Annotated in this window: 53 protein-coding genes (1 of these 53 cut by a window edge); 25 read left to right on the plus strand and 28 right to left on the minus strand. The window is 64.3% G+C overall.

The genetic code is table 11. From position 1 onward, the window contains the following. Positions 1–28: 28 nt before the first annotated feature. Positions 29–253, minus strand: a complete 225-nt coding sequence (locus tag WDX12_RS11880) for a hypothetical protein (protein WP_434724991.1) — start codon at positions 251–253, stop codon at positions 29–31. A 170-nt stretch (positions 254–423) separates the two neighbouring features. On the opposite strand from WDX12_RS11880, the gene WDX12_RS11885 reads away from it, so the two are divergent. The 9 genes from WDX12_RS11885 to WDX12_RS11925 all read left to right on the plus strand — a co-directional run bounded on the left by WDX12_RS11885 (position 424) and on the right by WDX12_RS11925 (position 11,073). Then, complete coding sequence (locus WDX12_RS11885) at positions 424–1,671, plus strand: nucleotidyltransferase family protein (protein ID WP_434724992.1); 1,248 nt, start codon at positions 424–426, stop codon at positions 1,669–1,671. A gap of 22 nt (positions 1,672–1,693) precedes the next feature. Further along, on the plus strand, positions 1,694–2,704 hold the full coding sequence (locus WDX12_RS11890; RefSeq protein ID WP_320294295.1) for a glycosyltransferase family 2 protein: 1,011 nt from the start codon (positions 1,694–1,696) through the stop codon (positions 2,702–2,704). Between the two features lie 124 nt (positions 2,705–2,828). Then, a complete protein-coding gene (locus tag WDX12_RS11895) occupies positions 2,829–3,206 on the plus strand; it encodes a hypothetical protein (RefSeq protein ID WP_320294296.1) in 378 nt (125 codons plus the stop codon). A 194-nt stretch (positions 3,207–3,400) separates the two neighbouring features. Beyond that, positions 3,401–4,285, plus strand: coding sequence for a glycoside hydrolase family 16 protein (locus WDX12_RS11900; RefSeq protein ID WP_434724993.1), 885 nt, complete (start codon positions 3,401–3,403; stop codon positions 4,283–4,285). A 173-nt stretch (positions 4,286–4,458) separates the two neighbouring features. Next, entirely contained in the window at positions 4,459–5,790 is a 1,332-nt protein-coding gene (locus WDX12_RS11905) for a UDP-glucose dehydrogenase family protein (RefSeq protein WP_320294298.1), read from the plus strand. Between the two features lie 146 nt (positions 5,791–5,936). Continuing rightward, a complete protein-coding gene (locus WDX12_RS11910; RefSeq protein ID WP_320294299.1) occupies positions 5,937–7,157 on the plus strand; it encodes a glycosyltransferase family 2 protein in 1,221 nt (406 codons plus the stop codon). Positions 7,158–7,201: 44 nt separating this feature from the next. Next, the gene (locus WDX12_RS11915) at positions 7,202–8,281 is read left to right on the plus strand and encodes a glycosyltransferase (RefSeq protein ID WP_320294300.1); all 1,080 of its coding nucleotides are present in this window, start codon (positions 7,202–7,204) and stop codon (positions 8,279–8,281) included. 210 nt (positions 8,282–8,491) lie between these two features. After that, entirely contained in the window at positions 8,492–9,610 is a 1,119-nt protein-coding gene (locus WDX12_RS11920; RefSeq protein ID WP_434724994.1) for a glycosyltransferase, read from the plus strand. Continuing rightward, complete coding sequence (locus WDX12_RS11925) at positions 9,607–11,073, plus strand: lipopolysaccharide biosynthesis protein (protein WP_320294302.1); 1,467 nt, start codon at positions 9,607–9,609, stop codon at positions 11,071–11,073. Before WDX12_RS11920 ends, WDX12_RS11925 begins: the two co-directional genes overlap by 4 nt. On the opposite strand, the gene WDX12_RS11930 is transcribed toward WDX12_RS11925, so the two are convergent. Continuing rightward, entirely contained in the window at positions 10,975–12,348 is a 1,374-nt protein-coding gene (locus WDX12_RS11930) for a polysaccharide pyruvyl transferase family protein (protein WP_434724995.1), read from the minus strand. The genes WDX12_RS11925 and WDX12_RS11930 overlap by 99 nt on opposite strands. 283 nt (positions 12,349–12,631) lie before the next feature. Between WDX12_RS11930 and WDX12_RS11935 the strand changes: the two genes are divergently transcribed. The 6 genes from WDX12_RS11935 to WDX12_RS11960 all read left to right on the plus strand — a co-directional run bounded on the left by WDX12_RS11935 (position 12,632) and on the right by WDX12_RS11960 (position 20,266). Next, on the plus strand, positions 12,632–13,807 hold the full coding sequence (locus WDX12_RS11935; protein ID WP_434724996.1) for a glycosyl transferase family 1: 1,176 nt from the start codon (positions 12,632–12,634) through the stop codon (positions 13,805–13,807). Positions 13,808–13,830: 23 nt separating this feature from the next. Next, on the plus strand, positions 13,831–14,814 hold the full coding sequence (locus WDX12_RS11940) for a glycosyltransferase family 2 protein (RefSeq protein WP_434725615.1): 984 nt from the start codon (positions 13,831–13,833) through the stop codon (positions 14,812–14,814). Next, entirely contained in the window at positions 14,814–15,752 is a 939-nt protein-coding gene (locus WDX12_RS11945) for a glycosyltransferase (RefSeq protein ID WP_434724997.1), read from the plus strand. Before WDX12_RS11940 ends, WDX12_RS11945 begins: the two co-directional genes overlap by 1 nt. Next, complete coding sequence (locus tag WDX12_RS11950; RefSeq protein WP_434724998.1) at positions 15,742–16,791, plus strand: glycosyltransferase family 2 protein; 1,050 nt, start codon at positions 15,742–15,744, stop codon at positions 16,789–16,791. The genes WDX12_RS11945 and WDX12_RS11950 overlap by 11 nt, the downstream gene beginning before the upstream one ends. Before the next feature lie 29 nt (positions 16,792–16,820). Further along, a complete protein-coding gene (gene galU, locus WDX12_RS11955) occupies positions 16,821–17,717 on the plus strand; it encodes a UTP--glucose-1-phosphate uridylyltransferase GalU (protein WP_434724999.1) in 897 nt (298 codons plus the stop codon). Positions 17,718–17,884: 167 nt separating this feature from the next. Next, positions 17,885–20,266, plus strand: a complete 2,382-nt coding sequence (locus WDX12_RS11960) for a polysaccharide biosynthesis tyrosine autokinase (protein ID WP_320294308.1) — start codon at positions 17,885–17,887, stop codon at positions 20,264–20,266. Positions 20,267–20,327: 61 nt separating this feature from the next. Here WDX12_RS11960 and WDX12_RS11965 read toward each other — a convergent pair whose 3' ends face one another. Continuing rightward, positions 20,328–21,041, minus strand: coding sequence for a metallophosphoesterase family protein (locus WDX12_RS11965; protein WP_320294309.1), 714 nt, complete (start codon positions 21,039–21,041; stop codon positions 20,328–20,330). Between the two features lie 492 nt (positions 21,042–21,533). Continuing rightward, positions 21,534–23,441: a propionyl-CoA synthetase gene (locus WDX12_RS11970; RefSeq protein ID WP_434725000.1), complete on the minus strand. Its 1,908-nt coding sequence runs from the start codon at positions 23,439–23,441 to the stop codon at positions 21,534–21,536. Positions 23,442–23,893: 452 nt separating this feature from the next. Here WDX12_RS11970 and WDX12_RS11975 point away from each other — a divergent pair, with 452 nt between their 5' ends. The 3 genes from WDX12_RS11975 to WDX12_RS11985 are packed head-to-tail and all read left to right on the plus strand — an operon-like array spanning position 23,894 to position 25,589. After that, positions 23,894–24,181 (plus strand): PqqD family protein, encoded by a 288-nt coding sequence (locus WDX12_RS11975; RefSeq protein WP_434725001.1) that lies wholly within the window; start codon positions 23,894–23,896, stop codon positions 24,179–24,181. Then, positions 24,181–24,612 (plus strand): lasso peptide biosynthesis B2 protein, encoded by a 432-nt coding sequence (locus WDX12_RS11980; RefSeq protein WP_434725002.1) that lies wholly within the window; start codon positions 24,181–24,183, stop codon positions 24,610–24,612. Before WDX12_RS11975 ends, WDX12_RS11980 begins: the two co-directional genes overlap by 1 nt. After that, entirely contained in the window at positions 24,609–25,589 is a 981-nt protein-coding gene (locus tag WDX12_RS11985; protein ID WP_434725003.1) for a serine kinase, read from the plus strand. Before WDX12_RS11980 ends, WDX12_RS11985 begins: the two co-directional genes overlap by 4 nt. A gap of 105 nt (positions 25,590–25,694) precedes the next feature. On the opposite strand, the gene WDX12_RS11990 is transcribed toward WDX12_RS11985, so the two are convergent. From WDX12_RS11990 to WDX12_RS12065, 16 genes are all read right to left on the minus strand, one after another. Continuing rightward, positions 25,695–26,678 carry a formyltransferase family protein gene (locus WDX12_RS11990; RefSeq protein ID WP_434725004.1) on the minus strand — a complete coding sequence of 328 codons (984 nt, stop codon included), beginning with the start codon at positions 26,676–26,678 and terminating at the stop codon, positions 25,695–25,697. Between the two features lie 7 nt (positions 26,679–26,685). Then, positions 26,686–27,711: a nucleotidyltransferase family protein gene (locus WDX12_RS11995; protein ID WP_434725005.1), complete on the minus strand. Its 1,026-nt coding sequence runs from the start codon at positions 27,709–27,711 to the stop codon at positions 26,686–26,688. Between the two features lie 280 nt (positions 27,712–27,991). Further along, positions 27,992–28,978, minus strand: coding sequence for a dihydroxyacetone kinase subunit DhaK (gene dhaK / locus WDX12_RS12000; protein ID WP_434725006.1), 987 nt, complete (start codon positions 28,976–28,978; stop codon positions 27,992–27,994). A gap of 32 nt (positions 28,979–29,010) precedes the next feature. Continuing rightward, positions 29,011–29,436 carry a hypothetical protein gene (locus tag WDX12_RS12005; protein WP_434725007.1) on the minus strand — a complete coding sequence of 142 codons (426 nt, stop codon included), beginning with the start codon at positions 29,434–29,436 and terminating at the stop codon, positions 29,011–29,013. A gap of 13 nt (positions 29,437–29,449) precedes the next feature. Then, a complete protein-coding gene (gene ptsP / locus WDX12_RS12010) occupies positions 29,450–31,024 on the minus strand; it encodes a phosphoenolpyruvate--protein phosphotransferase (RefSeq protein WP_434725008.1) in 1,575 nt (524 codons plus the stop codon). Positions 31,025–31,065: 41 nt separating this feature from the next. Then, positions 31,066–31,368, minus strand: a complete 303-nt coding sequence (locus WDX12_RS12015; RefSeq protein ID WP_320294318.1) for an HPr family phosphocarrier protein — start codon at positions 31,366–31,368, stop codon at positions 31,066–31,068. Between the two features lie 19 nt (positions 31,369–31,387). Further along, positions 31,388–31,777, minus strand: coding sequence for a dihydroxyacetone kinase phosphoryl donor subunit DhaM (dhaM, locus tag WDX12_RS12020; RefSeq protein WP_140544084.1), 390 nt, complete (start codon positions 31,775–31,777; stop codon positions 31,388–31,390). After that, positions 31,777–32,376 (minus strand): dihydroxyacetone kinase subunit DhaL, encoded by a 600-nt coding sequence (gene dhaL, locus WDX12_RS12025; RefSeq protein WP_434725009.1) that lies wholly within the window; start codon positions 32,374–32,376, stop codon positions 31,777–31,779. The genes dhaM and dhaL overlap by 1 nt, the downstream gene beginning before the upstream one ends. Before the next feature lie 10 nt (positions 32,377–32,386). Continuing rightward, positions 32,387–34,027, minus strand: coding sequence for a dihydroxyacetone kinase subunit DhaK (locus tag WDX12_RS12030; protein ID WP_434725010.1), 1,641 nt, complete (start codon positions 34,025–34,027; stop codon positions 32,387–32,389). A gap of 78 nt (positions 34,028–34,105) precedes the next feature. Then, positions 34,106–35,119, minus strand: coding sequence for an ABC transporter ATP-binding protein (locus tag WDX12_RS12035; protein WP_434725011.1), 1,014 nt, complete (start codon positions 35,117–35,119; stop codon positions 34,106–34,108). Next, positions 35,112–36,218, minus strand: coding sequence for an ABC transporter ATP-binding protein (locus WDX12_RS12040; RefSeq protein ID WP_434725012.1), 1,107 nt, complete (start codon positions 36,216–36,218; stop codon positions 35,112–35,114). The genes WDX12_RS12035 and WDX12_RS12040 overlap by 8 nt, the downstream gene beginning before the upstream one ends. Before the next feature lie 2 nt (positions 36,219–36,220). Beyond that, positions 36,221–36,424, minus strand: a complete 204-nt coding sequence (locus tag WDX12_RS12045; protein WP_434725013.1) for a hypothetical protein — start codon at positions 36,422–36,424, stop codon at positions 36,221–36,223. 217 nt (positions 36,425–36,641) lie between these two features. Then, positions 36,642–37,592 (minus strand): carbohydrate ABC transporter permease, encoded by a 951-nt coding sequence (locus WDX12_RS12050; protein ID WP_040988681.1) that lies wholly within the window; start codon positions 37,590–37,592, stop codon positions 36,642–36,644. Next, positions 37,589–38,536, minus strand: a complete 948-nt coding sequence (locus WDX12_RS12055; RefSeq protein ID WP_320294471.1) for a carbohydrate ABC transporter permease — start codon at positions 38,534–38,536, stop codon at positions 37,589–37,591. The genes WDX12_RS12050 and WDX12_RS12055 overlap by 4 nt, the downstream gene beginning before the upstream one ends. 123 nt (positions 38,537–38,659) lie before the next feature. Beyond that, a complete protein-coding gene (locus WDX12_RS12060; RefSeq protein WP_434725014.1) occupies positions 38,660–39,988 on the minus strand; it encodes an ABC transporter substrate-binding protein in 1,329 nt (442 codons plus the stop codon). Positions 39,989–40,240: 252 nt separating this feature from the next. Beyond that, positions 40,241–40,939 carry a PIG-L deacetylase family protein gene (locus WDX12_RS12065; RefSeq protein ID WP_434725015.1) on the minus strand — a complete coding sequence of 233 codons (699 nt, stop codon included), beginning with the start codon at positions 40,937–40,939 and terminating at the stop codon, positions 40,241–40,243. 21 nt (positions 40,940–40,960) lie between these two features. On the opposite strand from WDX12_RS12065, the gene WDX12_RS12070 reads away from it, so the two are divergent. The 5 genes from WDX12_RS12070 to nhaA all read left to right on the plus strand — a co-directional run bounded on the left by WDX12_RS12070 (position 40,961) and on the right by nhaA (position 48,400). Further along, positions 40,961–41,851 carry a DMT family transporter gene (locus WDX12_RS12070; RefSeq protein ID WP_434725016.1) on the plus strand — a complete coding sequence of 297 codons (891 nt, stop codon included), beginning with the start codon at positions 40,961–40,963 and terminating at the stop codon, positions 41,849–41,851. A gap of 56 nt (positions 41,852–41,907) precedes the next feature. Next, the gene (gene hrpB, locus WDX12_RS12075; protein WP_434725017.1) at positions 41,908–44,370 is read left to right on the plus strand and encodes an ATP-dependent helicase HrpB; all 2,463 of its coding nucleotides are present in this window, start codon (positions 41,908–41,910) and stop codon (positions 44,368–44,370) included. Positions 44,371–44,729: 359 nt separating this feature from the next. Further along, positions 44,730–46,055: an ActS/PrrB/RegB family redox-sensitive histidine kinase gene (locus WDX12_RS12080; protein ID WP_434725018.1), complete on the plus strand. Its 1,326-nt coding sequence runs from the start codon at positions 44,730–44,732 to the stop codon at positions 46,053–46,055. A gap of 311 nt (positions 46,056–46,366) precedes the next feature. Then, positions 46,367–46,930 (plus strand): ActR/PrrA/RegA family redox response regulator transcription factor, encoded by a 564-nt coding sequence (locus tag WDX12_RS12085; protein ID WP_127227806.1) that lies wholly within the window; start codon positions 46,367–46,369, stop codon positions 46,928–46,930. A 279-nt stretch (positions 46,931–47,209) separates the two neighbouring features. Beyond that, positions 47,210–48,400 (plus strand): Na+/H+ antiporter NhaA, encoded by a 1,191-nt coding sequence (gene nhaA, locus WDX12_RS12090; protein ID WP_434725019.1) that lies wholly within the window; start codon positions 47,210–47,212, stop codon positions 48,398–48,400. A 252-nt stretch (positions 48,401–48,652) separates the two neighbouring features. Here the strand turns inward: nhaA and WDX12_RS12095 are convergent, their stop codons facing one another. Continuing rightward, on the minus strand, positions 48,653–49,153 hold the full coding sequence (locus WDX12_RS12095; protein WP_320294330.1) for an MmcB family DNA repair protein: 501 nt from the start codon (positions 49,151–49,153) through the stop codon (positions 48,653–48,655). A gap of 121 nt (positions 49,154–49,274) precedes the next feature. Then, entirely contained in the window at positions 49,275–49,511 is a 237-nt protein-coding gene (locus tag WDX12_RS12100; RefSeq protein ID WP_434725020.1) for a hypothetical protein, read from the minus strand. 154 nt (positions 49,512–49,665) lie between these two features. Here WDX12_RS12100 and WDX12_RS12105 point away from each other — a divergent pair, with 154 nt between their 5' ends. Then, positions 49,666–50,136, plus strand: a complete 471-nt coding sequence (locus WDX12_RS12105) for a nucleoside deaminase (protein ID WP_434725021.1) — start codon at positions 49,666–49,668, stop codon at positions 50,134–50,136. A gap of 14 nt (positions 50,137–50,150) precedes the next feature. Here the strand turns inward: WDX12_RS12105 and cueR are convergent, their stop codons facing one another. Beyond that, entirely contained in the window at positions 50,151–50,540 is a 390-nt protein-coding gene (gene cueR / locus WDX12_RS12110) for a Cu(I)-responsive transcriptional regulator (protein WP_320294472.1), read from the minus strand. Positions 50,541–50,764: 224 nt separating this feature from the next. On the opposite strand from cueR, the gene WDX12_RS12115 reads away from it, so the two are divergent. After that, positions 50,765–51,382: a L,D-transpeptidase gene (locus tag WDX12_RS12115; protein ID WP_320294333.1), complete on the plus strand. Its 618-nt coding sequence runs from the start codon at positions 50,765–50,767 to the stop codon at positions 51,380–51,382. A gap of 146 nt (positions 51,383–51,528) precedes the next feature. On the opposite strand, the gene WDX12_RS12120 is transcribed toward WDX12_RS12115, so the two are convergent. The 5 genes from WDX12_RS12120 to WDX12_RS12140 all read right to left on the minus strand — a co-directional run. Continuing rightward, positions 51,529–52,098 carry a NifU family protein gene (locus tag WDX12_RS12120; protein WP_434725022.1) on the minus strand — a complete coding sequence of 190 codons (570 nt, stop codon included), beginning with the start codon at positions 52,096–52,098 and terminating at the stop codon, positions 51,529–51,531. 182 nt (positions 52,099–52,280) lie between these two features. Then, positions 52,281–52,772 carry a universal stress protein gene (locus tag WDX12_RS12125; protein ID WP_320294335.1) on the minus strand — a complete coding sequence of 164 codons (492 nt, stop codon included), beginning with the start codon at positions 52,770–52,772 and terminating at the stop codon, positions 52,281–52,283. 84 nt (positions 52,773–52,856) lie between these two features. Next, complete coding sequence (trpS, locus tag WDX12_RS12130) at positions 52,857–53,924, minus strand: tryptophan--tRNA ligase (RefSeq protein WP_434725023.1); 1,068 nt, start codon at positions 53,922–53,924, stop codon at positions 52,857–52,859. Between the two features lie 342 nt (positions 53,925–54,266). Continuing rightward, positions 54,267–55,868: a murein biosynthesis integral membrane protein MurJ gene (murJ, locus tag WDX12_RS12135; protein ID WP_434725024.1), complete on the minus strand. Its 1,602-nt coding sequence runs from the start codon at positions 55,866–55,868 to the stop codon at positions 54,267–54,269. Between the two features lie 40 nt (positions 55,869–55,908). Continuing rightward, a protein-coding gene (locus WDX12_RS12140; protein ID WP_434725025.1) for a [protein-PII] uridylyltransferase crosses the window boundary here: on the minus strand, positions 55,909–56,359 show its end. The gene runs 2,351 nt beyond the window's last position; only the last 451 of its 2,802 coding nucleotides appear in the window; its start codon lies off the right edge, out of view; its stop codon occupies positions 55,909–55,911.

Below are 56,359 nucleotides of genomic sequence, written 5' to 3' on the forward strand. Positions count from 1 at the left end.
ATAGCAACATCCATGAGTCAAGCTTGATTTACCAAGCATTAATCAATTCTCGGTTGCGCTCGCCTTCCTTGGTGATCAAGCCGTGGACGCCCTCATCGTAAACCTCAACGATCCGCGAATTCAACCGCTGGTCCTTGCCGTTTAAATAAGCATTTGATTTATCTATGATAATTTTTTGGACGGGAAATGCCTTTCGCGGATGCGAAGAAATTGCTGCGAAAAATCGCCATTTTTCCGACTCGCGGGAGGCCACGGGAGCGTCTTCAAAAGTGATTGAGCGGGCGATAGTTTTAAACGCTGGGGTTGCAGCTGTAAGCTGACCCCAGCCCGATCCTGAGCGGCCTCGTCAATTTTTTCGGTGCTTTTCTTCGCAGGTGCGGTATAAACCGCCCGGGTGGCATTTTGCGGAGAACGACATCGGGCATGGCGGTGCAGGATGGCTCCTATGAAAGGCTGCGTGCCGTCGGCTGCGCCGATGAAGTGGCCTATGTGCAGGCTTGCCTGAGGCTGTTTTTCGCACCCGGCGTCAACGCCATCGACATCCACACCGATACGCCCGCTCCGACGATCTCGGCGATCTCGGCAGCCCCGACAATCTCAGGAGCCCCAACAATCTCAGCAGCCAATGTCGCCGACATCGCCAGGCTGAACAAGGTCGCCGTGTTTCTTCTCAAGGCGCTCAAGAGTGCGCCCATTGGTGCTGTGCCTCCGGAATTACCTGCCTGGCTCGACACCTACCGCCGGCGCACCATGTCGATGAATGCCGCCTGCATCGGCGATTCGATGGCCATCGATCGCGTGCTGCGCGAGAGCCGGGTCGATTTCGTCTTCCTCAAGGGGCCGCTGCAGCAGCATCTGCTCTATGGCGACCACTTCATGAAGCCATCCGGCGACGTCGACATACTGGTTTCGCCGGCCGGTTTCGCCAGGGCGCGCGATGCGTTGCGCGCAATTGGCTATGAGGTTGCCGGCAAGTCGCGCTCGGTCTGGTGGGTACGTTTCCTTGGCGAGCAGCACATGGTTCGCGAAGACGGCGCGAGGGCCTCGACCGTCGACCTCCACCACCGGCTGCAGCAGCCGGGCTCGCCCAGCCCCCGCGACACCGACGGCTTCCTGCGCCGCAAGCGCGAGGTCATGGTGGCCGGCGCCGCCATGCCGATCATCTCTGCGGCCGATACCTTGCTTTTGTCCGCGATCAGCGTCGCCAAGGCCTTTTTCAATCGCGAACCCTGCGCCGGCTATGTCTGCGATGTCAGGGCCAGTGCCAGCCGCCTGAGCGAAGCCGAGCAGCAGACGGTGCTCGACCACGCCGCCGAGCAGGGCCTGGCGGACACGCTGCTCTTGGGATTGCGCGCCGCCGACGTGCTGCTCGGCGCCGCCGGCACGATGCTTTCGGATCGCGCCACCCGCATTCTGGCGCGCATCGACAACGCCGATCTCTTCCACATGGTGGTCGCGCCCTGGCTCGCGTCGCTGCGCTGGCCGCAGCGCCGCCATGTGCTGTGGGAGCTCTGCGGCCGCGAGCCGGTCCGTTATCTGGCCGAAGCCGGCTGGGCGGCCTCCGCCGACCTCAGCCGGCGCATCTTCGAGCGCCCGGCCACGATCGAGCCGGCGCGGAGCGAAATGATCAAAATCGTGCGTGGGGCGGCCAATCATGCAAGCGAAAGGTGAGCCCATGCCCGTGACGACACCCATGACGACCCCGGGGGTCTGCGTCATCATCGCCGCCCGCAATGCGGCGCGCACGATCCCCGCGGCAATCGCTTCGGCGCTGCGCGAAAGGGAAGTCGCCGAAGTCGTCGTGGTCGACGACGCTTCCACCGACGACACCCGCGACGTCGCTCTGGCCGCCGACGACGGCAGCGGCCGGCTTGTCGTCATCCGCTTCGACGTCAATCGCGGTCCTTCCGCCGCGCGCAATGCCGCTATCCAGGCCTCCAGATCGCCTTTCATCAGCATTCTCGACGCCGACGATTTCTTCCTCGAAGGGCGCTTTCGCCGGCTTTTCACCAGCGCCGACTGGGATTTCGCCGCCGACAACATCATGCTGATCCGCGACGATGCCGCGACAGACTTTGCCAAGGTCGCCGCGCCGCCTTTCGCGGCCGATCCGGAATTTCTCGATTTCGAGCGCTTCATCGACGGCAACATCTCGCGCCGCCGCGTCCTGCGCGGCGAGCTCGGTTTCCTGAAGCCGGTGATCAGCCGGGCTTTTCTCGAACGGAATGGGCTGGCTTACGATGAAAGCTTGCGTCTTGGCGAAGACTACGAGCTCTATGCGCGCGCCGTCGCCCGCGGGGCGCGTTTCAAGGTCATCAAGTCCTGCGGCTATGGCGCGATCGTCCGCGCCGATTCGCTGAGCGGTCGCCACAGGACGCAGGATCTGAAACGTCTTGCCGATGCCGACCTGGCGCTGCTGGCGCTCGACAACCTTCCGGAGCGCTCGAAGGCCGCGTTGCGGCGCCACGAGCGCCATGTCCGCGACAAATACCGGTTGCGCAATTTCCTTGATGTGAAGGCAGAGCGTGGGCTGGCGTCCGCCGCTGCTTACGCCTTCGCCAGCCAGTCGAATCTCATCCCGATCGTGCGCGGCGTCGCCACCGACAAACTCGACGCGCTGTTCCGCCGCACCGGGATTGCTGCAAAGCAACAAATACCGCCGACGCGCTTCCTGATGGCGGCGACGAGCGCCGCAAACGAGTGATCCCGCATCACGCCGCAAGCCGTCATCCCTCAAAAAATCCGCATTCGCAAAACTATGATGTTGCCTAGTCGCCGCGGTAGTGGCAGTCTATGTTGCAATGCAGCAATTTCGAAAGGCCGATAGGATGGCTTCGATTTTTGGCTTCAGATCCCGCGATCCGGCTCGCGACCGGCACACCGATCTCCAGCGTTTGGACCGGCTGGCGAAGCTGTTTGACCAGATCGCGGCCGAGATCGAGGCGGAGAAGTCCGGGCTGGAGAATCGCTACAGGTCGACGGCCGCCAACGCGGCCTTTCTGGTCGAGGCGATGGAGAATGGTTCGGCGTCGACCAGCAAGGGCTCGGATGTCAGCGCGATGACGAATTCGATCCTGAATTGCGAGCGCCGCATCGCCGAGCTCGTTCGCCAGAAGGGCCTGGTGAAAGAACTGCGTCATTCGCTCGACGCGATCGTCGAGGATGGTGCCGATCGGTCTGCTCCGCAGTCCGCGGCAAGAGGATGATGGCGCCCACAGGCGCCGTCATCGGTACGAGGCACTGAAGCAATTCCGGGAAAAGTGTGAGCGGTTTTCCGTCCGGAATTGCGTAAAAACGAGGAATAGAGCGGAGTTCAAAGGGCGGAAGATCGGAAGTGGCTCGCTCGCGCGGGCCGAGGACGACTTTGGGTTGGGGCGGAACAACACAAGGTGAGTTTGTTATGAACGCAGATCCGGACAACACCTCCACCGTGGCGGCTTGCGGGATATCGCATGCGCCGGGGAGCGGATTAACCAGCCTGCGGCTCGGCGCGGTCGGCGCCCTGCTTGCGATCGCGGCAACCCTGGCGGCGAGCCTGTATCCAGCGCGTGCGCAAGACGCGCAACAGGAGCTGCAAAGCGCGCCGTCCTTCGTCGACAATTTCTCGAATTTCGACCGTTCCCGCTGGTTCGTCTCGGACGGCTGGACCAACGGCGCCCATCAGAACTGCACCTGGTCGAAGGATCTGGTGCGGCTTTCCGACGGCGTGCTGTCGCTGGGCTTCGAAAAGCGCAAGCTCAAGGACCGCGAGTTCGCCTGCGCCGAGATCCAGACCAAGCAGCGCTACGGCTACGGCGTCTACGAGGCGCGAATGAAGACCGGCACCGGCTCGGGCCTCAACGCCGCCTTCTTCTCCTATATCGGCCCGCAGGACAAACAGCCCTGGGACGAGATCGACTTCGAGGTCCTCACCAAGGATCCGTCGAAGGTGCAGGTCAACAGCTATATCCAGGGCAAGCCGAAGAACGGCAAGCTGGTCGACGTCGAAGGCGGCGCCGACAAGGGCTTCAACGATTACGGCTTCGTCTGGGAAAAGGACCGGCTGCGCTGGTATGTCAACGGCAAGCTCGTCCATGAGGTGACCAACCCCGACGAGTTGCCGACGCACTCACAGAAAATCTTCTTCAGCCTCTGGGGCAGTGACAAGCTGACCAACTGGATGGGCGCCTTCGCCGACCCCGGCAGCAAGGTGACCATGGAGGTCAAGCGCGTCGCTTTCACCGCTTTGGGCCAGCCGTGCCAGTTTCCGGAATCGCTGGCATGCAGCATAAGTAACAGCAACTAGGGCATGGTCCCGAACCGAAGGACCGCGTCAGCGAAAAGTGGGAACCGGTTTTTGCTTCGCTGACCTGTGGTTCGGATAAGATCATGCCGAACTAGCCAGGCCGTTGGGCCTGGGGGACATCTGAACCGGCCGGACCGCTTTTGCGGCCCGGCCTTTGACAGGAATAGAACCAAATGAATTTGACGGTGTTTGGGATTGGCTATGTCGGTCTCGTCCAGGCCGCTGTGCTCGCCGAGGTCGGCCACGAGGTGGTGTGCGTCGATATCGACGAGAAGAAGGTGGAGCGGCTCAACCAGGGCTTGATCCCGATTTTCGAACCGGGCCTTGAAAGCCTCGTCAAGGAAAACCACGCGGCCGGTCGGATCCGCTTCACCACGGATGCGGCGGCGGCTGTCAGGCATGGCCAGATCCAGATGATCGCGGTCGGCACCCCGCCCGGCGAGGATGGCTCGGCCGATCTGAAATATGTGCTCGCCGTCGCCGAAACCATCGGCCGTGAGATGGACAGCGCCAAGATCGTCGTCGGCAAGTCGACCGTGCCGGTCGGCACTTGCGAAAAGGTGAAGGCCAGGATCGCCGAGACGCTGAAGAAGCGCGGCCGCGAGGATCTGAGCTTCGACGTCGCCTCGAATCCCGAATTCCTCAAGGAGGGCTCGGCGGTCGCCGACTGCATGAAGCCGGACCGCATCATTGTCGGCACGTCCAGCGAAGACACCGAGATGGTCATGCGCGAGCTCTACGCGCCGTTCAACCGCAACCACGAGAAGATGATCGTGATGGATGTGCGCAGCGCCGAATTCACCAAATACGCCGCCAACTGCATGCTGGCGACCAAGATCAGCTTCATGAACGAGATGGCTAATCTCGCCGAGCAGCTGGGCGCCGACATCGAGGAGGTGCGCAAGGGTATCGGCTCGGACCCGCGCATCGGCTACCACTTCATCTATCCCGGCTTGGGCTATGGCGGCTCCTGCTTCCCGAAGGACGTACGCGCACTGATCAAGACCGCCGAGGGCGTCAAGTTCGACGCCAAGCTGCTGCGCGCCGTCGAGGAGCGCAACAATGCGCAAAAATCGGTCCTGTTCGACAAGGTCAATCGCTATTTCAAGGGCTTGCTCAAGGGCAAGACCTTCGCCGTCTGGGGACTGGCCTTCAAGCCCAACACCGACGACATGCGCGAGGCGCCGGCACGCGTCCTGATGGAAGCGCTGTGGGCGGCCGGCGCCAAGGTGCAAGCCTACGATCCCGAGGCGATGCAGGAGTGCCAGGCGATCTACGGTCAGCGCGACGACCTGCTTTTGTGCGGCACCAAGGAAGCGGCGCTGCGCGGCGCCGACGCGCTTTTGATCTGCACCGAATGGAAGAGCTTCCGCGCGCCGTCCTTCGACGCGCTCAAGGATGCGCTGACGACACCGGTCATCTTCGACGGCCGCAATCTCTACGATCCCAAGGTGATCGCGCGCTACGGCATCGAATATTTCTCGATCGGCAGGATGGCGGCATGATGATGGCCGCTAGCCCCAGGGAGAACTGCCACCGCGGCGGACGACAACGGAGCTCGCAATGACTATTGCGCGTAAAGACCTGGGCGCCGCCATGTTTGTAAAACCACGCCAGCGAACAGCGCATCGGCAATAGTATGAGGTCACCAATGGCTGCGCAGCGGAAACCGACGGTCACCGTCATCGTTCCAACCTTCAACCGGGAAAAGTTCCTGCCCGAATCCATCGCCAGCCTGCTTCAGCAGACCGTGGCGCCGGATCAGATTCTCATCGTGGACGACGGCTCGACGGACAACACCAGCGCGGTGGCGGCGTCTTTCCCCGCACCGGTGGAATATTACCGCAAGGAGAACGGCGGCAAGTCGACGGCGCTGAATTTCGCCCTGAGGCACTGCACAGGAGATTTCGTCTGGATATTCGACGACGACGACGTCGCGCACCCAACGGCGCTCGAGCGGTTTCTCGCTGCGTTCGTACGGGAGCCGGCTGCCGATTTCGCCTTCGGCGAATATGCGCGTTTCCAGCAGTCAGCCCAGATCGAGGAGCAGAATTACGAGATCGTCGCCTTCGGTCATGTCGGCCAGGACAATTTTTTCCCCTCGCATCTCGAATATTGCCACGTCCACCAGCCGGGTCTCCTGGTGCGCCGCAAATGCTACGACGAGGTGGGAGGCTTCAACGAAACCCTGGTCCGGTCGCAGGACTATGAGATGATGCTGAGGCTCGCGCGCCGCTTTAAGGGCGTCAGGGTCGATGGCCTCATGTTCTTTCAGCGCCAGCACGACATGGTTCGCGGCAGCACCAAGGTGGTGATTTCCTATACCGACCGGATCAAGGCCTGGGGCTCGTACGACCGGGTGATCATGGAAGAGGTCTACAAGTCGGTCGATCTGCATGAATATCTCGACCGCTCGGAGCAGGCCTTGCCGAAGACGGCCGATCTCGAGATGCAGGCGCTGCTGCAGCGTTCGAGCATCATGGCCAGGAAGGGGCTGTGGCACCACGCGGCCGAAGACATCCGCCGCTACGCGCTACTTGCCGAGCGAGCCGGAAAGACGTCGCTCAGCGACAAGGAACGCGCCATCGTGCGGCGAACGTTCGAAGCCTACGACACCGGTTTGGCATCCGCCCCTGCCGACGAATTCGTCTCGGCGGTGAAGGCATGGAAGGCGGGGCCTCTCAAGGCCGATATCGTCAGGGAGTACATGCATTCGTTCCCCCATTATCTGGCCAGGGACTTGAAGGCCGGTAAGGTGATCCCGGCTTCGAAGTTGTTGCGGGAGTATTCGACGCTGTCGCTTTCGGCCTCGCTCGGCCGGCTGTGCCAGGCGATGACGTCGAAGCTTCCCTTGGCGCGCGGCGCAAGCTGATCAGCGCGGATGCCCGTCCGCCGGGCCGGATTAGGAGTCGAATGATGAAAGTGCTTTTTGCAAGCGGCAACGGATACATTCCCGAGTTCACCGGCGGCGTGCAATCCAACACCCACCATCTGGTCGAGCAACTGATCGAGCATGGCCATCAGGCGTCGGTCCTCGCCTCGCTGTTCGGCGACGGCATGTTCGGCTTCAAGGCGCGCGCCAAGATGAAGCTGTTGCGGCAGCCCGCGGTCGTCGACAATTTTCCCGGCTACCCGGTGATGCGCGCCTGGTACCCGTGGGAGGCGGCCGGCTTCGCCGTCGAGAAGACCAGACCCGACGTTGCCGTCGTGCAGTGTCACAAGTCGGTCCTGCTCGGAAAGGCGCTTCTCGCCGAAGGGGTGCCGCTGGTCGTCTATCTTCACAACGTCGAATTCCACGAGCTCGCCGGCGATCCGCGCGAACTGCATTCGGCTTTGTACATCGCCAATTCGCAGTTCACGGCGCGCACCTACAAGGAAAAATTCGGCATCGATTCCACTGTTCTTCCGCCGACCATCAACGACGCCCTCTACTGCACGCACACGACCGGCGAATTCGTCACCATGATCAATCCCTACGAGGAGAAGGGTTTCGATCTGGCGGTGAAGATTGCGGCCGCCTGTCCGGAGATTCCGTTCCTGTTCGTGGAAAGCTGGAAGCTGGACGATGACCATCGCGCCCGCATCGAGAAGACCATCGCGCCGCTCTCGAACGTCACGCTCGAAAACCGCACCGACGACATGAAGACGGTCTATGGCCGTACCAGGATCCTGCTTGCGCCGAGCAAATGGGAGGAAGCCTGGGGTCGCGTCGCGTCCGAGGCGCATTGCAGCGGCATCCCCGTCCTGGGCTCAAGACGTGGCGGCCTGCCTGAAGCCATCGGACCGGGGGGAGTTGTACTCGACTATGATGCTCCGATCGAAGAATGGGCCGCGGCGGTAAGGCGCCTGTGGAACGACCGCCAGGAATACGAACGGCTTTCGGCCGCGGCGCTCGCCTTCTCCAAACGCCCCGAGCTCGATCCCGCGCGGCAATTGGTGGTGTTTCTCCAACTGCTCGAAAGAGCGGCCCGGCAGGGCGTTCGCCGCGCTGCCTAGCTTGCCGAGAGAGCTGGAACTGGTTTGCTGCAGTGCACCCAGAATGTTGCGACGCAGCAATTCCTATATTAGTTTGCGCCGACAGGAGTCAAAATTCATGCCGCATGTGTCAGGCCTTGCCGACATTTCCAGCCTGATCCGGGCGAGCACATCCTGCCGATGAGGATTTGTTTCGTAGTCGACAAATTTCCCACCCTATCCGAGACTTTCGTGCTCGATCAGATTGCCGGGTGTCTTGAAAGGGGGATGGAGGTCAGCGTCGTCTGCAATGAGATGGCCTTTGGCAAGGACCGCAATATAGACGATGCACGCTGGCGGACGCTGCCTGGGCCGGTTGTTTCCTGGTGGGGGGGCCTCAATCGCTGCCGCTCATTGCTCAGGAAATGGTCCGGCAGATTCTGGGACAAGCTTTCGACCTTCATCGACCTGGCAAACGCGCACAAGCTGCGAAACGTCGATGTGATCGTGGCGCATTTTGGCCATAACGGCCTACGCGTCGCCCGCGTCATGAAGCGGCGCAGGATTTCCGCGCCTTTGGTGACCATATTCCATGGCACCGATGTCGGCAGGCCGATGCATGACGGCACACTCCATCAGTACAGGCCCATTTTCGAAAAAGGGGCTCTCCAACTCCCTGTGAACGCGTTCTTTCGTCAGGCCCTGATCGATGCCGGTGCCGAGCCGACGCAAGTTGTGGTCCACCATATGGGCATTCGTCCTGGCGAGATCGAATATCACTGGCGCTCCTGGCAGGGACGCACGCTGTCTTTCATCTCGGTCTGCCGGCTGACCGAGAAGAAGGGGACCGAATATGCGCTTCGCGCCCTCGCTTGCCTGCCACACCGCGATTGGACCTATTCGGTGATCGGCGGCGGAGAATTGTTGGAGCAGTTGAAGCGCATCGCCATCGACCTCGGTATCGCCGACAGGGTGACTTTCCTTGGACCGCGTCCACACGGCGAGGTGAAGCAGCGCCTGCGTGACGCCCATGTCTTCCTTTTGCCAAGCGTCGCGGGGCGAGACGGCGATCTGGAAGGAATCCCGGTTGCGCTCATGGAGGCGATGGCCGGCGGCCTGATCGCTGTGAGCACCTATCATTCGGGGATTCCCGAGCTGATCGAGGATCACAAGACTGGCTTCCTCGTACCCGAACGGGACGTCGCTGCGCTTGCCGGCAAACTCACTTGGATCGCCGAGAACCCGGGCCTGTGCGAGCCGATAGCGCTTGCCGCTCGAAGGAAGGTCGAGGCGGATTTCAATTCGAATGCCTTGAATGAACGCTTTGCGCAGATCGTCGCACGGCTAGGGGAAACCGGATCCAACACATGAATGCCAATCCGCCGCCTCCTCAATTTGGTCGCGTTGCCTTGCGCGGCGGGCTGGTCACGGCCGGCGCGCAAGGCTTCAAGATGGCGATCCAATTCCTTTCGGTCATCATCCTCGCCCGGCTGCTTGTTCCGGAGGATTTCGGTTTGGTGGCCTCGGTGGGGCCGATCGTAGCCTTTGTCGGCCTGCTCCAGGATCTCGGCCTTCAGCAGGCGGTCATCCAGCGCAAGGAGATCGATCAACGGCAACTCAACCAGGTCTTCTGGCTGAGCGCGGTTGTCGGCCTGTGTGCCGGAGCGGTCGTGGCTTGCCTGGCCCCCGCCATTGCCGCTTTCTACGGCGATCAGCGAATGTGGGGGATAACACTTGCTTCCGCCGTGCCGCTGCTTTTTGGCAGTCTTGCCGCCGTGCCGCTTGCACTGATGAACCGCCATCTGCAATTCGGCCAGCTTGCGCTCAACGACACAATCACCGCGGCCGTCGGGCTGCTCGCCACCGCAACCGCGGCGTATTTGGGCCTCGGCTATTGGTCGCTGGTTTTGGGTCCGGCTGTCTCAGCTGTCGTAGCACTGGCTGCCGGCTGGTTGGTGACGCGCTGGACGCCGTCTTGGCCGAATCTGAAGATCGACGGCGACATATTCAGGTTCGGGGCGAACCTTACGGGCTTCAACCTTGTCAATTTTCTCTCTCGCAACCTCGACAACATCCTCATAGGAAAATATTCCGGCGCGGTCGAGCTGGGCTACTATGATCGCGCCTACAAGCTTCTTTTGTTTCCGCTGCAGAATATCAACCAGCCTCTGACGCGCATCATGGTGCCGTTGCTCAGCCGCATCCATGAGGACAAGCAGCGATTTAGAGACATCTATGTCCGGACAAACTGGCTGCTGGCCGTTATCACCATGCCCGGCATCGCGACGTTGACACTGACGTCGGAGCAGGTGGTCAGGCTTCTCTTCGGCGACCGCTGGATGGCCGTGGCGCCGATTTTCGCCTGGCTCGGCATCGCCGGCCTGATGCAGTCCGTATCGAGCACCACAGGGTGGATATTCATCTGCCAGGGCAAGACGAAGACGATGTTCCATTGGGGCATCTATTCGTCGCTGACGACCGTCGCCTCCTTCATCGTCGGCCTGCATTGGGGCGCCATCGGCGTCGCGGCTGCCTATGCCATCAGCGGTTATGTGCTGCGTGTTCCGGTGCTTGCCGCCTTGATCCATCGTGTCGGCCCGGTGACCGCCGGCGATTTCCTGGGCATACAGGGGCTCTTCATTGTCTCGTCCCTGCTCGCCTGGCTCTCGTACCTGTCGCTGCCGGCGTTGCTGACCAACCAGTCGGACCTGCTCACGATCCTGGTGGCGGTTGCCCTAAACTACGGGTTCGCCCTGGCCCTCATGCTTGCTATTCCGCAGTCGCGCAAGGCGCTGTTCGCCACTCTTGCCAACGTCGCCAGCAACATTGGGTAAGCGGTTGCCTATCAAGGACGACAACTGCCTGGTTGCCGACATTGCCGATGCATGCTCTTCCAGCACGGCCGCGAGGCTTGCCCGGCGATAGCGGTCAAGGCTGCCGATGAATCTGCCGAGTTTTTCGGCCGCTTCCGACGGTGTCACCGTATCGATGTCGAGTAGAAGGTCGGCGACGCCGATACGCTTGGCGACTTCCTTGGTTTTGAATTCATAGGCGATCGGCAGCACCGGCGTGCCAACGCAGAGCGACATGATCATCATATGCATGCGCGTGGCGACGACGAAGTCGCAACCCTTTACCAGCGCCATCAGTTGGTCGGGTGTATGAAACGAAGCGTCGACACTGACATGTTTGGCGATATCCGGATCGAGTTCGGCCACGATCGCCCGTGCCGTCCTGGCGTCGTCATGGGCATATTCCGGCACGCCCTGGCAGGTTGAAACGAAGGTCACCTCTTTGGCGTGGTCCCTGACAAGAATTGTGGCGATCTCGCGGATCGAATCGAGATAGCGGCGCATACCGTCTTCACCGTCGCTGACGAAGCTCCAGTGGCGGACGGAAATGGCGACACGGCCCGTCGGAGCCGGCGCGCTGTCGAGATGTTTTTTGATCCTGTCGGTATCGGCCAGCGCAAAGACGGCGTCGGCGACCACATGGCATTTGCCCGGGTCTTTCACCAGATCCAGCATGTGATTTCTGGATCGCTCGTCGCGCAGCAGGATGAGCGGGCTCCGATCAAAGATCGGGCCCAGTTCCTGGCGATTGTAGCTTTTTTTGAATGGGCCGAGTGATTGCGTGAAGAAGATGGGATCTTTGCCCAAGATTGCATCGATACGGAATTGATTGAGGCGCTTTTCAAGATCGTAGTTTTCAACAAGATATGTCCCGCCTGTCGTCACGACCATGTCGGCGCTTGCATAGGCATCAAGCCCTCGGCGGTCGCTCGGGCTGAAAAAGACGCTGCTGGCGGCGCCGTTCTGGGCGAAGCGGCGCAAGGCGCGGAAGACACCCCAATTGTAGATCGACTTGAGCCGGCCCTTTATTCCGCCGCTATGTTGATCCCTGAACAGGGATTCCGACAACAGCTTGTGAAATTCGAGATCCGGGTAATCCTTCTTCGGATAGAGCCTGGCCGCGACCTCGGGCTGACTGTCGAAAACGAAAAACTGCACATCGCCGCCGGCGATCGATTTGAGAATATGGCGTATGGCCAAAAGGATCGCGGCATCGCCAGTGTTCAGACACACCGTGTTTTCAACCACGACTTTCATTGGGGTAACCTCGTTTCGCATCCGTGGCCAGGCCAGCGGCGTTAAGACGGCACCGTTGCCGAAGAGCTGCCACGCGATCCGCGCCACGATTTAGGCAGGCCGCACCTGACTGGTAGCCAAATGCGGAATCCAGACGGGTGCCAAGCCGGGCCGAGAGTAGCGAACCAATTTTGCAGTGCAACAAAAAATGTGCGGTCGTTTGCTACGCAGCACCAAAATTGTTGCGATGCAGCAAAAGCTGTACTAGCATCCCCGATGGGTGGGCCAACAGCGGTCGAGTTATATGCTGCATGTCTTGTACCTTGTGCATGACGTATCCGATCCGGCAGTGCGCCGAAGGATCCAGATGCTCAAGGCAGGCGGCGCCAGGGTCACCCTGGCGGGCTTCCGCCGCACCACCAGTCCGGTCGCCGAGATCGAGGGTGTCGAGCCTGTCGACCTTGGTGCCACGCGCGACGGCCGATTCGCGCAGCGCCTCGGCGCGGTCGCCAAGGCAGCCATGTCGATCGGCGCGAAGCTGGGCGCGATGCCGATGCCCGATCTCATCATCGCGCGCAACCTCGAAATGCTGGCGCTGGCCCGCCGCGCCAATGGCGCGCTCGCAGCGAGCGTGCCGATCGTCTATGAATGCCTCGATATCCACCGTCTGGTGCTGCGCGACGATTTCGTCGGCAGGACGCTGCGCGGCGCCGAACGTCATCTCGCTCGCGACGTGAAGCTTCTGGTGACGAGCTCGCCCGCCTTCATCGCCAATTATTTCGAGCCGTTCGGGCAGATCGGCGCGCCGGTCGAGTTGATCGAGAACAAATATTTCGAGGCGGCATCCGTTGTCGCCGCGCATTCTTTCGAGGACGACAGCCCGGCGACGCCGCCCTGGCGCATCGGCTGGTTCGGCGCGCTGCGCTGCCGCCGCTCGCTGGAGCTGCTGGCCGATTTCACCCGCCGCCAGGCAGGGCGTTTCGAGGTCGTGCTCAGGGGCCGTCCGGCGCTGTCCGAATTCCCGGACTTCCACGGTTTCGTCGAGGCCGAGCCGTGGCTTTCGTTCGAGGGGCCTTACCGCAACCCGGAGGACATGGCGGCAATCTACGGGCAGGTGCATTTCTCCTGGGCGATCGATTTCTTCGAGGCGGGCCAGAATTCCGAATGGCTGCTTCCCAACCGCCTCTATGAGGGCTGCCGCTTCGGCGCCGTGCCGATCTCGATGGCGGACACCGAAACGGGAAGGTTCCTGAAGCAGCGGGATATCGGCGTGCTTCTGCCCGAACCGACGCCCGAGGGTATTGAGGCGATGCTTGGCCGGATGGATCAGGATCGATATCGCGGCCTGAAGTCCCGGGTGTTGGCACGCAACCCCAGGACCTGGAGCTACGACCGCAGCGATTGCGCGGCCTTCGTCGACAAGCTGCGCGGCCTTGCCGCAATGCCTTCAAATTTTGCGACGACGGAGGCAGCGGCGTGATGGCAGGCGACGCACAAGAACCGATGGCGCAGGCATCGATCCTGATCGTCATTCCCTGCCTCAACGAGGCGGCCCATATCGGCGGCCTGCTCGACCAGTTGCGGCCCGCGGCAGTACGGCTCGGCGGCCGCATCGTCGTCGTTGACGGCGGCAGCACCGATGGCACGCAAGCCATTGTCGAAAAGATCGTGGCAAAGGATCCCCGGGTTATCCTGCTCGCCAATCCGAAGCGCCTGCAGAGTGCTGCCATCAATCTCGCGGTGGCGACACTCGGCGAAGGCGCCGACTACCTCATCCGCATCGACGCGCATGGCGGCTATCCGGACGATTACTGCGATCGGCTGGTCGAGGAAGCCCTTGCCACCGGCGCCGATTCGGTCGTCGTTTCGATGCTGACCGCCGGCACCGGCGCCGTGCAGAAGGCGGTCGCGGCGGCACAGAACTCCAAGCTCGGCACCGGCGGCTCTAAGCACCGGCACCTCTCCGAGGGCGAATGGATCGACCACGGCCACCACGCGCTGATGCGCGTCGCCGCCTTCAGGCATGTCGGCGGCTATGACGAGAGCTTCAGCCACAACGAGGACGCCGAGCTCGACTACCGCCTACGCCAAGCCGGCTACCGCATCTGGATGAGCGGCAGGACGCAGATGGTCTACTATCCGCGCTCGACGCTGAAGAGCCTCTATTTCCAGTATCTCGGCTATGGCCGCGGCCGCGCCAGGAACGTCCTGAAGCACCGCATGGTGCCGAAGGTTCGTCAGATGATACCGCTGCTGGTGGCGCCCGTGGTGCTGCTCGCCCTGTTCTCCTTCGTCCACTGGATCGCGGCGGTGCCTTTCCTGATGTGGGCGGCGGTGTGCCTCGGTTACGGCCTGGCGACGGCGATACGTCAGCGCAACGCCGGCATCGCGCTGGTCGGGGTCTCGGCCATGGTCATGCATTTCGGCTGGTCGGTCGGCTTCTGGCAGCAGCTCTTGACGTCTCGCTCGCAGCGTAAGGTGGCGTGATGGCCGGCCGCTCGATCGACATCTGCATCTGCACCTTCCGCCGGCCGGAACTGGCCGATACGCTGCGCTCGGTCGCCGCGCTGGAGAAGCCCGAGGGCGTGGAGATCGGCATCGTCATTGCCGACAATGACGATGAGCCCAGCGCGCAGAAGCTGGTGAAGGCATTGGCCGAAGAGCTGAAGCTGCCGATCCGCTACCGCCACGCGCCGGCGCGCAACATCTCGATCGCCCGCAACGCCTGCCTCGACGCCAGCGTGTCGGACTTCGCCGCCTTCATCGATGATGACGAGACGGCGTCTCCCTCCTGGCTGGTCGAGTTGATGGCGACTGCCGATGCCGCAGGCGCCGCGGCGGTGCTCGGCCCGGTGCGGGCGCACTATCGCCAGGACGCGCCGGACTGGATGCAGAAGGGAGATTTCCATTCCACCTTGCCGGTCTGGGTGCGCGGCGAGATCCGCACCGGCTACACCTGCAACGTCCTGCTCAAAATGACCGATGCGAGCCTGCGCGGCCGGCGCTTCAGCCTGGCGCGCGGTCAGACCGGCGGCGAGGATACCGAGTTCTTCGACGCCATGGTCAAGGCCGGCGGCCGCATTGCCTTTGCACCCGATGCCTTCGTCGACGAGGTTGTGCCCCGCGCCAGGGCCGCTTTCGACTGGCTGCGCCGCCGCCGCTTCCGCTTCGGCCAGACGCATGGCCATCTGATCGGGCGCGGCACCGGCGGCGTGCGCCGCGTCGGCCAGGTCGGGTTGGCCTCGGCCAAGGCCGCCTACTGCTTCGGCATGGCCATTTTGACCGCGATCAGCCCGGTGCGACGGAACCGCAGCGTGCTGCGCGGCATTATGCACGTTGGCGTCATTAGCGGTTTGGTCGGCGTCCGTGAAATCCGCCAGTACGGCCTTACTTCGCCAGAACAAGGGAACAAGCGTGCAGCCTGACGTCAGCTTCGTCATCGCCGCCTACAATGCGGAGGCGACTCTCGACCGCGCCATCGCCGGCGCGATCGCCCAACTCGGCGTGACCGTCGAAGTCATCGTCGTTGACGACCAGTCGCGCGACGGCACGCTGGATGTGGCGCGCGCTTATCCGCAGGATATCGTCAAGGTCGTCGCGCTGCCCGCCAATCGTGGTCCAGGCGGCGCTCGCAATGCCGGCCTCGACCTTGCCAGGGGCCGCTGGGTGGCGGTGCTCGATTCCGATGATGCGGTCCTTCCCGACCGCCTGGCCACGATGATCTCCCGCGCCGAAGCGGCGGGCGCCCAGATTGCGGTCGACAATGTGCAGGTCGTGCGCGAGGACGGCACGCCCGACGACACCATGTTCCCGGCCGGCTATCTCGAAGGCCTGCGGGAAATCTCGCTGGCCGACTACATTGCCGGCAATCTGGTCTTCGAATCGCGTTTCAATCTCGGCTACCTCAAGCCAATCTTCCAGCGTCGTTTCCTCGACGACAACAGGCTGCGCTACGACGAGAAGCTGCGCATCGGCGAGGACTACATCCTGCTGGCGAGCGCGCTGGCCAGCGGCGGTCGCTGCGCGGTCGAGCCGAGCGTCGGCTATGTCTACCACATCCGCACCGGCTCGATCTCGCGCGTGCTCGAATTGCATCACGTCGAGGCGATGACGCGCGCCGACGCCGCCTTCGCGGCGGCATATTCCATGGACAGTAGCGCAAAGGCGGCCTTCGCCAGGCGCGGCCGTAGCCTGCGCAAGGCATCGTCGTTCCTGTCCCTGGTTCAGCACATCAAGGCGCGCGCCCCGCTCAAGGCGATCGGCACGGCGCTCAGGGATCCGGCCGCGATTGGGCATATGAGCATGCCCATCGCGGTCCGGCTCAGAAGGGTTGCGGCGCAAATTCGCCGTGGGGGCGGGGAGATGAAGCATGCGGGCGATTTTCTAGAGCATGATCCCGAAAAGTGGGAACCGGTTTTCGGAAAAGATCATGCTCCCAACAATGAATTAGCCGGCGACAGGTAGAACTCTTTTTCTCTCACAAGGAAGACCATATGCAGAAAGTCAGGAAGGCAGTCATCCCGGTGGCGGGGCTCGGAACGCGGTTCCTGCCGGCGACCAAGTCGATGCCGAAGGAAATGCTGCCCGTCGTCGACAAGCCCGTCGTGCAATATGCCGTCGACGAGGCGTTCGAGGCCGGCATCGAGCACATCGTCTTCGTCACCGGCCGCAACAAGGCGGTCATCGAGGACTATTTCGACCTGCATCCTGAACTGATCGGCACGCTGGAGCAGACCGGCAAGAAGGCGCAGCTCGAATCGCTGGAGAACCTGCTGCCCGAGGCCGGCGCCACCTCCTTCATCCGCCAGCAGTCGCCGCAGGGGCTCGGCCATGCCGTTTGGTGCGCGCGCGACGTGATCGGCAACGAGCCCTTCGCGCTGCTGCTCCCCGACATGGTGTCCTTCGGCGCGCGCGGCTGCCTTGCCGAGACGGTCGATCTTTATCAGCGTACAGGCGGCAATGTGATCGCCGTCGAGCGCTGCGACCCGGCCGAAACCGGCAAATACGGCATTGTCGGCCGGGGCGAGGAGGTCGGTTCCGGCTTCAAGGTCACGGAGATGGTCGAAAAGCCCGCGCCCGCCAAGGCGCCGTCGAATTTCTATATCAACGGCCGCTACGTGCTGCAGCCGGAGATCTTTGCGCTGCTCGGCAACCAGCAGCGCGGCGCCGGCAACGAGATCCAGCTCACCGACGCCATGGTGCGCCTGGCTCAGAGCCAGCCTTTCTATGCTCAGCCCTTCGATGGCCGCATGTTCGACTGCGGCTCCAAGGAAGGCTTCATCGAGGCCACAATAGCCTTTGCCCTGGCGCGCGACGACATGAAGGGGCCTGTCTTCGAAATGCTGCAGCAATTCGTCCGGTCGCATGAGCGCCGGGAAGTAGCCGCATAATGCCCATCTTTCGGGTGCATATGCGAACTCGCGATGGCGCGACAGCCACTCAAGCGCCCGGGCCTTTTGGCCCGGCGCATCCTGGCAACGACGTTGCGCGGTCTTTTCTGGTCACGACGCCGATCTACCAAGGCCGCTAGCGCCTGCAACCTGGAATTGGACCGAACATGAACTATGCCAACTTCCCTCTCGACAAGAGGATGCCGTTGCCCAGCACCGATCCGGAAAAGGGTGAAGACTTCATCGACGTCGAGCGTCTGCTTGGCATGGCCGCCCGGCAGGCCAAGGTGGTGGCGGTCTGCGCCATCATCGGCCTGTTCCTGGGCGTGATCTATCTGCAGACCACACCCAAGCAATACATGTCCGTGGCAAGCGTCTTGATCGACGAGGGCATGAATAAGGTCATGGACGATATCTCGGCTGCCAGCGCTACGCAGCAGACCGACGCGACGATCCTCAGCCAGATCGAGATTCTCAACTCGGCGCGCCTGGCGTCTGAGGTGGTCGACAAGCTGAAGCTTGACCAGAACCAGGACTTCATGAGCCCGCCGCAATCGGCTCTGGCCAAGGGCATCGGGTTTCTGCGCGGCATCGTCGGCTATTTCCGCGGCAATTCGGCCGACCAAATTCCCGGCATCCAGAATGTCGATGCCGCGACGCGCGAAGCCATGATCAAGACCGCGACCCACGACTACGCGGTTCTTGTGCTGCAGACCGGACTGTTGGCGGATCGCGTCAGCCGCAGCAATGTCATCAGCATCGGCTACCAGGCGGCAGACCCGGCACTCGCCACTGCCATCACCAAGGCCTATGCGGATGCCTACCTCGCCGACCAGCTCAACGCCAGCTTCGACGCCACCGAGCGCGCGGCCCTTTGGCTGCAGGGCCGACTTACCGAGTTGCGCGAGAGCTCGCAGGCCGCCTCGTTGGCGGTGGAGAAGTTCAGGGCCGAGCACGGTCTTTCCGCCAACAGCGACGGCCAGCTGCTGAGCGACAAGCAACTTGCCGACCTCAACGCCCAGCTCATCGTCGCCCAGGCCGATACCGCGCGCACCAGCGCCCGCTACCAGCAGTATAAGGCGATCGTCGACAGCGGCTCCGAAAGCGCCTTCAACGATTCGGCCATAGCGGCCGACCAGCCGAGCAGCTCGGTCATCATCGCGCTCAAGACCCGCTATCTGGCCATTGCCAAACGCCTGCAGGACGTCGAGACGAATTTCGGCAAGGATCATCCGCAGGCGGTCGCGCTGGCCAAGGAAAAGGCCGATGTGTCGGCGCAGATCTTCGGCCAGCTGAAGCAGCTCACCGAAAGCTACCGCAACGATTACGAAGTGGCGCAGGCGCGCGAAACGGCGCTGCGCGACAAGATCTCCACCGCCGCCGGCAAGAGTTCGATCGACAACCAATCGCAGGTGAAGCTCAAGGAGCTCGACCAGCAGGCGCAGGCGCTGACCACGCTCTACCAGACCTTCCTCAGCCGCTATGAGGAAGCCTCGCAGCAGCAGTCCTTCCCGGTCGGCAAGGTCCGCATCATTTCCGACGCGACGATGCCGCTCGCGGCCTCCAGCCCACGCACCTTGCGCGTGCTGGCGCTGTCGCTGGTGCTCGGCCTGATGCTCGGCGCCGGCTTCGGCGGTCTCAACGAGTTCAACGAGCGTTTCTTCAGGACGGGCGAGGATATTCGTGACCGCGCCGGTTTGAAATTCCTCGGTTATCTGCCGACGATCGGCGGCGGCAAGGCCAGGGATTCCAAGGCCGACGACCTGCCGGTCGATGACAAGGTGGCCAGCCTCTCCGCCGCCGAGAGACGGGCGCGCATGCGTGTCAGCATCGACGCCCCGGCCTCGATGTTCGCCGAGACGCTGCGCAACGCCAAGATCGCCTTCGACGTCGTGATGGAAGACCGCGGCAGCCGGGTGATCGGCGTCATTTCGGTGCTGCCCGGCGAAGGCAAGTCGACGGTGGCCGCGAACCTTGCCGGCCTGCTCGCCGCCAACGGCGCCAGGACCTTGCTCATCGACGGCGACCTGCGCAATCCGGGCTTGAGCCGCAGCCTCGGCATGGAGAGCGAGCAGGGCTTGATGGAGGCGGTGGTCAACGGCCAGACATGGCAGTCGGTCGGCAAGGTCGACCGCCAGACCAAGCTTGCGATCATCCCCGCCGTGCTGCGCGGCCAGTTCTCGCACACCAGCGAGCTTCTGGGCTCGGCCGGCATGCGGCGCTTCATCGAGAACGCCAAGGAGACGTTCGAATATATCATCGTCGACCTGCCGCCGCTCGGCCCCGTCGTCGACGCCAAGGCCTTCGCGCCGCTGGTCGACGGCTTCGTGCTGGTCACCGAATGGGGCCGCACGCCGCGCAACATGGTGCGCTCGATGCTGGAATCGGAGCCCTATATCGCCAACAAAGTGATCGGCGCGGTGCTCAACAAGGTCGATTTGAAGAAACTGGCCAAATACGGCTCGCTCGGCGGCTCGGAAAGGTTCTTCGACCGCTATTCGTCCTACTATTTGGACAAGTCGGAATCGCGCCCCAAACAGGCTGCTTGAGGCGTTTTTCCCTTCGAAAGACAGAGCTATAGGGCGGTTCAGCCTAAGACGGCGAACCGCCCTAATCTTGTGAAGACAGCAGCCGGCCGTATTTGCCGACGATCCTGAGCGCGGTCAGCCGCCCGGTCTGAAAGGCGCCGGTGTCGATGTCGAGCCGGCGCCCGTCAAGCGTCGGAACGTCGACGATCGTGTGTCCGTGGACCACCCAGCGGTCGAGACGATGGGCCGCCTGGAAGAACTCCTCGCGGATGTTGAGGAGATCGTTCTCGTCCTGCGCCTCCAGGGCGATACCGGGCCGGATGCCGGCGTGCACGAAGACGAATTCCTCGGAGCAGACCATCGCCGGCAGCGTGCGCAGGAAGTCGACATGGCTGGCGGGAATGGCCTCGCGGATGCGCGCGTCCGTCTGCTCGTTCGAGCCGTAGAGGCTTGCCAGGCGGTCCGGGTCGACGCCGTAGGAGAACAGGGTCTCGCGCGCGCCGTAGCCGAGCCAGGGCTCGCGCGAAAGATAGCCGTCGAGATAAAGGAGCAGCGCGACCTCGTGGTTGCCTACCAGGCAAACGCGCTGGAAGCCTTTCGGCGGCGGCGCCATCACATGTTCTATCACGCGCCGCGAGTGCGGCCCTCGGTCGATATAGTCGCCCAGCATGATGATGATCTTGCGGCCGCTGAACCGTTGCGCGTCGAGCTCGATCTTTGCTTCCAGCGCCAGCAGTTCCTTGTGGCAGCCATGCACGTCGCCGATCGCGTAGACGACCGTGTCGCGCATGTCCATGACAAGGCGCTCGCGTGGCGCGGGCCGAGGACGTCTCGAACGTTGGAACAGACTCACGGATTGAGACTCGGATATTTGCACTGGTTTGCGCCTCGATATCATGCCGGATGCAAACAATTCCACACCGGCGCTCCCAAGCCGGCTCATTCTTGCACGGCGGTCGGCGTCCGCGTTCAGAGCGGGTCAGCGTTTCACAGAATCCCAAGCGGAGCCGGCAAAACCCATTTCGGGATGGGGCGGGATGCCGCCGGTGGCGCGCTGAAACGCCGTAGGGGAAGGCCCAGACCCAGAAGCCATAGTGATGGAACATCACCATGACGGCGGCCAGGAAACGCAGGATGTCGCCGCCGCCGATGTCCTCTTGAGCTGAGCCATGCCGTGCCTTCGGTATGGCCCCCACGCGAAGTCTAAAGTCTATTGCTGCGTTGCACAACAAGTGATCGCAGTGCGGGATAAATTGGTGAATTCGTCCTTAACGCGTCTGCCGAGGGGCTATACCCCGATGCCGCGCCCCTTCAGCGCCGCCGCGATCTCGTCGAGGATCACGGGATCGTCGATGGTCGCCGGCATCGTCCATGCCTCCTTGTCGGCGATCTTCTGCATCGTGCCGCGCAGGATCTTGCCGGAGCGGGTCTTGGGCAGCCGCTTGATCGTCACCACGGTCTTGAAGGCGGCGACCGGGCCGATCCGCTCGCGCACCAGCCCCACAACCTCGTTTTCGATCGCGCCGCTATCGCGCGAGACACCGGCATTGAGCACGACGAAGCCGAGCGGCACTTGGCCCTTCAAGGCATCTGCAATGCCGATGACGGCGCATTCGGCGACATCGGGATGCGCCGCCAGCACCTCCTCCATGGCGCCGGTCGAGAGCCGGTGGCCGGCGACGTTGATGATGTCGTCGGTGCGGGCCATGACATAGAGGTAGCCGTCCTCGTCCATCATGCCGGCGTCGGCCGTCTTGTAGTAGCCGGGAAACTCCTCGAGATAGGCCTGGCGGAAGCGGGCATCGGCGTTCCAAAGCGTCGGCAGACAGCCGGCGGGCAGCGGCAACTTGACCACGACGTTGCCGAGCGTCCCGCGCGGCACTTCGTGTCCGGCATCGTCGAGGATGCGGATGTCGTAGCCCGGCATCGGCACCCCGGGCGAGCCGTATTTCACCGGCAACAGCCCCAGGCCCGCCGGGTTGATCGTCATCGGCGAACCGGTCTCGGTCTGCCACCAATGGTCGATCACCGGCCTGTCGAGCTTCTGTTCCGCCCATTTGATGGTCTCGGGGTCAGCACGCTCGCCGGCGAGGAACAGGGTGCGGAACTTCGACAGGTCGTATTTCGGCACGAACTCGCCCTTGGGATCCTGCCCCTTGATGGCGCGGAAGGCGGTCGGCGCGGTGAACAGCGCCACCACGCCGTGCTGCGAGATCACGCGCCAGTAGGTGCCGGCGTCCGGCGTGCCGATCGGCTTGCCCTCGAACAGCACGCTGGTGCAGCCATGCAGGAGCGGGCCGTAGACGATGTAGGAATGGCCGACCACCCAGCCGACATCGGAAGCCGCCCAGAAAACTTCGCCCGGCTTGACGCCGAACTCGTTGTCCATGGTCCATTTCAGCGCGACCATATGGCCGCCATTGTCGCGCACGATGCCTTTCGGTTGGCCGGTCGTGCCGGAGGTGTAGATGATGTAGAGCGGGTCGGTGGCCAGCACCGGCACGCAGTCGACATTGGCGCCGGCGGCCCGCTCCCGGGCAACCGCATCCGCATAGTCGAAGTCGTAATTGTCCTTCATCTCGCAGCGCAGTTGCTCGCGCTGCAGGATGAGGCACGCGTCGGGCTTGTGCTTCGATATCTCGATCGCCTTGTCGAGCAGCGGCTTGTAGGCGACGACGCGGCCGGGCTCCAGCCCGCAGGAAGCGGTGATGATCAGCTTCGGCTTGGCGTCGTCGATGCGGGTGGCGAGCTCATGCGAGGCGAAGCCGCCGAACACCACCGAATGCACGGCGCCTAGCCTTGCGCAGGCGAGCATGGCGATGGCCGCTTCGGCCACCATCGGCATGTAGATGATGACGCGGTCACCCTTGCCGATGCCGCGATGCCTGAGCACCGAGGCCAGCGCGACAACCTCGCGCTTCAGTTCGCCATAGGTGAATTTCCGGATCGTGCCGGTGATCGCGCTGTCATGGATCAGCGCCAGCTGGTCGGCGCGTCCGCCGGCGACATGGCGGTCGATTGCGTTGTAGCAGGTGTTGCAGGTGGCGCCGATGAACCAGCGGCCGTAGACGCCTTCCGCCGGATCGAAGACCTTTTCGGCAGGCTTATACCAGTCGATGGCCTTAGCCGCCTCGGCCCAGAACCCTATGGGGTCGCTTTTCCAGCCCTCATAGACTTCGCGGTAGCGTGAGGCCATCGGCATTCCTCCCAGAATATCTTGCCGTCTGGGAATAGCCTAAGTCGTTTCTACCGGCCATGTCTTCCTGCATTTTGGTCGACATCGCTGGCGAACGTCTCCGCTCGACGCCTCCAGCGGAAGCGTCGCTGTCACTGTCCGTGATGGAAGCCGGCTTAGAGCGGCAGCGCCGCCAGCATCAGCCCGACGCCGCCGGCGATCAGAATGGCCGCCGCAAGCGCCTTCCGGTGGCGCTCGAACGCCGTCGGAGCCCGTTCCCAATTGTAACGCATACAAATCACTCCCCAAAACCCGGCGGACTCATAGCTTACCCAAGGGCAGGAAGGCAAGACCTCGCTAATATTCGCCCCCTACGGACAGGCCTGCGGAGCGGACCGTCCTCCTCGCCATCCATGGCGATGGACAGCCTCGCGGTGCCGCGCTAATTGCTTTTCAGCGAAGGGAGCGCGGGCATGGCAGAAATCGGCTCTGAAACGGTGCTGCGCATGGCGGACGATGCGTCCGTGCAGCATGTCGGCGACGGTGCAGTGGTGCTCCTGGCGCGCAGCGGCCAGCTTTACACCTGCAACGACACGACCGAGGCTTTCCTCGGCAAGGTCGATGGCGCGCGCAATCTCGACCAGATCGTCGACCTGCTGTCGGACGAGTTCGACATCGACAAGGCAACGCTCGACCAGGATATGGCTGAATTGGCCACCGAGCTTGTGGCTGAAGGCATCCTCGCCGACCCGGGCGCGTGATGGCTGACGGACCCGTCCTGCGCGCCCTGTTCCGCGTCCATCTGTGGCTCAGCGCCCGGCTGATGCCGGTGCTGGTCGGCCGGCGCGATTTCGAAGGCGTGTTGAAACTGGCGCCGCTGCAGTCGCCTGCACCCTATCGTGACTTGCCCTCGACCTACATCGTCCATCGCGTCAAGCGAACGGTGCGGCGCCCTTGGCTGATGCGCGACCGCAGATGCCTTCGGGAAGGTCTGCTCGGCTTCCGCTTTCTGCGCATGGCCGGCCTCGACCCGGAGCTGCGTTTCGGCGTCGACGCCAGATCGATGCACGAGCCTCGCCTGTCGGCGCACTGCTGGGTCTGCCTCGACGGCAAGCCGGTGGTCAGCGACAGCCAGCCCGGCATGGTGGAGATTTACCGCCACCCGGCCAGGATGAAGGCGCCAGCCGCTTGAGCGACCAGACTTTCCGCTACGACCTCAACGGTCAGGTCCTGGGCATCACCGCCGCGCGTGCCGATCTGTGGCCGAGCTTCGACCTGATGCTCGGCGCCCTGCGTGTGGACGCGCCTGTCGAGCCCGGTTTTCGTGTCGATATCTTCGAGACGCTTGATCTGCGGGAGAACCCCGAAGGAAAGCTGGCTTTCGACGGCGAAGTGCCGCTGGACGGCCATTGCCGCATGATCGACTGCGGAAGCGTGTTCCATCTCGTCTTTCCCGGCCAGCAGACCGTGTCGATACACGACGGCGAGGGCCGGGCCGAGATCCGTCTCCATCCGGACAGCAAGATCAAGTGGACCTTGCTGATGATGGTGCTGGATGCGGCGCTCGATGCGGATGGCCAGCATATGCTGCACACAGCGGGTCTCACCTTGCCTGGAAAGGACGGCCTGGTTCTCATTCATGCGCCAAGCGGCACAGGCAAGTCGACCACATCGCTGGCGCTTGCATCGCAGGGCTTCGGCCTCTGCTCGGACGACGTCATGATCCTCAATGCAAACGGGCAGGGCATCACGGCCTGGGGCATGCCGCGCAAGGTGAAGGTCCACCGCAACACCGCGGCGATGCTGCCCTTCGTCGCGCCTTTCCTGGGCGGAACATGGGACGCCGAGGGCGAGCAATCCGTTTCGCTGGACCGCCTCGGCGAAATCATCCGCGTCGAGGATGTGTGCGCCAGGCCCGTCGCAGCGCTCCTGCATCTTGCGCGCTCGGCGGACACCGAGACCCGGTTGCTGCCGATGGCCAGGACCGACGCCATGGTGGCTTTGGCCACCGACAATGTAAGGACCGGCATGACCGGCCTGCTGTCGCTGCAGAAAAGGCGCATGGCGATGATCGCGACCCTGGTGAAGGCGGTGCCGACCTTCACGCTGGAAGTCGGCTCGAGACCCGCGGATGCGGCCGCGCTGATCCAGGCTACGCTGCACGGTTGAAGCGCGTTAGAGCAATTCCAGGAAAAGTGTGAGCGGTTTTCCGTCCGGAATTGCGTTAAAACAAAGATAGAGCGGTTCGCCGTTTTCGTGAAACGGTGAAACGCTCTAATCCTTCGCGCCGAAACGCCGGATGTCGAAGGATCGCTGTTCCCGCCGGGCCTGGCGGGGTTTCGACTGCCATCGCAACAACAGCCGGGACAGCCTGTTGTAGGCCAGATGGACGACGCGCGCGTCGGCGCAGTCGAACGCCACCAATCCCCATCGGCGTTTCGCTGCTTCGCCCGTGGGTGGTCCCAGGCGGCGAATCGGCTGAGCCAGCCGGACCGGCTTTGCATCGATCAGGACGCTGACCGGAACGCTCGACCCGACGATCCGGCACAGCCGGGCGACATGCTCGCTTGACGATCGCGCGCCGACGATCAACGGACCGCGCTCGATCTGCGCCCAGACATATGCCCCATCCGGCTGAGGCGATCCGGCAAGCCTGCCGCGGCAAAACTCAGGCGCAACATCCGCCGCAAGCACGGCCATCGCGTCGGCCAGGGCCCGGTTCACCGTTGCGGCCGAATGCCAATCCTCTGCGGCAAAGCCAATTTGCGCGAGGATGTCGCCCTCGTCGAAGCCGGACGTCATCTCGTGCAAGGTCACGCCGCCATGGGCTTCATGCATCTGGTCTATGACCAGCCGGTGGATTGGATGCGGGCCGCGATAGTGCGGCAGAAGCGCGGGATGCAGGTTGAGGCCGCCTTTTGGAAACAGCTCCAGCACGGTTCGCGGGATCAGCTTGCCGTAGCCGAAACAGATCAAGAGATCGGCGCCAGACGCGCTGAGCCGCGGCCCGAGCGTATCCCAGTCGTGGGGCGGGCTGAATTCGATCAGCGCGGGCATGGTGTGTTCGGGATGAGTTCTCAGCGCAAACCGTCGCCGCAGGCGACGGCGCAGCACACTGAAGCTGAAGCGTTTGCCGGCACGTGGGCCAGGCACCACAACGGCAACGATGCGGTGGCCGCTGTTTGCCCAACGCGCAAGCATGGGCGCGGTGACGGAAGAAACCTCGGTGACGAACACGGCCGAGAGCGGCTTCTCCATGTCGGGCTCAGGCTGGATACGGTCGCGGCCGTGCCAGCCTCTGCACCCAGCGGAAGGCGTCGCGGCTGAGGCGCGAGCGCAGCTTTTCGCGCGAATTGACCCGAAGCAGCATGTTGCCGGTGATCAGCCATTTCGCCAGTCGTATCGAAAGGTCCGGCTTGATGCGGTTGGCAAGCTCGATCGCGCGTGGCGCGCCGAACAGGCGTCCGGTGACGTTGAGAACCGTCGCCAGCTCGAGCTCGATGCCGGTCATGCGCGCGGCATCGAGCAGCCGCGCTTCGTCTTGAGGCGATTTCAGCGACCGCACGCCTTGCAGCACGTCGACGCAGAGCTGCAGGCGGTGGAACTTGTGGCCGCCGGCGGCGTGGACGATGGCGATGGTGAGCAGCGCGGCCGGCGTGTCGGTTTCGCCGTCGTCGATCGCCTGCAGCTCCCGGAACCCGAGCGAAAGGCGGCGGCGCATACCGGTGTCGTGCACCAGGTTGCCGTGCAATTCGATCAGCAGGCTCGAGTTCTCTTTCTCCAGCCATTTGAATTCCTGCAGTTCATGCGACTCGGCCTGATCGCTGCCGAGCTCGAACCCGCATTCGCCGATGGTCTTGTTGGCCTCCTCGATGCTGGCGGGGTCGACGAGGATGTCGATGTCGGTGAAAGGACGATCCGCAACCTGGCTATAAAGCTTGCGCGCGAACACTGGTCCTTTGACGATCCGGGCCGGCACGCCTTTTGCCGCCAGTGCTTTCATGATGCGGTCGCCATGGTACTGCAACAGCATCGACTGGCCGGTCGCCATCGTCGCCTCGTCGCGCAACTCCGACAATTTCCGCTGCAAGGCTGCGTCCTGCGGCAGTCGGGCGTCGCCGATTTGCCTGAGTTTGCGCAGCATGATCGGCAGCACGCCGTGGAACTCCGCGTTGGCGAGCAGCGCCAGCAGGGTTTTTGCCGCAAGGCCATTGCCGATGGCGGCCGATGCTTCGGGGTCGGCGAAGGTCAGCAGCTGTTTTTCATCGGCAGGCGCAAGAGAAGGCAGCATCAATCTGATCGGGATTCATTCATGGAAGACAGATATGGCAGATATGGTTGCAGAAAAGCATCAGGGATGCCAGCAGCGCGAAGGCAAAGCCCGCGCATGAATTGACAGTGCGAAGAGCTTTGCCGCATGCTCGCAGCGTGGAGTTGGAGGCGTCAAAATGACCAAGAAGCAATATCAAGCGCCGGTTTTGCGCAAGGCTGGCAGGCTGTCCGCCGTGGTGGCCGCCTCAAAAACACCGGTCTAGTCCGGAATTTGCCGCTTCAGCCTCGGCTGACGCCGGCTAAATTCCCCAGCGCAGCGCCGCCGTGCGCACCGGGGCATCCCACAGCGCCGTCATGTCGTCGTCGAGCATGGTCAGCGTGATCGAGCATCCCGCCATGTCGAGCGAGGTCACATAGGACCCGACGAGCGAGCGGACCACCGTCACGCCCTGTTTCTCGAACATCCTGCGGGCGCTGTTGTACATCAGATAGAGCTCCATCGACGGCGTGCCGCCGAAGCCGTTGACGAACAGTAGCGCCGGCCCTTCGGCGCGGTTGCCAAGGTCGCCGGCAATCGCCGCGCAGACCTCCTCGGCGATAGCGTCGGCGCTTTTCAGCGCGTCGCGGCGCCGGCCGGGTTCGCCGTGGATGCCGACGCCGAATTCCATCTCGCCGTCACCGATCTCGAAGGTCGGCTTGCCAGCGGCGGGCACCGTGCCGCTGGTCAGCGCCACGCCCATCGAGCGCGTCGCGGCGTTGACGCGGTCGCCCAGCGCCTTGAGCGCGGGCAGAGGCATGCCTTGCTCGGCGGCGGCGCCGACGATCTTTTCCACCACCAGCGTACCGGCAACACCGCGCCGTCCGGTCGTGTAGGACGAATTCTCGACCGCGACGTCGTCATTGGTCACCACCTGCAGCACACCATCCGCCATCTCGGCCGCCATGTCGAAGTTCATCACATCGCCTTCGTAGTTCTTGACGATGAACAGACAGCCGGCGCCGGTGTCGACGGCCTGAACGGCGGCCAGCATCTGGTCGGGCGTCGGCGAGGTGAAGACCTGGCCGGGGCAGGCGGCGTCCAGCATGCCATGGCCGACAAAGCCGCCATGCAGCGGCTCGTGGCCGGAGCCGCCGCCCGAGATCAGCGCCACCTTGCCTGGCTTCAATTCCCTGCGGCGGATGAACTTGTGTTCTTCGCCCAGCACGAGGATGTCGGCATGGGCCGCGGCGAAGCCATCGAGGCTTTCGGTCAGGACCGTGTCCACGGCGTTCAAAAATTTCTTCATGGCGTCCTCCCAAACAGCCCGGCAACAAAAGGTCAGCCGCTGCCCTTGCCGGCGATGCTGGTTATTTTCTGGATGAATTCGTTGATCGCCCGGTCGAGCGCGGCGTTCTGCCTGTCGTCGCCGAAATCCGGCACAATCAGCGAGACATGGCGTGTCCTGCGCTGCCCGGAGGCCGTGGGCACCTTGCCGGGATGCGCCTGGTGATAGGCGGCCATGAACTGGTCGCGCTCCGCCTGGCTGAAATGGCAGACGGAAAAGATGGACGGCAGATGCTTTGACGGGATCGGGATCGAATAGGTCGGACTGGAAATCTGCGTGACGAAGCTGCGGTGCTTGCCGAGCGCATCGGCCAGGCGCTGGCGCATGCCGGACGGGCGCTGGTCGATCACCTGCGACAGGATCGTCTTGTAGGCGCGGATCGCCTCTTCCGAGCCAGCTTCCGGGATCTTTTCGGTCATGGCCATGCCGCACCTACACCGCAACATCCGCAATGGCCGCCTTGGCCATGGCGAGTTGCGTTGGCGCGACCGACAGGTCGCGCAGGCCGGCCTCGAGCAGCGCCGGGATGGCTGCCGGATCGCCGCCCGCGTCGCCGCACAGGCTGACCGGAATAGCTTTCTCGCGTCCGAAGTCGGCAACCGCAGCGATCAGCCGCAGCACCGCCGGGTGACGGACGGAGTTGAGATGCGCGACCGCGGCATTGTCGCGCGCGGCCGCCATCACATATTGCGTCAGGTCGTTGGAGCCGATCGAGAAGAAGGCGACATCGGCGAAGGCCTCCGGCGCCAGCGCCACGGACGGCACCTCGACCATGATGCCGAGCGGCGGCAGCCTGTGCGCGACGCCGTCAGCGGCAAGCGCGGCCTGCTCCCCGGCGAACAGCGCGGTGGCTTGGGCGTACTCGTCAGGCGTGGCGATCATCGGGAACATCACCTTCAGATTGCCGTGGATGGCGGCGCGCAGCAATGCCCGTATCTGCACGCGGAAGATATCGCGTCGCGCCAGCGAAAGCCTTATACCGCGCAGGCCGAGGAAAGGATTGGTCTCCTCGACCGTGAAACCCGGCACCGGCTTGTCGCCGCCGGCGTCGACGGTGCGGATGGTCACCGGTTTGTCGCCGGCCCATTCCAGTACCTTGCGGTAGGCGTGATATTGCGTCTCCTCGTCCGGCAGAGCCTTGCCGAACAGGAATTCGGTCCGCATCAGGCCGACGCCGTCGCAGGTCGCGATATCGATGCCTTCGACGTCGGCAGGGTAGGCGATGTTGACCTGGACGCGCACGGCGGTGCCGGTCTTGGTCGCCGCCGGCTCCGTCAGGAATGTTCGCGCCGCGCCCTGGCGGTCGGCGAAGGAGGCGGCGGCTTGCCGGAAGGCTTCGATCTCGGCCGGCGACGGCGAAAAGACGATCCCGCCGCGCTCGGCATCGAGCAGCGCGACGCCTGTTAGCGATTCGGCTGCAGCGCCGAGACCGACGACCATCGGCACGCCGCGCGAGCGCGCCAGCATCGCGACGTGGCTGGCGGCGCTGCCGCGCCTGAGCGCTATGCCGCCGCCCTTGCTCCAATCGGTTTCGAGGAAGCGCGTCGGCGCGATGTCCTCGCCATAGAGGATCGCGCCCAGGGGCGCCGCGGCCTCGCTGTCCTCGCTCAGCGCCCGCAGCACCTGGTCGCGAATGTCGCGCAGGTCCGCGGCGCGGGCGCGGAAATAGTCCTGGTCCGACGCTTCGTAGCCGGCGATCTCGCCGTCCAGCGCCGCGCGCCAGGCGGCGTCAGCCGGCTGCCCGGAAGCGATCGACGCGAAGGCCGGACCACCCAGCGCGTCGTCCTCCAGCATGGCGATGTGGAATTCGAGGATGCCGGCGGCGTCGCCATCGGCGGTTTCGATCAGCGCCGCCAGCCGACCGACGGCCTTGCCGATCGCCCCCTCCAGCGCGGCTCTCTCTTCTGCCGCTCCCGCCTTGGCTTCGTAACCGGCCGGAGGCTGGTCGAGGTCGAACAGCGAGCCTTCGGCATAACCGGCCGAGGCTGGAACACCCTCAATGCGCATGGTCCGCGTTCCTTGTGGTCGGGGAACCGGGTTGGCTGGCATCAAGCGGACCGGGCATGGTCCTTATCCTCGTCGAAGTCGCGCCGCACCAGGTCGACCAGGGCGCCGACCGCCTCGCGCGCGCCGTCGCCCTTGGCGCGGATGTGCAGCAGGGTGCCTTTGGGCGCCTTCGCCGCCATTACCTTGACGATGCTCTTGGCGTCGAACCAGGGCCCATTGGCCGCCACCGCCACTTCCACCTCGGCCGCGAACGACTTGGCGAGCTTGGTGAACTTCACCGAAGGGCGCGCATGCAGGCCCACCGCGTGGGTGATCAGGACCGTTGCTTCGGCGGATGCGGACATTCGGTCGGTTCCCGTTCGTTCACGACGGCGACAATTCATGCGCCGTCGCCACCACTTCCTTGAGCGAGGCGCCGCCGGAGGATTCGGTTGCCGCCATCACCGCGCCCTCGACGATCGGCGCGTTGCACACGACTATTCTGTGGGAGCGCGGCTCGCCGATCATCTCGACGGCCATCTCCGAGTTGGTCTCGGCGCCGCCGAGATCGACCAATATGGCGACGCCTGCTTCCGACCAGGCCTTGTCGATCGCGCCCATGATCGCCTCGACGCTGGTGCCGAGCCCGCCATGGCCGTTTCCGCCGCACCATGCAAGCGGCACTTCGTCGCCCACCATCTGGCGCACCATGTCGGCCGTGCCCTCGGCGACCAGGGGCGAATGCGACACGATGACGATCCCGACATTGCTCATCAAATACCCTCGACAGTTTCGGCGACTGCGCGCACCAGAAGCGCGGTCGAGCGCGCTCCGGCGTCCATATGCCCGATCGAGCGCTCCCCCAGGAAGGAGGCGCGTCCGCGCAGGGCCTTCATCGGCACGGTGGCCTCCGCCGCCTTGTCGGCTGCATTGGCGATTTCGGTAGCCGTCCTGCCTTGCGCCAGCGCCTCATACACCGGCTGCAGCACGTCGAGCATGGTTTTTTGTCCCGGCTGCGACTTGCCGCGCGCCGCGACCGCCTCGATCGCCTTGCCCAGCGCCACCGTAAGCCCGTTGCGATCGGGTGCTGCCGGCAGGTCCTTGCCGAGCGCCATGAACAGCGTGCCGAACAGGGGCCCGGAGGCGCCGCCCACGGTCATCACCAGCTTGGTGCCCACCGCCTTCAGCGCCTCGGGCAGCGGTTTGGCCGCGAAGGCGTCCGCCTCGGCGCGCACCGCCTCGAAGCCGCGCTTCATGTTCAGCCCGTGATCGCCATCGCCGATCGCCTGGTCGAGCGCGGTCAATTCCTCGGCATGCGCCGCGATCGTATCGGCCGCCGCCGCGATCAATTGGGAGAAATCGGATGCGGCCATCGTCTGTCCTTCAGGCCGGGGCGAACAGCGTCGCCACGGCAGCGAAGACTTCGGCGACCGCGAAGGCGCCTGGATCCGCTGTGTCGAGCTGACTGCCGATATAGGCGGAACGGCCGGCCTTGGCCTTCCGCATCGCGGCTGTTGCCGCGGCGCCTTGCCGCGCCGCTTTTGCCGCCGCTTCCGGTCCGCTCGCATCGAGGGCTTTCAGCGCCGGCTCCAGCGCATCGACCATGGTGCGGTCGCCGACCTTGGCGCCGCCATAGAAGGTCATCCGGTCGAGCCCGGCGAGCAGCGCCTTGGGCAGAGTCGCGCCAAAACCCATAGTCTGCGCGGCGGCAGTGAAGAAGATCGACAACAGCACCCCGCTCGAGCCCCCCATGGATGCGCCCAACGTATCGCCGATCGCGGCGAGCGTTGCGGCTCGGTCGGCAAGCGGCAGCGCGTCGATACGCTCGAGCACGCTGCGCGCGCCCGTCGCCACGGTCGAGCCGGTGTCGCCGTCGCCCGCCTTGGCGTCGAGCGCGTTGAGGGGCTCTTCGAGCGAGATCAGCTTCTGGCAGGCGGCTGTGATCAGCCGCTCGGCGGCCGCATCGCGGCTGGCGGGCTTGGTGGTTGCGCCGATGGCGGGCCTGGCCATCGCCACGACGACCGGGGCGCGGACCGGCTTGGCCGGCAGCCAGGCATGCGGGCCGACCGGTGCCTTGAGCGCCGCCTCGCGCTCCGCGTCCAACCTGAGCAGCGACAGCGAAAAGCCGTTCATGTTGAGCGCGGTCATCAGGTGACCGGGGCCTACGGTCAGCGCCACCGCCTTCGCCAGCGGCGAGGCGAGCACGGTATTGGCGATGAGCGACATTTCGAGCGGCGGCACCGATCCGAGATTGTTGATCAGCAGAGCGTAACGGCCGTGCGGATCGAGCCGCGCCGCGAGGCGTTCCGCCATGATGGCGACCAGCTTGCTGACGGCCTCCAGGGCGATGCGCTCGACGCCCGGCTCGCCGTGGATGCCGAGGCCGAGCTCGCCGTCATTGGCGCCGAAGCGCTCCTCATGCGCCTGTCCGGGGATCGAGCAGGAAGAGAGCGAAATGCCGAGCGAAACAATGTCCTTCGCGGCCGCGCGCGCCGCGGCAGCGACCGACGCCAGATCCCGGCCGCTTTCGGACAAATGCCCGGCGATCTTGTGCACGAACAGCGTGCCGGCGACGCCGCGCGGTTGCGCGATGTCGGGCAGCGCGATGTCGTCGCCGACGATCACTATCTCGACCGACAGGCCCTCGGCGCGCGCCTTCTCGGCCGCCAGACCGAAATTGAGCCGGTCGCCGGTGTAGTTCTTGACGACCAGCAGGCAGCCGGCGGGGCCGGTCGTGGCGCGGATCGCCGCCAGCACCGCCTCGACGCTCGGCGAAGCGAAGATCTCGCCGGAGACGGCCGCCGTCAGCATGCCGGCGCCGACGAAGCCCGTATGCGACGGTTCATGCCCGGCGCCGCCGCCCGAAACCACGGCCACCTTCGTCTTGTCCCAGTCGGCGCGCAGCACGACCTTGATCTCGGGATAGCCGTCGAGGCGGGCGAGCGCGCCCGACCCCGCCGTGGCCAGGAAGCCGTCCAGCGCCTCGGTGACGATCGTGTCCTTGCGGTTGAAAAAGTGCTTCATGGATTTCGTCCAGTCCGTATCTGCGGTCGTCGATCAGTGTGCGTATAGGGCGGTTTGCAATTATGTGGCGCGAGCCGGTTACATCAGTCTTTGCCCGTCCGGGCCGAAATAGAGCGGCGCGATGTAGCGGATCGTCACCTTGTCTCCCTTCGCGAGCGGCGTGTCGGGGTCGGTCAGCGTCACAAGCTTCTTCGCCCCCACCGTCACGTGCAGGTGGTTCTGGTCGCCGAGATGCTCGACCCAGTCGACGACGCCGTCGGCATGGCCGTTCATCGCCCTCTCGATCGCCAGATGCTCGGTGCGGGCGCCGATCGTCGTCGTTCCGGTCGGCGCGCCGCCGTCGGGCAGCAGCCCGGCCGGCAGAAGGTTGATCGCCGGCTGGCCGAGCCGGGCGGCGACATGAAGGTTCGCCGGCTCGGAATAGATCGCCCGCGGCGTGCCGATCTGCACCAGTACGCCGTCGGCGAGGATGCCGATGCGGTCGGCCATGGTCATCGCCTCGATCTGGTCGTGCGTGACATAGAGCATGGTCGCGCCGAGCTCGGACTGGATGCGCTTGAGCTCCAGCCTCAGATCGGCGCGCAGCTTGGCGTCGAGCGAGGACAGCGGCTCGTCCATCAGGTAGATCGCCGGCTTGCGCACCAGCGCGCGGCCGATGGCGACGCGCTGCATCTCGCCGCCAGACAATTTCGTCGAGCGATTGTCGAGCTTGTGGTCGATGCGCACCATACGCGCCACGTCCTCGACACGGCGGCGCACCGCTTCCTCCGGAAACCGCCGCGCCGGCGAGCGCAGCGGGAACGCCAGGTTGTCGAACACCGAAAGATGCGGGTAGAGCGAATATTGCTGGAAGACGAAGGCGGTGTCGCGCTCGGCCGGCGACAGCGCCGTCGCATCATGGCCGCCGATGTGGATCGTGCCGCTGTCCGGCCGTTCCAGCCCGGCGATCAGCCTCAGCGTCGTCGTCTTGCCTGCGCCGGTCGGCCCGAGCAGCACGACGAACTCGCCGTCCTTGATGGCGAGGTCGAGATCGTTGATCGCGACGGTGTCGCCGAAACTCTTGGTCACGCCCTGGATACGGACATCAGCCATGGCGCGCCTCCGCTGCCTGATCATGCATGGCGGTCCTGACCGCGCGGCCGGAACCCTTGTCGAACAGCGACAGCCGGGCGCTGCTCAAGGCCAGCCCGACCTGTTCGCCGGGGCTGAGATGGATGCCGGCCGGCACGCGCGCCTTGATGATGCCGTCGGCCGTCTCGACGGCGACGATCTGCGTGGTGCCGAGATATTCGGTGCCGTAGATCGCGCCGCGCAGCTTCGAGGCGTCGTCGAAGCGGATGTGCTCGGGCCGGATGCCGAGTGCCATGTCGGCGGGCGCGATGTCCTCGCGCACCTCCGGCACCATCACCTTGGCGCCCTGCACGACGATCTCCTTGGCGCCCTTGGCAAGCCCGCCGCCGAACTTCAGGAAATTCATCGGCGGCGAGCCGATGAAATCGGCCACGAACATCGTCGCCGGGCGGTCGTAGATCTCGCGTGGTGTGCCGAACTGTTCGATGACGCCGTGGTTCATCACCGCAATCTTGTCGGCCATCGACATCGCTTCCATCTGGTCATGCGTGACATAGACGGTCGTAGCGTGGATTCGGTTGTGCAGCTCGCGCAGCTCATGGACCATGAGGTCACGGAATTCGGTGTCCAAAGTGCCGAGCGGCTCGTCCATGAGAAAACACTTTGGGCGTCGCACGATGGCGCGGCCGAGCGCGACGCGCTGGCGGTCGCCGCCGGCGAGGCCGGAGACGGATTTGTCGAGCAGGTGGTCGATGCGCAACAGCTTCGCGGTCTCCTCGACTCTGGCGCGGATCTCTGCCGCCGGCATACCCTGCGCCAGCAGCGGGAAGCCGATATTCTTGCGCACATTCATATGTGGGTAGAGCGCGAAGAGCTGGAAGACGAAGGCGATGTCGCGCTCGCGCGCGCGGCGCATGGTGACGTCCTCGCCGCCGAGCAGGATCTTGCCGCCGGTCGGCAGCTCGAGGCCGGCGATCATGCGAAGCGTCGTCGTCTTGCCGCAGCCGGACGGTCCGAGCATGACGAAGAATTCGCCGTCCTCGACGACGAAATTGGAATCCTGCACGGCGACGAATGCGCCGAAGGCTTTCCTCAGGTTCTGAACACGGATCTCGGCCATCGTTATTCCGGGAATTTCGAGACGATGATGAACATCACCGTGCCGGCGAGCATGGTGACGAATGAATAGGTGTAGAGCGACAGCGCGAAGGGCTGGAACAGCATCAGGAAGCCGATCGCGATGATCGCGGTCGCGATGTTTTCCATCAGGCCGCGCCTTGCCCAGCGCGGCCAAGAGGAGCGCTTGGAGGCAACAGAGCGGTTCATGCGTTCCTCCCTTCCTTCTCCCCGGTTACGGGGAGAGATGGTTGCCAGGTGGTTCCCCCACTCCGTCGCTGCTTCGCAGCGCCACCTCTCCCCCCTCCGGAGGGAGAGGAAGGGAACCTGGCTGAATGAAGTTCGCGCCCTTCCTCTCCCCCGTCGATCGGGGGAGAGGTGTCGAGCGAAGCTCGACGGAGTGGGGGTCGACTTGTTCTCACACCAATCATTTGCGCACCGCGCCGAAGGTGATGCCACGCAGCAATTGCTTGCGGAGCAGGATGGTGAAGACGAGGATCGGCACCAGGAAGATCGTCGTACCGGCGGCCACCGCCGGCCAGTCCTGGCCGCCCTCGCCGATGATGGTCGGGATGAAGGGCGGCGCGGTCTGCGCCGTGCCGGAGGTGAGCAGGGCGGCGAACGCATATTCGTTCCAGGCGAAGATCAGGCAGAAGATCGCCGTTGCCGCGATGCCGGTGGTGGCTTGCGGCAGCACGGTGCGCCAGAAGGCTTGCAGCCGCGTATAGCCGTCGATCATCGCGGCCTCCTCATATTCGCGCGGGATCTCGTCGATGAAGCCCTTGAGCAGCCAGACCGCGAGCGAGACGTTGACCGCGGTGTAGAGCAGGATCATGCCGAGCGCGGTGTCGGAGAGGCCGAGCTCGCGATACATCAGGTAGATCGGGATCGCCACCGCGATCGGCGGCATGAAGCGCGTCGACAGGATGAAGAACAGAAGGTCGTCGGCCAGAGGCACCTTGAAGCGCGAGAAGCCATAGGCCGAGAGCGTGCCGAGGAACACCGCGCAGAAGGTCGAGCCGAAGGCGATGATCAGCGAGTTGACGAAGCGCGGCAGGAAGTTCGACGGCCCGGCGATGACCATGTTGCGCTTGCGCACGGTCTCGTCGCAGAAGCCGGTCGCCGGTCCGAGCGCGTTGATATACTCCGGCGTTTGCCTTGTGCGGGTCGTGAACAGGTTGCAATAGCCCTCGATGCTCGGCTGGAAGACGATCTTCGGCGGATAGGCGATCGAATCCGGCGGCGTCTTGAAGCTGGTGGCGAAGATCCACAACAGCGGCACGATCGAGATCAGCGCATAGGCTATGATGATCGTGCCGGCGATCAGCTTGGCGTTCGACGACGGTGCTACGACGGAATGGGCGGTGGTCAGGCTCATCTCTGCTTCACCTTGTTGAGCGCCTTGACGTAGATGTTGGCCAGCCCGAACACCGCCACGAACAGGATGATGGCGAAGGCCGAGGAATAGCCGGTGCGCCAGCTCTCGAAGGCCTGCCGCTTCAGCGTGATCGAGGCGACCTCGGTGGTCGAGCCGGGTCCGCCGCCGGTCAAAAGGTTGACCATGTCGAACATCTTGAAGTTTTCGATGCCGCGAAACAGCACCGCCAGCATGATGAAGGGCAGCGCCATCGGCAGTGTGATCGACCAGAATTGGCGCCAGTTGGAGGCGCGGTCGACCTCGGCCGCTTCATAGATGTATTCGGGGATCGAGCGCAAGCCGGCGAGGCAGATCAGCATCACGTAAGGCGTCCACATCCAGGTGTCGACGATGATGATCGACCACGGCGCCAGCTCGACATTGGAAAGCATCTGCACATTCGTCGGCGGAATGCCGGTAACGAACGAGACGACATAGGAAAACAGCCCGATCTGGGGCTCGTAGAGGAAGCGCCAGAAATTGCCGACCACCGCCGGCGACAGCATCATCGGCACCAGAATGATGGTGGTCCAGAAGGCGTGGCCGCGGAACTTGCGGTCGATCAGCCAGGCCAGCGTGAAGCCGATGACGGTCTGCAGGAGGATCGTCCAGAACACGAAATGCGCCGTCGTCTGCATGGCGATCCAGATGTCCTGGTCGCCAAGGATGCGCTGGTAGTTTGCGAGCCCCAGATTCTTCACCACCTCGTTGGGGCGGTTGGCGCGGTAGTTGGTGAAGGAGAGATAGATCGCCCAGAACAGCGGGAAGATGTTGATGGCCAACAGCAAAAGGATCGTCGGCGAGATGAACAGCCAGGCGAGGCCCTTGTCGCTGATGCCCCGGATCTTCTTGGCCAACGGTTCCGGTGTCGCCCGGGCAACGTTGTCCGCAGTCCGATTGAGCATGGTCAGTCCTGCTTCGGTCACGGGTCAGTCTCGATGATGGAATTTATCTGAACTGCGTCCCGTGCCAAGGGCGGCACGGGACGCGTCGGTCTGGCTCGGGAGGAGCCTTACATCTTGCCCCGACTACATCTTGCCATCGTCCTGGAAGGTCTGCGTCCAGTCCTTGACCAGACTGTCGAGCGCTTCCTGCGCGGTGCCCTTGTCGGCCACCACATAGTCATGAACGCGCTTCTGCATCGCCTGCAAAAGCGTGGCGTAGCTCGGCTCGGCCCAGAAGTCCTTCACGATCGCCATCGATTCCAGGAACGTCGACGCATAGGGCTGGCTGGCCGGGAACTTGGGGTCGTTCACCACCGCATTGAGGCAGGAGTAGCCGCCCAGCGCCCACCATTTTGCCTGCACGTCCTTGTTGGCGAACCATTTGATGTATTTCAGCGCCGATTCCTGCTTGTCGGAATAGGACACCACCGAGATGCCCTGGCCGCCGAGCTGGGCGAAATGTCCCTTCGGGCCGGCGGGATTGGCGAAGAAGCCGATCTTGTCGCCGCCTACTTTCTCGTCCTTGTAGAGGCCGGGCCAGGTGAAGGCGAAGTTCATGTGCAGGGCAACCTGGCCGGATTTGAAGGCGTCGGCCGATTCACCCATGTAGACGTTCGACGAGCCGGGCGGCGTGCAGCAATCATAGAGCTTCTTGTAGAATTCGAGGCCCTTGGCCGCGTCCGCCGAGTTGACGAAACCCTTCATGTCGTAAGGTTTGTTCGGGTTCTGATAGTCGAAGCCGTAGTCATAGAGGACGTTGGTGACACCCATGGTGATGCCTTCCGAGCCGCGCTCGGTATAGATCGAGGCGCCATAGACCGTCTTGCCGTCGATCTGCCGCTTCTGGAAGAATTCGGCGATCTGCATCAGCTGGTCATAGGTCTTGGGTGGGCCAAGTTCCCAGCCGTATTTTTCCTTGAATTCCTTCTGCAGCTCCGGTCGCGAGAACCAGTCCTTGCGATAGGTCCAGCCGACGACGTCGCCCATCGCCGGCAGCGCCCAGTAGTTCGGCGTGTTCTTCGGCCATTCGGAATAGCCGACCACGGTCGCCGGCACGAAATCGTCCATGCTGATCTCCTCCTTGTCGAAGAAGTCGTTCAGCTTGACGTAATGGCCGTTCTCGGCGGCGCCGCCGATCCACTGGCTGTCGCCGATGATCAGGTCGCAGAGCTTGCCGTGCGAGTTGAGCTCGTTGAGGAAGCGGTCGGCGTAATTGGTCCACGGCACGAACTCGAACTTCATGCCGATGCCGGTTTCCTTGGTGAAGTCCTTGGACAGTTCCACGAGCGCGTTGGCCGGATCCCAGGCCGCCCAGCACAGCGTCAGGTCTTCCGCATGCGCGACGTTCGAGACGGCTGTCGACGCAAAGATCGCCGAGGCCAGTCCCAACGCCAGTTTCAGGGTCGATTTCATGCCTTACCTCCCATTTGCGAAACGCGTCCGGATGACGGTTTCAAGAGCCCTCAACCCTCGCTCCTCCGAGGGCCTAAACAAGGCGCGCTATGCGTCGCCATGGCGCGCGATGCGCCGCCGATGTTTAGTAATTTGTTTAGTGATGCTCTTTTTACTAAACAACGCAAGCGAATTCGTTGCTGCGCCGCAGCATGGCGAAACGGGTGATTGAAATCGTTGGGAAATGACCGCCGGGGCTGTGGCCCGCCGCGGTCAGCCGGCCCGGTCGGCGGGGCCCGGGCTTGCCGTCAGCGGCCGGATCGGCGGCGCCGGCGGCAACAGCGCGCGTATGTCGGCGAAGGGGAAGGTCGGCTCGAAGCGGAAGGCCTCAGCCAGCGCGCCGGGGGCGCCATTGCACTGGCCGGCGCGGAACTCGTTCTGGAGGCGCGCCCTGTGGACATAGTGCTCCGGACCCTGCGAGCGGTGCGTGCGGATCGCCTTCGCCTTGATGTCCCAGTGATGCGAGATCTCGACATAATGCGTCGGCGAAAAACCGGTGCCGCCGAGCGTGTCGGCATGCAACACAGGCACCGCGAAGGACGCCGCGATGCGCACGGCGTCGGACAGGGCGCGGTGGTCGCCATGATAATCGTAGGGCGCGTGGGTGATCGCGAGGTCGGGCCTCACCTCGCCGATCAGCGCCTTCAGCACGGCAATGAACGCAGCATCGGCGATGAGCGCGCCGTCGGGGAAATCGAGGAAACGCGGCTCGACGCCGAGCAGGCCCGCCGCCCTGGCCGCTTCCTCGCCCCGCAAGCGTGCAAGCGCCTTCGGGTCGCCCTTGCCGCCCTTGGCACCATCGGTGGCTATGGCAAAAGTCAGCTCTGCGCCTTGCGCGGCATAGGCGGCCAGCGTACCGAACATGAATATCTCGATGTCGTCGGGATGCGCCCCCAGCGCCAGTATCTTCACGTCTTCTCTCCCGGAAATGGTATGCCGAACGGAATCCTGCTCGCTCTCATCGCCTATGCAAGCTATTCGTTCAGCGACGCCGTCATCAAGAGCCTGGGCGGGCAGTTCACCGTCTTCGAGATCGGCTTCTTCTCGACTTTGTTTGCCGGCTGCTTTTTGTTCTTCACCAGGCCCAGCGACGAACGCTGGCGCGACGCCTGGCGCACCAAAAGGCCCTGGGCGGTGCAGGCCCGCGCCCTGGCGGGCATCGCGTCGGGCGTGCTCAGCGTCTTTGCCTTCACCACCATTCCGCTGGCGGAAGTCTACGCGCTGATCTTCCTGGCGCCGTTGCTGGTCACCATCCTGTCGACGGTCATCCTGAAGGAGAGGGTCGGTCCCTGGCGGTGGCTGGCCGTCGTCGCCGGCTTCGTCGGCGTCATGCTGGTGGTGCGGCCGGGCTTTCGCGAATTGCATCTCGGCCATCTCGCCGCCTTCGCCAATGCCTTCCTCGCCGCCACCAGCGTCATCCTGATGCGCTCGCTGGCCCAGCAGGAAAAGCGCACGACCATTCTCGGCGCGCTGGTCGGCTATGGCCTGGTCTTCAACGGCGTCGGCGCGGCCGCGACGTCGTTCTCGCTCCCTGGTCTCGGCCAACTGGTCTGGCTGATGCTGGCCGGCGTCTTCACCGCCGGCGGGCAGCTGCTGCAACTTCTTGCGGTCAAATACGCGCCCGCCAATCGTATCGCGCCGACGCATTACTCGCAGATCGTCTGGGCGGTTATCCTCGGCGCGCTGTTCTTCCAGGAATATCCCGACTGGCTGTCACTGGTCGGCCTGGCGGTGGTCGGCGCCTCCGGCTTGCTGACGATGGTGCGCGAAGAGGTGAGGCTCGGCACCGTGCGCTGGAATCCGTTTTCGCGCACCAGGCTTTGACCGCGCACCGGCCGCGCAAGTTGCATGGTGACCGCGACCGCTGATATGCGGGCCAGATGACGACGAAATCCCTGCCGGAGCTTCCGGTGACAGCTATGCTGCCGGCACTCGGCGAAGCACTCTCGCGGCGCAACAGCGTCGTGCTGGTGGCGCCGCCAGGCGCCGGCAAGACCACGCTGGTGCCGCTGGCGCTGCTCGATGCGCCATGGCTGGGGCAAGGCCGGATCGTGCTCCTCGAACCGCGCCGGCTCGCCGCCCGAGCCGCCGCCCGCCGCATGGCCGAATTGCTCGGCGAAGAACCCGGCGGCACGGTCGGCTACGCCATGCGCATGGAGAACCGCACTTCGGCGCGGACGAAGATCCTGGTCGTCACCGAAGGCGTGCTCTCCCGCATGATCCTCGATGACCCGGAATTGCCCGGTGTCTCGGCGGTGATCTTCGACGAATTCCACGAGCGTTCGCTCGACGGCGATTTCGGCCTGGCGCTGGCGCTCGACGTGCAGGGTGCGCTGCGGCCGGACCTGCGTCTGCTGGTCATGTCGGCGACGCTCGACGGTGCGCGCGTCGCGCGGCTTTTGTCGGAAGCGCCGGTGATCGAAAGCCAGGGCCGCGCCTTTCCGGTCCAGATCCGCTACGACGAACGGGCCGCCGGCACGGCGATCGAGGACGCGATGGCCAAGGCCGTGCGCGCCGCCCTGGCCGGCGAGCAGGGCAGCGTGCTCGCCTTCCTGCCCGGACAGCGCGAGATCGAGCGCACCGCCGAGCGGCTCGTAGGCGATGTCGCCGCCGACACCGACATCGTGCCGCTCTATGGCCAGCTCGACAACCGGGCGCAGGACGCGGCGATCAAGCCGGTGCCGGCCGGCCGTCGCAAGGTGGTGCTGGCGACCTCGATCGCCGAGACCTCGATCACCATCGACGGCGTGCGCGTCGTCATCGATTCCGGCCTGTCGCGTCTGCCGCGCTATGAGCCGGCGAGCGGTCTGACAAGGCTGGAGACGGTGCGTGTCAGCAAGGCTTCGGCCGACCAGCGCGCCGGCCGCGCCGGCCGCACTCAAGCCGGCGTGGCGGTGCGCCTGTGGCGTGCCGAGCAGACCGCGTCGCTTCCCGCCTTCACGCCGCCGGAAATCCTCGAGGCCGATCTGTCGGGCCTGCTGCTCGACTGCGCCGCTTTCGGAGTCGCCGATCCGTCGAGCCTTTCCTTCCTCGATCCGCCGCCGGTACCAGCGCTCAACGAGGCGAGGGTGCTCCTGGAGGCGCTGCATGCCATCGACGATGCCGGCAGGCTGACCGAGGCGGGCGCTGCGATGCGCAAATTGGCGCTGCCGGTGCGGCTGGCGCATATGGTGGCCGAGGCGGCGAAGACCGGCCATGCGCGGGAAGCGGCGACGCTTGCCGTGCTGCTCACCGAGCGTGGACTGGGCGGCGACAGCGCCGACCTGGAGCGGCGTCTGATCCGTTTTCGCGGTGAGAAATCACCCCGCGCCAATGCCGCCAGGCAGCTCGCCGAGCGTTTGGCCAGACAGGCCGGTGGCCGGCAGGACGGCGAGGCGGCCTCCGCCGGCTCGCTCCTCATCCATGCCTGGCCGGACCGCGTCGCAAGGGCGCGCGGCGAGCGCGGCCGCTTCGTGCTCGCCAACGGCTCGGGCGCCATGGTCGATGCCGCCGATCCGCTCGCCAATGACACCTGGCTGGTGGTCGCCGACCTGCAGGGCAAGGCGCAGAACGCCCGCATCACCGCCGCCGCGCCGGTCGGCGAAGCCGATATCCGCGCCGCCCTTGCCGATCGCATCGAGATGAAGCGCGAGGCGACCTTCGATCGCGAACGCCGCGCCGTGCGCATGCGCGAGACCGCCAGGCTCGGCGCCATCACGCTGTCCGAACGCATGCTGCCGGCGCCGTCCGGCGCCGATGCCGACCGCGCCATGATAGATGCTTTGCGCGAGCACGGCCTGTCGCTGCTCGACTGGGGCAAGGAAGCGGAGGCGCTCCGCCAGCGGCTAGGCTGGCTGCATCGCGGCCTCGGCGCACCCTGGCCCGACGTTTCGGATGAAGCGCTTGTCGAAGGCCTCGACGATTGGCTCCTGCCGTTTCTCTCCGGCGACGCCTCCTTCACGGCCATCAGGCCGGCGACGTTGTCGTCGGCGCTCATGGCGCTGGTCCCGCACGACCTGCAGCGCAAGGTTGAAGCGCTGGCGCCGACCCATTTCGACGCGCCGTCGGGCAGCCACGTGCCGATCCGCTATGACGGCGAATGGCCGGTGCTGGCGGTCCGCGTGCAGGAGCTGTTCGGCCTCGACCGTCATCCGGCGATCGCCAATGGAACCGTACCGCTGACGCTGGAGCTCCTCTCGCCGGCGCACCGGCCGATCCAGACGACGCGCGACCTCCCCGGCTTCTGGCGGGGCTCCTGGGCGGATGTGCGCACCGACATGCGCGGCCGTTACCCAAAGCATGTCTGGCCGGAAAACCCGCTGTTGGCCGCCGCCACCAGCCGCGCCAAGCCGCGTGGGACGTAGGCTTGCGACGGAAGCTTCGGCGGCCTCGCGTTACCGGACGACATATGTTGGCGATTGGCGCAAACGCCCATCACGTCGTCATCCACGGGCGGAGCAAGGAGCGAAGCGACGCGCGTAGACCCGAGGATCCATGCCGTGACTTCGAAGCGCTGCGGCGCTGCAGAATTCTGCTCCGCTGCATTCTACGGTCAAGGTAACGGAATGGATCCTCGGGTCTGCGCTCCGCTTCGCGTCGCTCCGCCCGTGGATGACGAATCGCGAAGGGCCTCGGCCAGTCACTCGGCGCTCTGCTGCCGGCCTCTCAAGTCCGCTAACAGCACTACTAGCGCTTACCCTCCTGCGGCTATAATCGTAAGTCGATGATCAACATCCTGCGCGCGCCCGATACCCAGCAAAGCCAGCGGTTGCGGCTCAACACGCTGATCCGCCTGCGCTGGCTGGCCATCGTCGGCCAGAGCCTGACGGTTCTTGTTGTCGCCTATGGCCTGAAATTCCCGCTTCCGGTGTCGATGTGCTTTGCGTTGATCGCCTGCTCGGCCTGGATGAATCTGTGGCTGACCTTCCGCTATCCGGCGGCGCACCGGCTTACCCCGCTTTCGGCCTTCGCCATACTCACCTTCGACGGCATCCAGCTCACCGGCCTGCTCTATATGACCGGCGGCCTGACCAATCCGTTTTGCGTGCTGCTTTCGGTGCCGGTCGTCATCTCGGCCGCGTCGTTGCCGCTGCGCATGACCGCGGTGCTAGGCGCGCTGGTCATGATAGCCGCCACGCTGCTGGTGTTCTTCCATTTGCCGCTGCCCTGGTACGAGGGATCGCCGCTGCCGATGCCCTTCATCTATGTCGCCGGCATGTGGATGGCTGTGTTCGCCTCGATCGCCTTCACCGCCATCTATGCCTTCCGCGTCGCGGCGGAGGCGCGCCTGCTCGCCAACGCTTTGGCCGCCACCGAGCTGGTGCTGCAGCGAGAGCAGCATCTGTCGGCGCTGGACGGGCTGGCGGCGGCGGCCGCGCACGAGCTCGGCACGCCCTTGGCCACCATCACCGTTGTCGCCAAGGAGATGGAAAAGGCGCTCGGCAAGGATCCGAAATACGGCGAGGACGTGAAGCTCCTGCGCTCGCAGAGCGAGCGTTGCCGCGAGATCCTGAAGCGGCTGACCAGCCTTTCGTCGGAAGGCGAAGCGCATCTGTCGCGCATGCCGCTCACCTCGTTGATCGAGGAGGTGACGGCGCCGCATCGCGATTTCGGCATCTCGATCCGGTTGCGGCCCGGCGAGCGCATCGGCCCGGAGCCTGTCGGCCAGCGTAACCCCGGCGTCATCTACGGGCTCGGCAACCTTGTCGAGAACGCCGTCGATTTCGCCCGCAAGTCGGTCACCGTCAGCTGGAGCTGGGACAATGAGGCGGTCACCTTCTCGATCACCGATGACGGGCCGGGCTTTCCGGCCGAGATCATCGACCGCATCGGCGAGCCCTATATGTCGACGCGCCAGGGCACGGAGGCCGGCGGCGGCCTGGGCCTGGGGCTGTTCATCGCCAAGACCTTGCTGGAGCGTTCCGGCGCCACCATCGATTTCCGCAATTCGAGCGGGCTGGGCGAAGGCGCTGTGGTCCAGATCGCGTGGCCGCGCGGCGTCTTCCTCAACCAGGACCAGGCCTCGGCCACCATGTTCGACAATGCGTAAACCTTGTGATTACCGCATGGCAGCTCTGTTGCCGGCTCTAAAAATTGGACATTGCTGTTGCGGAATTGTATCTGCGTAAAAGTGAGGCATGTCGCCCAAAATTGTGCAGCCGCGTTTGGCGAGACGGCATGCCTGGAAACAAGGACTTAATGCATGTCGCCCAGAAGTGCGCAGCGGTTCTGGGACAACGACATGCATCAAAACAAGGACTTAAAGTGCGTCGCCTGAATCCGTTTCAGCTCGACGCGCTTTAAGGTGCATTCGTTAGAATTTTGATGCGAAGTGCTCTTGGTCAGTAGGATGCCGATAAGATGAGCGGAGACGAAACGACGGGCGCAATGGTCGAGGGCGAGGACACTTCGCTGCTCATCGTCGAGGACGACAAGCCGTTCCTCACCCGGCTTGCCCGCGCGATGGAGACCCGGGGTTTCGTGGTCGAAACGGCGGAGAGCGTGGAAGAGGCGGTCGCCAAGGCGCGCGCCCATCCGCCGGCCTATGCGGTGGTCGACATGCGGCTCGGCGACGGCAATGGCCTCGATGTCGTTGCAGCCATCCGCGAGAAGCGCGACGACGCCCGCGCCATCATCCTGACCGGCTACGGCAACATCGCCACCGCGGTGACCGCGGTGAAGCTCGGCGCCATCGACTACCTGTCCAAGCCGGCCGATGCCGACGACGTCTTCGCCGCGCTCACCCGCACCTCCGGCGAGCGCGCGGCACCGCCGGAAAACCCGATGTCGGCCGACCGCGTGCGCTGGGAGCACATCCAGCGTGTCTACGAAATGTGCGACCGCAACGTCTCCGAGACGGCGCGCCGGTTGAACATGCACCGCCGCACCCTGCAGCGGATTCTGGCCAAGCGCGCGCCGCGCTGAACAAACGTCGTCATCCTTGGGCGTAGCGCCGCAAAGCGGCGCGAAGACCCGAGGCTCCATGCCGTGACCTTGGCCGAAGGATGCAGCGGAGCAGAATTCTGCACCGTTGGCACCGCTCCGATGTCACGGAATCGATCCTCGGGTCTGCGCTGCGTCGCTTCGCTCCTTGCTTCGCCCGTGGATGACGAAGAGACGGACGTTCGGCCTTGCATCGCCACTGACGCTGCGCATCATTGGATTACAGGTTTCCGGCCAACAGGGCTGGGTCAGAGAGGGATCATGCGAGACGAGCGGCCGAAATCGATCCTGCGCGAATTCCTCGACGGCGAAGCCGCGGGCGGCATCATCCTGATGGTGGCCGCGGCCCTGGCGCTGATCGTTGCCAACTCGCCTTTGGCCGAAACCTATTTCGCCGTCCTGCACGCCTATCTCGGGCCGCTCAGCGTCTCGCACTGGATCAATGACGGGCTGATGGCGGTGTTCTTCCTGCTGGTCGGGCTGGAGATCAAGCGCGAGATGCTTGACGGGCAGCTCTCGACCTGGCCGCGCCGCGTGCTGCCGGGCATCGCTGCCGCCGGCGGCATGGTGGTGCCGGCGCTGGTCTATGTCTTGATCAACCGCGACAATCAGGCAGCGCTTTCCGGCTGGGCGATCCCCACCGCCACCGACATCGCCTTTGCGCTCGGCGTGCTGTCGCTGCTCGGCAGCCGCGTGCCGGCCTCGCTGAAGGTGTTCCTCACCGCTCTGGCCATCATCGACGATCTCGGCGCCGTCATCATCATCGCGCTGTTCTACACCAGCGGCCTGTCGCTTGCTTATCTGGCCGCCGCCTTCGTCGTCATCGGCCTGCTTGTCCTGCTCAACCGTATGCGGGCCATGAAGCTCTGGCCGTACCTCCTGCTTGGCGCGCTGCTATGGGTGCTGGTGTTGAAGTCGGGCGTGCACGCCACGCTGGCCGGCGTGGCGCTGGCGCTGACGATCCCGCTTGAGCGTTCTCCGGGCATCAGCCACGATCTCGAGCACTCGCCGCTGCACCGCCTGGAACACGGCCTGCACAAGCTCGTGCCCTTCATCGTCATCCCGATCTTCGGCTTCGCCAATGCCGGCGTCTCGCTCGGCGGCCTGAGCTTCGCAGCCCTGGTCGAGCCGCTGACGCTTGGCGTCGCCGCCGGCCTTGTGCTGGGCAAGCTGGTCGGCGTCTTCGGCTCCTCGGCTCTCGCCATCCGGCTCGGCCTCGCCGACCTGCCGGCCAATGCCGGCTGGCTGCATATGCTGGGCATTTCGCTGCTCTGCGGCATTGGCTTCACCATGAGCCTGTTCATCGGCCTGCTCGCCTTCGCCAGCGACCCGGCGCTGCAGGACGCGGTGAAGGTCGGCATCCTGGCAGGCTCGCTGATCGCCGCGCTGCTGGGCGCCGCCGTGCTTCTCACGGCGCCGGCGGCCGGCGGGGTTGAAGAGGAAGTGGAGTAGGCAACGCCGCGCCGCCATTTCCTCGCCCCCCGCGAAGGCGGGGGAGAGGTGGCCCGGCGAAGCCGGGACGGAGCGGGGGACGCCCGTGGCGACACCAGAACCAATGCAAGAAGGAATGCAAGATCAGCAATGGGAGGCCTTCGGGAGGCATGGAGACAACAAACTTCCCAACGCCACTCTGGCCCCTCTCCAACCGACTATGCCGGCCTCCTCTCCCACTTGGTACCCACTTGGTGGGGCGAGGAACCAGCGCTACTCGCTCTCGCCATCCAGCGCCGGCACCGCAACGCCGGCAAGCTCGGCTGCCAAGAGCCGCGCGGCGCCCGCGCGGGCGATCCGCAGCATCAGCGCCTTGCGCGTCGCGGCCGCCATGCGGTGCTCAGGCGCATCGCGCATGATCTCCGCGCCATAGCCGTCGGAAAGGATGAAGCCGCATTCCTCGGGAAAGATCTCCTGCGGAACGCCGGGATGGGTGGCGAAGAAGAAGCGGTCCGAATGCAGCCGGTAGTCAGGCCATTTGCGGTCGACCCGAAAATCCTCGATCGAGGATTTGATCTCGATGATCCAGATGTCGCCCGGCCTGGTCAGCGCCACGAGATCGGCGCGGCGCCCGGTGGCCAAAGAAAGCTCAGGCAACACATGCGCGCCCATTTCGGAGAGCAGCCGCTGCACGCCGCGCCGCACCAGCATGGCGCGCTCCGACTGGCGGCCGTCGATCAAAGGGTTGAGGGGAATCGGGGAAACGATGGGCATGGGAAGCACCATGCCAGATTTTGTTCACGGTTTGAACCCCTGAAAGCCGGGCGATTATTTGGTTGGTCCTTCGATGGTCGGAGGCCTAGGGCGGAAAAGGCAGCGGGTTAAAAGCAGATGCCTACGGCGACGCCCGCAACTGCGAATCCTTCGCTCGAAACTCGTCCGCCAGGAGCTTGGCCAGTTGGTCGCGGCTCAGGCTCAATGTCTCCTTCAGGAACCACACGAAGTTGCGCGGGCCGTCTGTCGGCAAGCCGCTTTCCTTTGCCTGGGTGATGACTGCGCGCTGTCGCTCGATCCGCTGTTCGATCTCGCGGACGTGCTGCTCGACGCGTTCGATGTCTTTCTGGATGCCCATGATCCGGCAATCTCATTGTGCGGTCAAAGTAGCACCAAAACCGGAATAGGCGGAGTGCAAAGCCAGCGCGACGCTCGAGCCGTAGCCAAGAGAAGGTTAGGCCTTGCTAATCATATCCCCTGGCAGCAATCTCGCCCTGAGAGGAATTTTTCCGATGACCCGAGATCAGATGCTCGCCCACCTCCGGTCCGCCGACGCCGTCGCGCGCGAGGCGGCGGCGCATGGGCATCATCCCTTCGGCTGCGTGCTGGTCGGGCCCGACGATCGGGTTCTGATGCGGCAGGGCAATCTCGACACGGTGCGCCATGCCGAGACCGAGCTCGCCCGCCGCGCCGCGGCGGCCTATGAGCCGGAGTTCCTGTGGCAATGCACGCTGGTCTCGACCGGCGAGCCCTGCGCGATGTGCGCCGGCACGATGTATTGGGCCAATATCGGGCGGCTGGTCTACGGCTATGAGGAGACCGATCTCCTGGCGCTCACCGGGGATCACGAGGAAAATCCGACGATGAACCTCGCCTCGCGCACCGTCTTCGCCTCCGGCCAGAAGACGATCGAGGTCTTCGGTCCGTTCCCCGAAATCGCGGATGAGCTGCTCGCCCCGCATCGCGATTTCTGGAAGCGCTGATCGGCCATCCTTACTCAGGCTGCGCCTGCCATGTCATCCAGGATCGGACAGTCCGGCCGATGGTCGCCGTGGCAGGCGTGGATCAGCTTCTGCAGCGTCGAGCGCATCGACTGCAATTCGCGCACCTTTTCCTCGATCGCCCTGACATGGGCGGCGGCGATCTCGCGCACGTCGTGGCTGGCGCGGTCGCGGTCTTGATAGAGCGCCATCAGTTGCCTGCAATCGTCGATTGAGAAGCCGAGGTTGCGTGCGCGGCGCAGGAAGGCAAGCCGGTGGATATCCTCGCCGGAGTAATCGCGATAGCCGTTCTCGGCCCGCGCCGGGCGGATCAATCCGATCTCTTCATAGTAGCGGATGGTCTTGGCCGGCAGGCCGGAACGCTCGGCGGCATCACCGACATTCATGGCGCTCTCCTCGAATTCCAGGCGGCTCTCGAGCCGCGTCATTGATTTTGCTTCACAATCCTGTGAGGCCTGTTGCGGAAATGCCGCAGTCGGGCACTTACCGGCACGTAAGGTCTTGCATATAGGCAGTGCGCGCTTGGCAAGCAAAAGAAATGCCAGCATGAATGATGGCAAGAAAGCGGCCGACTCGTGCCGCTCGTTAAGACAGGGCGTCGGACCTATTCATGCGCTTGAAGTCATTTGCAATCCTCGCCGCCCTTGCGCTGTCGACCGCGATCAGCGGGTGCAGCACCATCGGTGGGCAATTGTTCACCAACAACTATGGCGCGATGACCGATGCCGGCTATCAGCTGCCGCGCATCCCGATCGAGAAGGTCCCCGCCAGATACCACCGCCAGGAAGTGCGGTATGACTCTCCCGAGAAGCCAGGCACCATCATCGTCGATACCCAGAACAAGTTCCTCTACTTCATCGAGGGCGACGGCATGGCGATGCGCTACGGCATCGGCGTCGGCCGCGAGGGTTTTGAATGGCACGGCACCGCCCATATCGCGCTGAAGCGCGAATGGCCGACCTGGACGCCGCCTTCGCAGATGATCAAGCGTCAGCCCGAGCTCGCCAAGTTCGCGGGCGGCATGGAGCCGGGCCTGAAGAACCCGCTCGGCGCGCGCGCCATGTATCTGTTCAACAAGGGCGGCGACATGGGCTACCGCCTGCATGGCAGCCCGGAATGGTTCTCGATCGGCAAGGCGATGTCGTCGGGCTGCATCCGGCTGATGAATCAGGACATTATCGACCTCTACGACCGCACGTCGGTCGGCGCCAAAGTCATCGTGATGTGATCACGAAAAAGTTTCGCAAGCGGACCGTCTAGGCAACAACAAGACGTCCAAAAACAGAAAACCGGGCTGTTGGGGCCCGGTTTTTTGTTTTTGGCGATAGGGGAGAGTTCGCCGCGCCGCGCCAGGCGGTCAGCGAAGTAGAATTCTCAGGCGACTTGCTCGACCTGCTGCACTTCGGGAACAAAGTGGCGAAGCAGATTCTGGATGCCGTGCTTCAGCGTCGCCGTCGATGACGGGCAGCCGGCGCAGGCGCCTTTCATGTGCAGGAACACGGTGCCGTTCTCGAAGCCGCGGAAGGTGATGTCACCGCCGTCCTGGGCGACGGCCGGGCGCACGCGCGTGTCGAGCAGCTCCTTGATGGTCAGCACCAGCTCTTCGTCGGCCTTGTCGTAGAACTCGCCGCTCTCGCCGGCTTCGGTGGCCGGGGCGGTCAAGGCCATCACCGGCGCGCCGGACATGAAGTGCTCCATGATGGCGCCGAGGATCGCCGGCTTCAGGTGCTGCCAGTCCGGGCCGTCCTTGGTCACGGTGATGAAGTCATAGCCGAAGAAAACGCCGGTGACGCCGGGGATCTCGAACAGACGGCCGGCCAGCGGCGAGGCCTCCGCCGCGGCTTCGGCGTTGCGGAAATCGGCTGTGCCCTCGCGCAGCACTTCCTTGCCCGGCAGGAATTTCAGCGTCGCCGGGTTCGGCGTCGATTCGGTCTGGATGAACATGGGTATCTCCAGGCCCTTCCCGGGCCGATAGTTTGGAATAGTTCTAAATAGGCTCTATCGGCTGGACATTCAAGCGAAACGCGTCGCCCGAACGGCTGGCTGGCGGAATGTTTTACTGCGTCCGCTACAACTTTGAAGTGGTCGCAGTGATCAGGCCGGCGCAGGCCTGGGGTCGAGGCGGCTTAAGCCAAGCTGTCGATTTCCTCGTCGGACAGATTCTGCGGCACCACCGTGACCGGAATTGGGAAGGCCGCACCCCGGCCGGCAACCGCGCTGACCAGGGGGCCTGGGCCTTCCTTGCCGGCGCCGGCCGCCAGCACCAGGATGGCGATGTCCTGGTCTTCCTCGATCAGCTTGTGGATCTCTTCGGGCGGCTTGCCTTCGCGCACCACCAGCTCCGGCTCGATCCCGACGCTCTGACGCACCTTGTTGGCGTAGCCGTCTAGTGCTCCGCGCGCCGTCGCGTTTGCTTCCTCGCGCATGATCTTTTCCACGCCCAGCCAGTGCTGGAAGTCGTCCGGCTCGATGACGTAGAGCAGCACCAGCACGCCGCTGGTGTGTTGCGCCCGCTTCGAGGCATAGGCGACCGCACGCTCGCATTCGGGCGTGTCGTCGATGATCGCCAGGAATTTGCGGCGATGGCCGACTTCGCGGCTGAGGCGTTTAGAGACCATGTCTATCTGCTCGGTATGGTTTCGGTCGCAATCTGCCACTGCCGCGAACCGGCGGCAAGCCGCCGGTCCGATGAGGTCGCCGGATCAGTCCTGCAGCAGGCCGATAATGTTGCGCACCGTCTTCATCGTGCCCTCGGCGATCGCGCGGGCGCGGTCGCCGCCATCCTTGAGCACGGCGTCGACATAGGCGCGGTCGCCCTCGATGCGGCGCATCTCGGAAGCGATCGGCGCCAGCTTCTCCACGGCAAGATCGGCAAGCGCCGGCTTGAACACGGAAAACTGCTGGCCGCCATATTCCTTCAGCACGTCTTCCTTCGAGATCTCCGCGAGGCCGGCATAGATGCCGACGAGGTTTTCCGCTTCGGGCCGGCTTGCCAGCCCGTCAAGCTCGCTCGGCAGGGCTTCCGGATCGGTCTTGGCCTTGCGGATCTTCTTCGAGATGGTGTCGGCATCGTCGGTCAGGTTGATGCGCGAGAGATCGGACGGATCCGACTTCGACATCTTCTTCGAGCCGTCGCGCAGGCTCATGATGCGCGCCGCCGGGCCGCCGATGACCGGTTCGGTGATCGGGAAATAGCCGTTCACCGTCTCTTCGCCGACCTGCATTTCGACGCCGACGCCGAGTGCGGCGATCTTCTCGGAGAAGTCGTTGTTGAATTTCTGGGCGATGTCGCGGGTCAGCTCCAGATGCTGCTTCTGGTCCTCGCCCACCGGCACGTGGGTCGCGCGGTAGAGCAGGATGTCGGCCGCCATCAGGCTCGGATAGGCGAGCAGGCCGAGCGAGGCGTTCTCGCGGTCCTTGCCGGCTTTGTCCTTGAACTGCGTCATCCGGTACATCCAGCCGATGCGCGCCACGCAATTGAAGATCCAGGCAAGTTCGGCGTGCTGCATGACGCGCGACTGGTTGAAGACGATGTGCTTCTTCGGGTCGATGCCGGAGGCCAGGAACGCCGCGGTGATCGAGCGGGTCTGGTCGCCGAGGTCCTGGTGAACGAGCTGCGCCGTCAGCGAATGCAGGTCGACGACGCAGTAGATGCAGTCGGACTGTTCCTGCAGGGCGACGAATTTCTTGATGGCGCCGAGATAGTTGCCGAGATGCAGATTGCCGGTAGGCTGGACGCCCGAAAAGACGAGTGGCTTGAAGGCGGACATTGTTTCCTCATGGCTTGTGGAGGGCCGTTTCGCGCGAGGCGAAAGTCTTTCGACGGCGCGCTTATGGACCAACGCCGTGGGCTGATCAAGAGCGGGCGGCACTGACATCGAAATGTGTGATATGGTGAGATGTGTCCCGTGATCCAGATGGAGAACGAATGCCTGTCGCGGTCGATGAACGGAAAGCCCCGAAGCGCAGGCCGGTCCACGAGGGGCCGCTGGAGACGGCGGCGCGGCTTCGGGCCGAATTCGGAGTCAAGCTGAGTGTGCAAGCACGTGAACCGTTGCCACGCTCGGCCTATGACGAATTGTCTGGCGAAGACGGGTGCCTATCGACGGCAGTCACGGATCTGGAGACTGTCCCGTAATAGGCGGTGCCTTCGACCCGCGCTTCACGTTCCTGCGGATCATGCCGAAATCGGCGCCGCCGGTGCCGAACGCGGCGATGAAGTAGAGCGCAGCGCCCCCGGCGACCAGCGCAAGCACGGTCGTCGCCTTCACGACCAGCGGCGAGCCAGGCCCGATCTGCGTGGCAAAGTGGCGCTCGGCAAAATAAAGCGCCACGGCCATGATCACCGCCGACAACACCAGCCTCGGGATGCGCTTCAACAGCGGGACGTCCCGGCCCCAATGGCCGCGCCGGATCAGCATGGCGAGCAGCATCAGCGCATTGACCCAGCCGGCGACGGCCGAGGCCACCGCGATGCCCGGCGCGCCCATCGACGGGAACAAGGTGAGCGCGGTGGCGACGTTCACGCCGACCGAGATGGCCGCGAAGATCATCGGCGTGCGCGTGTCCTCGCGCGCGAAATAGCCCGGCGTGAATGCCTTGATCAGCACGAAGGCCGGCAGGCCGAGGCCGAAGATCGCCAGGATCGAGGCGACGATCGGCGTCGAGTGGTTGGCGGCGAAGGCGCCGCGCTCATAGACCAGCCGCACGATCGGTTCCGACATCACCCAGAGCGCCGCCGCCGCCGGCAGCGTCATGAACAAGGTGAACTCGACCGAGCGGTTCTGCAGATTGGCGGCCTCGATCAGATTGCCCGATTTCAGCGCCCGCGACAGTTCCGGCAGCAGCACGATGGCGACGGCCACGCCGACGACGCCGAGCGGCAATTGGTAGATGCGGTCGGCATAGGCCAGCGACGACACGGCGCTGTTCTGCGCAGAGGCGATCGCCGTGCCGATCAGCTGGTTGATCTGGGTGATGCCGCCGGTGATCGCCGCCGGCAGCGCCAGGATCAGGAGCCGCTTGACGTTGGGCGTCATCTTCGGCCGGCGGAAACCGATCGAGATGCCTGCATTGCGTACAGCGATCCAGACGATGGCGAGCTGCACGATACCTGCCGCCAGCACGCCCCAGGAGAGCCCGAAACCGACATCATGCGCGTCGAGCCCATGATACCAGGCATAGGCCAGCACGCCGATCAGGATGATGTTGAGGAAGGCGGGCGCGATCGCCGCCGCGAAATAGCGGCGCAGCGAGTTCAGCATGCCGGCCATCATGGCGCCGAGCGACATGCAGATCAGATATGGGAACATGATCGTCGCAAGCCGAACGGTCGTCTCGAACTTGCCCGGAATGTCGGCAAAGCCCGGCGCCACCAGGTAGCGCACGATCAGCGGCATCGCGAGCTCCATCGCGATGGTCAGCGCCAGTAGCGCCGAGAACAGCACGCCGAACACTTCCTCCGAGAAGCGCTTGGCGCCCTCATTGCCATGCTGCTCGATCTCCTTGGCGAACAGCGGCACGAAAGCGGCGTTGAAGGCGCCCTCGGCGAACAATCGGCGGAAGGTGTTGGGAAACTGGAAGGCCGCGTTGAAGGCATCGGCGACCGGCCCGGTGCCCAGTGCTGCCGCCATCAGCATCTCACGTCCGAACCCCAGCGCGCGGCTCATCAGCGTGCCGGAGGCGACGGTGGCGAATTTCTTGACGAGGCTCATGCTGGAGACGACTGCCAGGGAAATTGCGTCAAATGGATGGTCACTCGGCCGCCGCCTTGGCCTTGCCGTTGCGTTCGGTCGAATTGCCTTCGAGCGTATCGATCAGCCGCTTGTGGATGGCGGCGGTGCGCGTCGGGCTGTCGATCTTCTGACCGGTGAGGTCGGTGACGTAGAACGTATCGATGACCTTCTCGCCGAAGGTCGTGATATGCGCCGAGGCGATGTCGAGCGAAAGGTCGGACAGCGTCCCGGTGATCTCGGAGAGCAGGCCTGGCCGGTCCAGCCCCTCGACCTCGATCACCGAGAAGCGGTTGGACAGCGTGTTGCGGATCTCGGCGCGCGGCGGGATGCGGAAAGCCTTGGCGCCGCGCTTCGGCTTGGTGCGCTTCTCGATCATCTCGGGCAGCCAGCTCTTGCCCGAAAGCACGTCCTCGATCAGCCGGCCGACGCGCTCGGCGCGGCGGCGCTCGTCCTCGTCGCGGTCGAATTCC

This window comes from Mesorhizobium sp. RIZ17, assembly GCF_051127865.1.
GTDB lineage: Bacteria > Pseudomonadota > Alphaproteobacteria > Rhizobiales > Rhizobiaceae > Mesorhizobium > Mesorhizobium humile.

Excerpts from the sequence above, each read along its gene's own strand:
- WDX12_RS11885 (WP_434724992.1), top strand. The coding sequence starts at position 424 with ATGGCGGTGCAGGATGGCTCCTATGAAAGGCTGCGTGCCGTCGGCTGC.
- WDX12_RS11890 (WP_320294295.1), top strand. The coding sequence starts at position 1,694 with ATGACGACCCCGGGGGTCTGCGTCATCATCGCCGCCCGCAATGCGGCG.
- WDX12_RS11895 (WP_320294296.1), top strand. The coding sequence starts at position 2,829 with ATGGCTTCGATTTTTGGCTTCAGATCCCGCGATCCGGCTCGCGACCGG.
- WDX12_RS11900 (WP_434724993.1), top strand. The coding sequence starts at position 3,401 with ATGAACGCAGATCCGGACAACACCTCCACCGTGGCGGCTTGCGGGATA.
- WDX12_RS11905 (WP_320294298.1), top strand. The coding sequence starts at position 4,459 with ATGAATTTGACGGTGTTTGGGATTGGCTATGTCGGTCTCGTCCAGGCC.
- WDX12_RS11910 (WP_320294299.1), top strand. The coding sequence starts at position 5,937 with ATGGCTGCGCAGCGGAAACCGACGGTCACCGTCATCGTTCCAACCTTC.
- WDX12_RS11915 (WP_320294300.1), top strand. The coding sequence starts at position 7,202 with ATGAAAGTGCTTTTTGCAAGCGGCAACGGATACATTCCCGAGTTCACC.
- WDX12_RS11925 (WP_320294302.1), top strand. The coding sequence starts at position 9,607 with ATGAATGCCAATCCGCCGCCTCCTCAATTTGGTCGCGTTGCCTTGCGC.
- WDX12_RS11930 (WP_434724995.1), bottom strand. The coding sequence starts at position 12,348 with ATGAAAGTCGTGGTTGAAAACACGGTGTGTCTGAACACTGGCGATGCC.
- WDX12_RS11935 (WP_434724996.1), top strand. The coding sequence starts at position 12,632 with ATGCTGCATGTCTTGTACCTTGTGCATGACGTATCCGATCCGGCAGTG.
- WDX12_RS11940 (WP_434725615.1), top strand. The coding sequence starts at position 13,831 with ATGGCGCAGGCATCGATCCTGATCGTCATTCCCTGCCTCAACGAGGCG.
- WDX12_RS11945 (WP_434724997.1), top strand. The coding sequence starts at position 14,814 with ATGGCCGGCCGCTCGATCGACATCTGCATCTGCACCTTCCGCCGGCCG.
- galU (WP_434724999.1), top strand. The coding sequence starts at position 16,821 with ATGCAGAAAGTCAGGAAGGCAGTCATCCCGGTGGCGGGGCTCGGAACG.
- WDX12_RS11960 (WP_320294308.1), top strand. The coding sequence starts at position 17,885 with ATGAACTATGCCAACTTCCCTCTCGACAAGAGGATGCCGTTGCCCAGC.
- WDX12_RS11965 (WP_320294309.1), bottom strand. The coding sequence starts at position 21,041 with ATGGACATGCGCGACACGGTCGTCTACGCGATCGGCGACGTGCATGGC.
- WDX12_RS11970 (WP_434725000.1), bottom strand. The coding sequence starts at position 23,441 with ATGGCCTCACGCTACCGCGAAGTCTATGAGGGCTGGAAAAGCGACCCC.
- WDX12_RS11975 (WP_434725001.1), top strand. The coding sequence starts at position 23,894 with ATGGCAGAAATCGGCTCTGAAACGGTGCTGCGCATGGCGGACGATGCG.
- WDX12_RS11980 (WP_434725002.1), top strand. The coding sequence starts at position 24,181 with ATGGCTGACGGACCCGTCCTGCGCGCCCTGTTCCGCGTCCATCTGTGG.
- WDX12_RS11990 (WP_434725004.1), bottom strand. The coding sequence starts at position 26,678 with ATGGAGAAGCCGCTCTCGGCCGTGTTCGTCACCGAGGTTTCTTCCGTC.
- WDX12_RS11995 (WP_434725005.1), bottom strand. The coding sequence starts at position 27,711 with ATGCTGCCTTCTCTTGCGCCTGCCGATGAAAAACAGCTGCTGACCTTC.
- dhaK (WP_434725006.1), bottom strand. The coding sequence starts at position 28,978 with ATGAAGAAATTTTTGAACGCCGTGGACACGGTCCTGACCGAAAGCCTC.
- WDX12_RS12005 (WP_434725007.1), bottom strand. The coding sequence starts at position 29,436 with ATGACCGAAAAGATCCCGGAAGCTGGCTCGGAAGAGGCGATCCGCGCC.
- ptsP (WP_434725008.1), bottom strand. The coding sequence starts at position 31,024 with ATGCGCATTGAGGGTGTTCCAGCCTCGGCCGGTTATGCCGAAGGCTCG.
- WDX12_RS12015 (WP_320294318.1), bottom strand. The coding sequence starts at position 31,368 with ATGTCCGCATCCGCCGAAGCAACGGTCCTGATCACCCACGCGGTGGGC.
- dhaM (WP_140544084.1), bottom strand. The coding sequence starts at position 31,777 with ATGAGCAATGTCGGGATCGTCATCGTGTCGCATTCGCCCCTGGTCGCC.
- dhaL (WP_434725009.1), bottom strand. The coding sequence starts at position 32,376 with ATGGCCGCATCCGATTTCTCCCAATTGATCGCGGCGGCGGCCGATACG.
- WDX12_RS12030 (WP_434725010.1), bottom strand. The coding sequence starts at position 34,027 with ATGAAGCACTTTTTCAACCGCAAGGACACGATCGTCACCGAGGCGCTG.
- WDX12_RS12035 (WP_434725011.1), bottom strand. The coding sequence starts at position 35,119 with ATGGCTGATGTCCGTATCCAGGGCGTGACCAAGAGTTTCGGCGACACC.
- WDX12_RS12040 (WP_434725012.1), bottom strand. The coding sequence starts at position 36,218 with ATGGCCGAGATCCGTGTTCAGAACCTGAGGAAAGCCTTCGGCGCATTC.
- WDX12_RS12045 (WP_434725013.1), bottom strand. The coding sequence starts at position 36,424 with ATGAACCGCTCTGTTGCCTCCAAGCGCTCCTCTTGGCCGCGCTGGGCA.
- WDX12_RS12050 (WP_040988681.1), bottom strand. The coding sequence starts at position 37,592 with ATGAGCCTGACCACCGCCCATTCCGTCGTAGCACCGTCGTCGAACGCC.
- WDX12_RS12055 (WP_320294471.1), bottom strand. The coding sequence starts at position 38,536 with ATGCTCAATCGGACTGCGGACAACGTTGCCCGGGCGACACCGGAACCG.
- WDX12_RS12060 (WP_434725014.1), bottom strand. The coding sequence starts at position 39,988 with ATGAAATCGACCCTGAAACTGGCGTTGGGACTGGCCTCGGCGATCTTT.
- WDX12_RS12070 (WP_434725016.1), top strand. The coding sequence starts at position 40,961 with ATGCCGAACGGAATCCTGCTCGCTCTCATCGCCTATGCAAGCTATTCG.
- hrpB (WP_434725017.1), top strand. The coding sequence starts at position 41,908 with ATGACGACGAAATCCCTGCCGGAGCTTCCGGTGACAGCTATGCTGCCG.
- WDX12_RS12080 (WP_434725018.1), top strand. The coding sequence starts at position 44,730 with ATGATCAACATCCTGCGCGCGCCCGATACCCAGCAAAGCCAGCGGTTG.
- WDX12_RS12085 (WP_127227806.1), top strand. The coding sequence starts at position 46,367 with ATGAGCGGAGACGAAACGACGGGCGCAATGGTCGAGGGCGAGGACACT.
- nhaA (WP_434725019.1), top strand. The coding sequence starts at position 47,210 with ATGCGAGACGAGCGGCCGAAATCGATCCTGCGCGAATTCCTCGACGGC.
- WDX12_RS12095 (WP_320294330.1), bottom strand. The coding sequence starts at position 49,153 with ATGCCCATCGTTTCCCCGATTCCCCTCAACCCTTTGATCGACGGCCGC.
- WDX12_RS12100 (WP_434725020.1), bottom strand. The coding sequence starts at position 49,511 with ATGGGCATCCAGAAAGACATCGAACGCGTCGAGCAGCACGTCCGCGAG.
- WDX12_RS12105 (WP_434725021.1), top strand. The coding sequence starts at position 49,666 with ATGACCCGAGATCAGATGCTCGCCCACCTCCGGTCCGCCGACGCCGTC.
- cueR (WP_320294472.1), bottom strand. The coding sequence starts at position 50,540 with ATGAATGTCGGTGATGCCGCCGAGCGTTCCGGCCTGCCGGCCAAGACC.
- WDX12_RS12115 (WP_320294333.1), top strand. The coding sequence starts at position 50,765 with ATGCGCTTGAAGTCATTTGCAATCCTCGCCGCCCTTGCGCTGTCGACC.
- WDX12_RS12120 (WP_434725022.1), bottom strand. The coding sequence starts at position 52,098 with ATGTTCATCCAGACCGAATCGACGCCGAACCCGGCGACGCTGAAATTC.
- WDX12_RS12125 (WP_320294335.1), bottom strand. The coding sequence starts at position 52,772 with ATGGTCTCTAAACGCCTCAGCCGCGAAGTCGGCCATCGCCGCAAATTC.
- trpS (WP_434725023.1), bottom strand. The coding sequence starts at position 53,924 with ATGTCCGCCTTCAAGCCACTCGTCTTTTCGGGCGTCCAGCCTACCGGC.
- murJ (WP_434725024.1), bottom strand. The coding sequence starts at position 55,868 with ATGAGCCTCGTCAAGAAATTCGCCACCGTCGCCTCCGGCACGCTGATG.